Origin of the sequence: Flammeovirga aprica JL-4 (assembly GCF_012844305.1) — a bacterium.
GTDB classification, from domain to species: domain Bacteria; phylum Bacteroidota; class Bacteroidia; order Cytophagales; family Flammeovirgaceae; genus Flammeovirga; species Flammeovirga aprica.
The window spans coordinates 1-57,671 of the sequence record NZ_JABANE010000052.1 but is presented as its reverse complement, the minus strand read 5'-3'; the positions used below and the strand labels follow the sequence as shown (position 1 = coordinate 57,671).

Sequence of the window (57,671 nt, the reverse complement as noted above, 5' to 3'; positions counted from 1 at the left end):
ACTAGTCAGTAGTTTGACAATGCACTGGGCCTATCTAGGAGCGAAGAAGGATAACATGTCACAATTGAAAAGTGCCATTACTTTGACTTCAATATTAGGCTTCGTTTTCTTATTTCTTCAAGTGAAAGGCTGGGGAGAATTAGTAGACATCAATGTGTATTTTGTAGGTAATCCTTCAGGCTCTTTTGTATATGTACTTACAGGATTGCATGGAGTTCACATTATAAGTGGTATTATATATTTGGCAATTATTCTTGTAGAATCATATAGAAATAAAATTAATTCGTCCTCTATTGTAAGAATGGAGATGTGTGCTAACTATTGGCACTTTTTAGGTGGATTATGGGTTTATCTCTTCGTATTTCTACTTTTGAATCGCTAAAGAATGACAATCGTCATAAAAAAATAGCACAAATGTCATCAAATAGTTGTTATTGTTAAAAATCGACTATTTATTTGTGTTAGGAAATATAATTCAAACAGACACTATAAAAATAACTTACAATTTTTTATGTCATCATCTACAACTTTGACAAATCCCGTAGTTACTAAATGGGATGGTGGAGAAAGACCAATGAAAGCAACTTATGGAAAACTGATGATGTGGTTTTTCTTAGTATCGGATGCTTTTACATTCGCGTCTTTATTAATCGCTTACGGTGTGGTTAGATACATGCACCCAGCTTATGAAGGTCCATATTCAGCTTTTGAATTTGCTACAAGTTCAGAAAACTTTTATTGGCCAATTCCGGAAAAGGTATTTAACGCTTTCCCAGGATTGCACGGAGTAGATGCTCCATTGATGTTCGTAGGTTTAATGACATTTATTCTAATCCTTTCTTCTGTAACTATGGTATTGGCTGTAGAAGCAGGTGAAAGAAAATCTAAAGCAGAAGTTGAAAAGTGGATGCTTTGGACGATTGTAGGTGGTATTACTTTCCTTGCTTGTCAAGCTTGGGAATGGTCTCACTTTATCCACGGTACAGACGAGGGTGTTATCAGAGACGGTGTTCAAATCTTTGGTGCGAACTTAAGAGAGAATCAATACGGTCCTCAATTATTCGCTAGTTTCTTCTTCTTTATTACAGGTTTCCACGGTATTCACGTAACAAGTGGTGTTATCATCAATATCGTTATTTTCTACAACGTAGTAATGGGAACTTATGAAGAAAGAGGTACTTATGAGATGATCGAAAAAGGTGGTTTATACTGGCACTTTGTCGATTTAGTATGGGTATTCGTATTTACTTTCTTCTACCTAGTATAAGACCGAAAATTAGATTTACTAACTCTTAAAGAATAAAGAAATGGCACATTTTGATGCTTCAATGACACCTGAGCAAATTAAGGCGGCTAAAATGAAAACTGTAGTGAAAGTAACTGCAATTTTAGCTATCGTCACTATCATTGAATTTATTTTTGCTTTTGCATGGCCTGACGGCAGTAGCAGAACTGTATTAAATATTATCTTCGTTGCTTTAACTCTAGTAAAAGCAGGTTACATTATTTGGGAATTCATGCACTTAGGTCATGAGACAAAACTTTTAAAGTTTGTGATTTTATTCCCATTACTGTTTTTAGTATGGTTATTAGTAGCCCTTTTTGATGAAGGTGGAGCAGTAGTAACTGCTATTCAAAACTGGTAATTCCAATTTTGGGTAATATTATTTAATAATATGGTTTGATTTCTACACCTTTGCAGAAGTCAAACCATATTTACTTTTAGAGCACTTTAATTAATGAATAAACCTAATGCAAAAAAATGGATCTTCCTTTTCGCACTGATCGGAACTCCATTGTTTATTTTCTTCTTCCTTAAAAACTTCGGGACGAACGAATATAGATTAGAATCACCGGAAGAACTTCAAGTGTATAACTTAAAGTCTGTGAATTGTACACCTAATGAGATCAATGGAGTACATCGCATTCCATCTTTTGATTTTCTAAATCAAGATAGCGTTCGTTTTACAAATAGAAACTTGGAAGGAAAAGTGTATGTAGCGGATTTCTTCTTTACTTCTTGTCCTGATATTTGCAAGGCAATGACCTCAGGTTTATTAAGAGTACAAGAGCGCTTTAAGAATGAGCCCAAAGTAGAATTATTATCTTTTTCTATTGACCCCAATTACGATACGCCGAAGGTGCTGAAAGATTATGCATCAAAATATAAAATTGATACAAATAAGTGGAACCTTCTAACGGGTGATAAACAAACAATAATGGATTTAGGGCAATGTGGTTTTTATATCACTGCAAAAGAAGAAGCACTAGGTCAAAGTACATCTTTATCTCATTCTGATAAACTGATTCTTGTAGATACAGAAGGAAGAATCAGAGGTTTTTACAGTGGTACAGACCAAGAGGATGTGAAGAGATTATTAACCGAGATATCAATACTATTAACAGAAAAATAATGGAACACGCATTAACAAACAAAAACGACAAACTGCCAATGATCGTCATTGGAGTGGTGTCTGTTTTAATACCTATCGTTGTAGCATTACTACTTTTTATACCTCAAACGGGTAAATTAGGTGACCTTGACGTTTCCTTTTTACCACACCTCAATGCAGTGATCAATTTCTCTTGCGCTGTAGTGCTCTTGCTAGGAGCCTATTTTGCAAAGCAGAGAAAATTGGAATTGCATAAACTTATGATGTATATAGCCTTTACACTAGGAGCCATTTTTCTAGTATCTTATGTGATTTATCACTTCCAAGGCGGTCACACAGTATTTGGTGATTTGAATGGAGATGGTATTCTATCTGAAGCAGAGAAAGCGGAAGCAGGCTCGTTAAGGACTATCTATATTGTGATCTTATTGTCGCACATTGTATTGTCAGCAGTAGTAGTACCATTTGTACTACTGGCCATCTATTTTGCAATTACAAAGCGTTTAGAATCACACCGTAAAATTGTAAAGTGGACTTTCCCAATCTGGGAATATGTAGCTGTAACAGGCGTAATTGTTTATTTATTAATCAGCCCATACTATGCTTAAGAAAATATTTTTATCGATTACTCTTTCACTGGTAACTACTATCAGCATTTTTGCTCAATGTGCAATGTGTAGAGCTACAGTAGGAAATAATATCAGTGATGGAGCTAGTGCAATTGGAGCAGGTCTGAATAATGGTATTTTATACTTGATGGTGATGCCATATATTATTATTTCTTCCATCGTTTATCTATGGTATAGAAAAACACAGAAAGAAAAGCAGTCGCTCTCTATGTAATTCTGGTTTTACTGGAATGAAAAAACTTCAATAAGGTAGGTCTTATTGAAGTTTTTTTTTGTAGTATTGGGAATTCCAATCCATTTTTTATGACAGCTAAGCAATTTTTTAAAAAGATTTTCGGAGTAAAAAATAAAGTCATCATTGGAGGTGTCTTTATGGTGTTATCAATCATCATTTATCTTGTCAATATTGAGTTTTATAGTGATGAGAAATACGATTCATATGTTCAGGACCGAATTGTAGATTTAAGTAAAAATGCAGATGATGCTATTTACGAGATCAAGCAATCCTTAAAAGGCCAAAAAGGTGAAGACATACAGTTTAAATCTTTATTGTCTGTTGATGGAGAGCCTACTTATATTTTCAAAAGAGGTGAGTTGGTGTATTGGTCTGATAATAACCTGAGGTTGAAATATATTGAAGATAAGCTTTTTAATTATTTTGTTGAGGATGTCCTTAAGAAGGATGATTCCTATTATTATGTCAGAAAATCAAACATCCTGCTCTATAATCAGGATTATGAAATCTTTGTGATAGTGCCTTTGGTAGTGAAGTCAAATTACCAATCTATTATTCTCCCTGATTATGTCAATAAATTCGTTTTTGGAAGTAAAAAACAGCCTAAACTTGCGAAGTTCAAAGTCAATAGCAATTACAGAAACATTCAAACAAAGCTAGATAAATACTTATTCTCTATTGATGTTTCTGATAAAACGATAGTGGAGTTTTTTCCATGGCAATATTTTCTGGTTTCGGTTCTCTTAGCTGTATTTTTTCTGCTTTCATCACTAAGTACATATATCACGGAGAAGATTCGTGAAGGGTATTCTGTTTTTGTGATGCTGTCCATTTTTATCATCGGAGTTGTGTTGCTACATCAAGTAGTACTGGATATTATTAGTAACCCGATGATCAATGATGAGTACAAAATACTAGAACCAATACAAACTTCTTTTGTAGGGTCATGGGATTCAATGGGGGTGATATTATTAGACTTCACTTTTTGCTTATTAATATTCAGGTGGATCTCTAAAAATTTCAGACATTTATTTTCTATACGATCAATTCTCGAGCTAGATTCTAGAGTGAAGATAGGTATAAGTGTATTGATGATTATAGGTTACTTCTTTATTATCAATGGTTTTAAAGGGGTATTTGTCAATGTGTTGGAGATTATCCTCACTTATGAAATAGAGCTGACTTTTTTCGAGATGAGCACGCTGATTTTCTTATCGCAATTAATCGCTTTGATGGGTTTCTTGATGATGGGACTGATAGCACACTTCTTTATGAGACTAATTTGCTGGTGGCTGGATTTCTATGGAAAATCAATTGCTTTACTAATATCAATACTGACCGTTTTTATTCTTCAGTTTTTCTTTGAGCCATTTGATCTTATACTGATCAACTTAGTCGCCATTTTTATAGGCGTTTCTTTAATGATCAAATCACCGAACTACTATGCAAGCGGAAGGTTTCCAGCGATTATGTATCTTATTTCACATATAGTGCTTTTCTCCACTATGGGTGCAATTGTTATCGAAGGCGTTCAGACTAAAAAAGATGAGAACTTTAAGCAACAGTTCGCATTAAAATTGATGGATAATGATGATTTCGTGAAAACCCTATTGGAGAAAACGATCGCTCAAATTGAAGAGGATAATAGTGTGATTGATGCAATGGCATTCCTTAATAAGCCTTATGGTATCGAAGTCTCCAAAAACATTAAACTCGAATTAGTTGAATGGCTAGGCAATAGATTTGATATCAAAGTGAATATGCTTTTTGATAACGGTGAAAATGTTTCGGGTGAATATGATTACGATCAATTGTTGAATACGTTTAAGGAAAATAATGATGAAGAAGTAAAATTAGGTTTGAATACTAAAATGGACCTTCAGAAAGGTACCTACAGTTATCTTTGTAATATACCTATCATCGATAAGTTTGAATCCACTGATACATTGGGTTATTGTCTGATCGAACTTTATCAAAAATCAATTGGCGGTAAATACTTTAGGTCTACGCTATTGGATGAAGATTTTATCATTGGAAATTCACAAGAGGATTATTCATATGCTATTTTCTTTAAAGGAGAATTGATATTCAGTGCGGGTGATTATAATTACTCTAATAATTTCCTTGAAGAATCTTTTAAAGAGGGAACGATTTATCTATTGTCCAATGTGAAATTCAATGGTTATGAACACTTATTATTGCCAAATACAAACAATAGGATTGTAGTTATTTCGTCCAAAGAATTCAATTATCTCAACTATTTTAAGGCATTTTCGACTTATTTCACCGTATTGGTATTTATTGTTTTCTTTACTTTTAACCTGACCAATTACCTCAGAAACCCTTCAGAATATTCTAGAAGTTTCACTACCAAAGTACAGATTTACCTCAACCTATCCATTTTCTTTCCCATCTTTTTATTGGCGATTGTAATGGGTTCAGTCATGGTAACTACTACTAAGATGGAAGTCGAAAGGCAGTATCTTGAAAAAGCTCAGATTGTGGCAAGTAACCTCTTTAAGAATCATGAGCTTTCTAAAAATTATACAGAAAATGATGCGATAAAGCTTGATGTTTTCATTGAAGAGTTGTCTGATATTATGCAAGCTGATATCCGTTTTTATAACAAGCAAGGGATTCTTCAGTCTGCATCCGATAATGAAATCTTTGATGAGAAAATTCTTTCAGATGAAATTAACCCTCAAGCTTATGTTGGGATTGTAGAGGAAAAGAAAACGAGGGTAGTGTTGAAAGAACAGATAGGAACTTTAGAATACAACACTTCTTATATTGGTGTAAAAGCATTTAATACGGGTAAAGTAATGGGTATTGTCAGTATCCCTTTCTTTAAATCTTTAAACCGATTGGATGATAGATCGCTTGAGGTAATTACAACGATCATGATGATATTTACCATCTTGTTCCTGACATTACTGCCAATAGTACACTACGCTGCACAAGGACTTTTAAGCCCGATTAAGTTGATCATACCAGAATTGAACCGAATCACTCTGAGTAAGAAAAACGAGCCGATTCATTACACAGCACATGATGAATTTGGTCAGTTAGTAGGGGAGTATAATAAAATGCTTGCCAAGCTGGAGGAATCTAAAAAGGAACTGGAACAAAGTCAGAGAGAAAGTGCGTGGAGAGACGTTGCAAAACAAGTAGCACACGAGATCAAGAACCCGTTGACGCCAATGAAATTATATTTGCAGCAATTGGAAAGAGTAGCACAGAATGATGATAATCCAAAATTGATGAAAGCTACCAAAATGCTGATCAATCAAGTGGATACCCTGAGTGGTATTGTTACTTCCTTCTCATCTTTTGCAACGATGCCTGTTCCTAAGCGTGAAGAATTTAATTTGTCAAAAGTTATTCAGCAAACCATTCTATTGCATTCTAGTAAGTCGAATATTCACTTCTCAAACACACAAGTGGGTGCAGATGTGATTGTAGAAGGTGATGAAAAATTGACAGCAAGAATATTAAGCAACCTGATCTTGAACGGTATTCAAGCCATAGATGATGACAAAGAATCAAAAATAATTTTAGACCTCTACGAAAATGGAGAAAAAGCCATCGTTACAGTGATTGATAATGGCAAAGGAATTCCAGAAGATGTACAGAATAAAGTGTTCGTACCTAACTTCACGACCAAAGAAACGGGATCAGGGATTGGTTTGGCCGTTGCAAAAAGGGGGATTGAACAGATGGGAGGTAGTATATGGTTTGAAACTACAGAAGGTGACGGTACTTCATTCTTCGTAGAGTTCTTGATGGTATAAAATTACAATTTTAGAAACTTACACTGATACCGGGACCAATCATCCAGAAAAAGGTGTCTGCCTTTAGGAAATAACCAAATCCAACATATAATGGTAGGGATAGTTTTCGGCCAGGCCGTTGTAAGGGATGGACACTTCCAAGTGCTACAATTCCCAAATCTCGGTCAATATCGGTATTGTCGCTAAGGTTAAATGCATTAAGTGCAATAGAACCCACACCAATACGGTAAGGTCTCACTTTGCCAATTGTTCCAGGTTTAAAGAACTTAAATTGAGCAATTGCAGAGATACTAATACCGCTGATACCAGATGAAATGTCGTCTTCATTTGTTTTTTTAACAAGCAAACCTGCAGGGAATGAAAGTTCTACATCAAACTGAGATTTTCGTGCAGCGTATATTTCAATTTTCTTAGTATGGACTTGCTCTGTGTATTTATCCTTTTGGTGTTTGATGTAAATTTCAATTTTTGACCAGTCCTGCAATCTGTGAGTCTTGATTCCTAGATATTTATTGAGTGTTATGAGCGGATCTGTACAATTATTTTTCTCGTAATTATGATATCTTGGAGAAGAGCTTCCAGGGCAGATTACAATATTTTCATCTTTAGCAATTTCAACAAGCTGACCGGCAGGGCCAATAACTCGTACATCTAATGTGATATATTGCTTACCATATAAAAGTCCGTCATCAATCCAATCAGGGTTGAATCGGAGAATTACATCCGTCATGGCTTTAAAATAAAAGATTGGCTTCTCTATTTCAGATACCAGTTTTGGAGCATTACCATAATCGATCGTTACAAAATCAAAGTTTCTAGGAGATTGCTTTTCCTTTACTTTCAGTGAATGTCCTGTAAACTCATCCCCGTTAAAGATCTTCAATTCTTTTCGGTTAATGTTAATAGGAATTGAAATCTGCATGGTTTGCATATCTTTTGTGATGTTGACCGAGTCAATGCTTAAATTTCTCAATCCATCAAACATATAACGAGCATGTTGCATTTGTTCTCCTTCAAATTTGATGGCAACAGTTTCTCCAGGATAAACATTTAAATTGTCCGTCCAGTTTTTACCCGCGTGCAATACTTGAATGCTTTTGATGATGGTTTTTGAGATTATGCTAAAGTTGGTGATAAATGCAGGGTCATCACCATCTTTGATATAAAGATAACCGTCTTGAAAGTTATGATAGTCATAAACTCTCAAAGAACACATTGTACGGTTGTTACTTAAATTATTTTTAGTAAATAGCTCAGCAACCAATTTTCCACCTTTTTCTTCCTGTGCTTCAATTCGATAGGTCTTGTTCAGCAATAACTTTCTATTTTGCTGTATTTGAATTTCAACACCATCCTGACCATGTTCTTCTGCATCATAAACTACCTCACTTTTATCAGTAGAGAGGAATGTCAGACGAGGAGCTTTTACAGTAAACCTTAGATTAAGAGGAAGTGTTTCATATTGAGGTTGACCAAAAAGGAAATTGGGAGCAAAAGTTTCCAAAGCTATTTCAGTAGAGAATGTATTCAAAGATTTTGGTAATACCCCTAGAAAAATTCGATTCTCTCTCCTTGAAACTCTCCATGACATAAACTCCTGCTCATGCCAAATATTATCCACCCTTATATTCATGGGGTGATTGGTCAATATTTCGTATTCTTTTTCTTCTCCAATATAAAGCTCTCGGATCTCACTGCCTTTTTTATCAATGACTTCAATACTAGTATTTGTAAAAGGCATTAATTGTTGTTCGTAGGGGAGTTCCTTGCCATCTGCTGTCCATAAAGCAATAATGATAGACGGACGGAGAGTGGTAGTGGCTTTATTGAATTGAATTCGGAATTTATAGATGTTGTCAGCAACAGGCAGAGGATAATCTACAACCTTGATTTCAGATGTAGGTATTAATTTCAAATCAACAATATTGTCATCATTTTTAAGGTAAACTCTTACTTCAAAAACTTGATCAATACTATTAAAATGGAAAGGTAATGTTTTCTCATTTCTCCTTTTTCGGTTTAAAATAATACCATGTGAAGTGAGATTTGTAATTGTGGTATCACTAATAATCTCAATATCTTTAATGTAATGATTTACTTTTTGAGCGTAAACATCCTCTCCCAAACAAGAAAAAAATAGTAAAGCGAATATGAAAAAAATCCTTTGTGAGTTATTCATGCTATTTAACTTATAAGCGCTAAAGTTACATTAAAGAAGCAATTTATTACAATATACAAAAAAGAATGAGCGGTTGAATTCTTGATTTTAAAGAATCCTTTAGTAATTTAACATGACTTTAAATACGAAAAAATTAAACTAACGAACTTTTCTATGCAAAAATCAACAATTGAAGAAATTCAGGAGCGATTTGATAATGATGTTGAACGCTTCTCAAATTTAGAAACAGGCCAAGTTTCAACTATTGATGCTACCAATAGTTTGGAACTGATTACTGAGGCTGCTAAAAGTGTAAATATTGATGCAAAAGAGCTCTTAGATATCGGCTGTGGGGCCGGTAATTACTCACTTAAAATGTTGACAAAAATCCCTGATCTCAATTGTACCCTTGTTGACTTAAGCTCGCCGATGCTTGAAAGGGCACAAGAAAGAGTAAGTCAGGAAACAAATGGAAATGTAACAACGCTACAGGGAGATATCCGAAAAGTAAATCTTGAAGAAGGGAAATTTGATATTATTCTTGCAGGTGCAGTATTACATCATTTGAGAGATGATAATGACTGGGAAGAGACATTTACGAAGCTTTTTAAATTACTGAAAAAAGGTGGGTGTCTGATGATTTCAGATTTAGTCCTTCAAGAAAATCCTGCTGTAAATGCTATTATTTGGGAGAAATATGGATCTTACTTGGAAAGTGTTGGAGGTGTGGAGTATAGAGAAAAAGTGTTAGATTATATTGAAAAAGAAGATTCACCACGATCTATTACTTATCAATTGGAATTGATGAAAAAGATTGGTTTCTCTTCTACTGAAATCCTGCATAAAAATTTATGCTTTGGAGCATTTGGAGGAATAAAATAAGAGTATGTTTGAAACATGCTCTAATGAAACCGAAGTGTTGGTTTAAGTACAAAATAGAATTTGATCTTATTACTTAACACTGTTTAGTGTCATCTTGCTAATACTTTTGTATAAGTATCATGATACATGAAAAATAAATTTTATATCATATTCCGGAGTTGATTTTTATCAGTTGCACATAATTATCGAGTGTTTTGGAATTATTTCTAAACTGATTTCTGTTAAATTACATTGAAGTATAATGATACTTTCAGCAAGTACTGATTTTTTGGTACAATAAATTTTTATCCTAATTTATATTAAATGTTAACAGTACATACTTTAGACCTTAACTTCCTCGAGAATGAAGAAGCTATAGCTTCATATTTAGTTGAGACATCAAACGGCCCCTTTTTAATCGAAACAGGTCCTTTTTCCACTTTCAAAAATTTAGAGCAGCAACTGAGTAAGCATGGGTATACACCAAAAGACATTCAGCATGTTTTTATTACTCATATACATTTAGATCATGCAGGCGCGGCTTGGAAATTTGCAGAATATGGAGCAAAAGTTTATCTTCACCCTTTTGGGGAGAGGCATATGGCCGATCCTAGTAAGCTTATGGCTTCCGCTAAAATGATCTACAAAGAAGATATGGATCGACTTTGGGGTGATATGAAATCTATTCCTGCTGATTTATTGCATGCTACTGATCATGAAGAGATAATTACAATTGGAGAGGTTGAAGTAAAAGCTTGGCACACACCTGGACATGCAAATCATCATATTGCATGGCAAGTTGGTGAAAATTTATTCACTGGTGATGTGGCAGGTGTGAAAATTGAAAATGGTCCTGTAGTGGCTCCTTGTCCTCCTCCAGACATTAATTTGGAGAAATGGCAGGTGTCAATTGACCTAATTCGTAAAATATCTCCCTCTAAATTATACTTAACTCACTTCGGAGCCGTTAGTGATATAGAAAGTCATCTTATTGCGCTAGAAAAAGACCTTTATGACACCGCTGAACTTATTAAAGGTTATATTGACCAAGAATTGTCCCTCCCAGAAATGGAAGAACTTTTTATAAATCATGTTGATAGTGCATTAAGGGCATTAAATTTGACGGAAGAAATGCTGAAACAATATGATGCTGCAAATCCACCATTTATGAGTGTTGCAGGATTATTGAGGTATTGGCAGAAAAAATTGAACTAGAAACTTTTTAATAGGTTAAACAAATAATGGAGATAATCTCAGGTCTTGTTATTATATTTTTTGCATGCATTATTATCTGGAAAGCATGCGATGGTTTTGAAGACGCATCAGGATTCTTAGGCCGTAATATGAAGGGAGGAGTAAAAGGGGCGACAATCGATGCGATCGGTAGTTCAATGCCAGAACTTTTTACTACTTTTTTCTTTTTAGTATTGACAGGTGATGCAGCTGGTTTCGCCAGTGGTATTGGTACAACCTCCGGTAGTGCCGTCTTTAATATTATGATTATTCCTGCAGCAGTAATCATGAGTGTTATTGTTGTCAACAGAAAAGTTCAATATATCAATGTAAACCCTAAGGTTATATTAAGAGATGGTATTGCTTTAATGCTTTGTATTCTCTGTTTGATCATTTTTGTTTCTGAAAAAACGTTAGAGTGGTATCATGGAGCTTTCTTGATGTCGCTTTATATAGTTTATGTCATTTCTTTATTCTTTGTGAAAATGGATTCAGAAGGTGACGAGGACGATGATTATGAATATGAAGCAGGTTCAGGTGGACGTTTAAAAGCACTGCTGAAGCTTGATTTATCTCATGCAATATTGGGTAACAATGAAATGAGTTCTTCGAGAGCTTGGATTCTTCTTATTCTTTCAACTTCAATTGTAGGTGGTTCATGTCACTTACTAGTAACAGGTTGTGAGATGTTGGGAGATGGCTTGAACTGGAACACTTACGTTGTGGCCTTGATTTTTGCAGCGGCTGCCACTTCAGTTCCTGATACGATTATCTCAGTGAAAAGTGCCAATAATGGAGCATATAATGATGCTATTTCAAATGCATTAGGAAGTAATATTTTCGATATCTGTTTCGCTTTGGGTATGCCATTGACTATTTATACTTTGGTATATGACAAAAGCATTGTGATGACAGGTGGAGATGGTGAGATGAACTTTATTGGTCAATTCAGAGTCTTACTTCTATTTATGACTTTCTTTGCAACAGTGATTTTTTACATTGGAGCTAAAAGAAAACGTCTTGGAGCAAAGAGTGGTTATTTATTGATGCTTCTTTATGTTCTGTTTATTATATATACTTTGGCATATACTTATGATGCATCATTTATTAAAGGTTTAAGCGACTTCTTGATTGATGTGAATGACATATTAGTGAATCTAAGTCCTTTCCATAAATAATTGGAATAACATTATAAAATGAAGGTCAGTTCTTTAAAAAAGAGCTGACCTTCTTTTGTTTGATGAAATACTGAAATTATTTATCTTTCGCTTTAAAGAATAAAAAATGAACAAAGATAGATTAGATCAGCTATTTGCTTTTTATAAAGAGGATCCATCAGATCCTTTTGTAATATATGGTATTGCCACAGAATATGCCTCTGAAGAGAATTGGTCAGAAGCCATCAAATATTATGAAATCCTTCTAAATGAACATAAGACTTATACGGGTACTTATTATCATGCGGCTTATGCTTATGCTGAAAACAACCAAGCAGATAAGGCAGAAGAGATTTATAAAGTCGGTTTGAAGGTATGTCAAGAGGAGAAAGATCATCATGCTTTAAAAGAGCTGCAGTCTGCGTATACTAATTTTCAATTAGAAGAAGATGACGAGTGGTAAAAACGTTTATTCTCTATCACAGCTCAATAGGAGTATTGAACTTCATTTATCCAAAGTGAATTCTTCCTTTTGGATCAAAGCAGAAGTAGCTCAATTGCAGTTTAATGCAGGGTATGCTTTTTTAGAGCTTATAGAAAAAAAAGACGGTCATATCATCGCCAAAAATAAGGCAACGATTTGGGGGGCAGAACTACAAGTATTTAAACATCGCTTGAAATCCGTTTTCAATGAAGTATTGAAAGAAGGCGTAAATATTCTTGTAGAAGTCTCTATTAATTATCATGCTGTTTACGGTCTTTCATTACAAGTGCAGGACTTGGATGAATCTTTTAGTATAGGTGAATTAGAGAGGATCCGTAAAGAAAGTATTGCAAAGCTTGAAAAATTAGGAGCTTTTCAATGGCAGCAAAAGAATAAACTACCATTGGTTCCTCAGCGAATTGCTGTAATTTCATCTCGTAAAGCAGCAGGTTTTGAAGATTTCAAAGAACATTTATTAGCCAATTCTTCAAAATACGCATTCAAGCTTCAGCTTTTCAGTTCATCCGTACAAGGTCAGCATGCTGGAGAAGAGTTGATTGCAGCGCTTCATAAAATTGATCCCAACGATTTTGATGTCATTGCATTGATAAGAGGGGGAGGTGCAAAGACGGATTTAGCGGTATTTGATGATTATCATTTATCGTTTGCTATAGCACAATGTAAACTTCCGGTTCTAACAGGTATAGGGCATGAAAGAGACCTTTCTATCGCTGACATGGTATCACTTAAGAACTTTAAGACACCTACAGCTGTAGCTCATTTTCTATTAGATACGACAACTAATTTCGAAAATAAAATAGAGGATAAACTTGATAGTATTATTCGTAATATTTCTGATGAAATTCATTTACGAAAATCTGTTTTAAAATATCATATCACTAAAACATTACCTTCTTTCCAAAAGAAAATTGAAAAGCAACACTTCATGGTTGAGAAGCAGCTTCTTCAAATCCAAAACATGACTTCAGGGAAAGTAGATATGGAGCGGTTTAAGCTACGTCAGAAAGAAGTTCAGTTCTCTAAGATGTCAATAAAAAGGGGAGAAGATAGGCTGAGCCATCTTTGGGAAGGAATAAAGTATACTTTAAAAAATAGAATGAAGGATGAACAGTATCAACTCTCTTTGAAAGAAGTGGGTATCAGATCAAAAGATCCTATGGAGATATTAGCGAGAGGTTATTCTATGACATTAAAAGAGGGGAAATTGATCAATCCTGAGGAAATTAAAAAAGGAGACAAAATTCATACGCATACCCAAGGCAAAATTATTGAAAGTATTGTTGATAAAATAGATGAAAAATTGTAATATTTTTCTACTACCCCTTAACTTGCGTATTCAAATTTGAAGAGAATGTCAGAAGAGAAAGAAAATTTAACGTACGAATCTGCCCTTGAGGAATTAGAAAGTATTCAAAAAAAATTGGAATTAGAAGAAGTGCCAATTGATCAGCTTTCAAAATTGGCAAAAAGAGCTAAATTCCTAGTGAATTGGTGCAAGGATAAACTTAAGGATATTGATAAAGAATTGTCAGAGATTTTTGTCGAAGACCAATAGAATTTTTTGAATGAAAGACACTAAGAATTTACCTTATTTCATCTCTAAAAGGTTAAGCCAACATAGAAATAACTCATTTACAAAGCTGATATCCAAGATCGCAATTGGTAGTGTGGCATTGGGAATTGGAGCCTTGGTTTTGGCGTTTTCAATATTTTATGGATTTAAAGAAGGTATTGAGGAAAAACTTTTCCTGCATGTGGGGCACTTGAATGTTGAAAAATTTACAATGAACAGGAGTAAAGAAGAGCCTCCTGTGAACGTAAATAAATCTGTTCTTTATGAGGAGAAGGAATATTTACCTGGTGTGAAGAACGTATATAGTTACGCACATAAATGGGGATTGTTAAAATCAAATGATGAGGTATCAGGTATCCTTATTAAAGGACTTTCTGAAGATTATGATGTATCGAGGTGGGAATCTCAAATGGAAGAGGGGCATTTTCCTGATTTTGAACAGTCTAAAAATGGTTCTAAGGAAATTGTAATCAGCAAAGCTTTAGCTTCTAAAATGCACCTTGAAGTAGGGGATGATATAATTATCTATTTTATACAACAGCCGCCTAAAGCCCGAAAAATGAAAATCTCCGGAATATACAATACTGGCTTAGAAGATTTTGATGAATTGGTGGCCTATGGAGATATAAATTTGGTAAGAAGGCTCAACAATTGGGGAGATTCTCTTGTGGGGGGAATGGAACTTATGCTTGATGATTTTGAGACCTTAGAAACTACAGCAGAGCATTTGGATGAAAACTATGTTGATGTTCATCTTATATCAAGAAGTGTGAAAGATAAATATGCCCACTTCTTTGATTGGTTTCAGATGTTGTACAATAATGTATGGATTTTCTTAATTGTGATTACGAGTGTTGCTATTTTTAACGTCATCTCAATTATGCTTATCTTAATTATGGAACGTACTTCTATGATTGGTACATTCAAAGCATTAGGGTCAACCAATGATCTTCTTCAAAAGATTTTTATTTTTGATGGAATACGAATGGCAGTGAAAGGTATGCTGATAGGGAATTTTATTGCAATATCGTTTGGTGTAATTCAGCAACAGTTCAAATTGATTCCTTTAGAGGCGTCTACCTATTATTTAGATCATGTTCCTTTTAGTTTTCACTGGGATACGATATTTATTATCAATGTTACCGTGATCTTCTTGACGTCCTTGAGTTTATTGGTTCCCACTTCAATAGTATTGGGTATTTCACCAATAAAATCTATAAAATTCAATTAGTTTTCATTATCAAACTAAATCTACTAAGTGCAATTTATTTTTGACTTAGTACTTAAATCAAGTAATTATTGTTTTTTAGAAATTTATTTTTTTGAAGAACAGAATTAAAATATAACTTTGTAATGTTAGATAAATATGAGGTAAATACACCTCGAAATGCAACTCATTTATTTAACATTAAACCACTTCCTCAGGGAGTGGTTTTTTTATAAAAGAAAAACGCCTGTACAAATCATGCACAGGCGTTTGGAATATTTTTAAAAGCTATTTCTTAATATAGCTCAGGATATTCATTTGGTTTTACTTCAGACATAATCTCGTAAGCTGCTTCGAAGATGTCTTCTGTATTAGGTTTAGAGAAATAATCGCCGTCAGAAGCATATGCAGGTCTGTGAGGCATAGCAGAAACACATACAGGAGAAGAATCCAAGAATTCATACGCCTTGTGCTCATCAATCACTTGTTGCATCATATAACCTGTGCCACCACCTGGCATGTCTTCATCTGCAAAAATAACCCTGTTGGTCTTTTGGATAGAAGCTTTGATGATGCCCGTCGTATCGAAAGGTAATAAAGACTGAACGTCAATTACTTCAGCACTAATACCAATCTTAGCCAATTGATCAGCGGCTTCCATTACAATTCTACACATAGAACCATAAGTCACGATGGTAACATCTTCACCTTCTTTGATGATTTCTGGAATACCTAAAGGAGTACATACCTCATCAATGTTTTCAGGCATCTTCTCTTTCAAACGGTATCCGTTCAAACATTCAACAATTAGAGCAGGTTCGTCTGATTTCAACATTGTATTGTAGAAACCTGCGGCTCTTGTCATATTTCGAGGGACCAGAATATTGATACCTCTCATACTGTGAATCAAAGCGGCCATAGGAGAACCAGAGTGCCATACCCCCTCTAAACGGTGTCCACGAGTTCTGATAATCAATGGTGCTTTTTGACCACCTTTAGTTCTATATTCTAAACATGCAAGATCATCAGTCAAAGCCGTGATCGCATAGTAAATATAATCTAGGTATTGGATCTCAATGATAGGTCTCAGTCCACGAAGTGCTGCGCCGATTCCTTGTCCCAAAATAGTGGTTTCGCGGATACCTGTATCAGTGATACGGATTTCTCCATATTTATCTTGAAGGTCAGCAAAAGCTTGGTTTACATCACCAATTTTACCAACGTCTTCACCAATAGCAAATACCAAAGGATTTTGCTCAAACATTTTATCAAAGCAAGCCTGCATGATTTCTCTGCCGTCTACCATAGGGGAGTTCGCATTGTAAATCGGAAGCACTTCTTTGACATGTTTAGCAGCGGCACTTGATTCACTGTAAAGGTGACTGCTGTATCTTTCGTAGTTTTCCCTTCTTTCCTTCTTCACCCATTCTTGCATATCAGTTTTGATAGGCAGGTTGGTGTTTCGAAGTTCTCTCAAAGATTTTCGGACTACAGAAATTGCATCTTTACGAATAGGGTTGATGGTTTTCTTAAGCTCTTTCGCTAGACGTAAAATCTCATTGTTTTCAGGTAAAGAACTTACTGCTCTGTTCATTAGTTCCATCGCTTCGTCGTATTCTTTCGTCATACTCGCTTTGAAACTGTCCCAAGCCGCTTTTCTTTCTCTCTTTACCTTTTCAAGAGACTCTTTCTCGATTACCTCAATTTCTCCTTCCGAAATGAAGCCTTCTTCAATGGCCCATTCCTTCATTTTCTTCAAACAGTCGTATTCAAGCTCCCATTCCAAACGTTCTTTTGATTTATAACGTTCATGAGAACCAGAAGTAGAGTGTCCTTGAGGTTGTGTGACGTTGACAACATGAATTAATGAAGGTACGTGCTCTTTTCTTGCGATATCAACTGCCTGCTTGTATGTTTTTACTAGGGCAGGGTAATCCCAACCGTCAACAGTAAATACCTCAAGACCATTTGAGCCTTTCGTTCTTTGGAAGCCTTTTAACGCTTCACTGACACTGTTTTTGGACATTTGATATTCGTTAGGCACAGAAATACCATAACCATCATCCCAAACAGCACAGACCATTGGAATTTGTAGAACACCTGCAGCATTGATAGATTCAAAAAACGCTCCTTCGGCACAAGAAGCATTACCTATACTGCCAAATGTTACTTCATTTCCTTTATTTGTAAATTTCTTTGCAGTTTCATTGTCAAATAACTCAGGGTTGTTTCTATATAGCTTAGAAGCATAAGCCAACCCTACCATTCTTGGCATCTGACCCGATGTAGTAGAAACATCAGCACTTGAATTTTTTTGGTTAATTAAGTCTTTCCAAGTTCCATCGGCATTAATACTTCTGGTAGAAAAATGAGAATTCATACATCTACCACCACTTGATGGCTCGGCTTCTATGTCAGTATGTGCGTATAATTGAGCGTAAAACTCCTGGATAGTTAATTGATCAATTGCAAACATAAATGTTTGATCTCGGTAATAGCCCGAACGAAAATCGCCCTCCTTGAAGAATTTAGCCATAGCAAGCTGAGCGACTTCTTTTCCGTCTCCGAAAATACCAAATTTGGCTTTCCCCATAAAGACTTCTTTTCTACCGATCAAACTCGCGTGTCTACTCTCAATAGCTATCCTGAGGTCATTCACTACTTCTTCTTTCGAAAAAGTGTATTCTGAGATTTGCTTTTTTGTCATCTTTGATTTAGGACGATTTTTACTTCTCGTCATTATTGATTCGTTGCAAAAATAAGGAAAAAAGTGGTGTTATAAACCTAAAATTCCTAAAGTGTAAAAAATACGCAAAATATTTTTTTACTCTTTAGGAATTCAAAGATTACAACTAGTTCTACTTGAGTAGGTTAGCGATTTTATTAATTATTTCTTAATAATTCAATATATCTGTTGTGACGTTCCAAGATATCTGCAACGTAATGAACCGGTTCTTTTCCTCTTGCATAGCCAAATTTCACCACTTCATCTCTGTAATAATTCTTATTACTTTTCAATAGAAGGTATTTTTCTACATTTCCATCCCACACTTGAGGGTCGTGTTCATACTTCTTTGCAAGTCGTTGAGCATCTCTAACGTGCCCTTGACCTGTATTATAAGAAGCTAGCACGAATTTCATCCTTTCATTTTCGTCAGGAATCTCTTTCCAGTATTCTTCCAGCCATTTCAAATATTTTGAGCCTGCTCTAATATTCTGATGTGGATCACGTGGGTTATTAGCACCATACATTTTTGCTGTAGCAGGCATTAACTGCATTAAGCCAACTGCGCCCACCCAAGATTTTGCTTTAGGGTCAAACTTCGATTCTTGGTAGACCAATGAAGCTAGCAACAGCCAATCCCATCCTAATATTTCAGCTTGTTCTTTTATAATTTCATCATATTTAGAAAGAAGACCTCTATGTTCTACACTGCTGAAATATTCACTGTCAAAACGTTTTGATTGTGCTCTTACGTTTTTGAAGTATTTATTGTAAATCACATAAAAATCAGTAGTGTTTTTCATGCTGTCCAGCCAATGACTCACTTTCGCTTTTAGTGCAGGAGACTGCTTTCTTGTTGCCCAAGCGATACGTTGTGGGAAACTGATTGCTGTTTCAATATCAATATCAGGATAATACGTATTATTCAGTTTGGCAATATTTTCATCAGCCACAGTAAGTTCAATTTCCTTGTTGGCTACCTTGTGAATTAACTCCTCAGTACTTGTATTTTTATCTGCTAATACAATATTAATGTCTTCACCAAGTTCATTTTCTAAGTTTTTTAGACGTAAATGATAAGGTGTTTTTTCCCTTACAGTAACGGTTTTATTCGCAAGGTCTATGACATTTCTAATGAGTTTCTTATCTGTTTTATGTTTTGGGACTTTACGCCAATTGTCTGGTTTTCTTTGGACAAGTACTTGTTTTACTTGTGCTAAAGAAGTAGTGAAATCTACTCTCTCTTGACGTTCTTTAGTGATGGCAAGCCCATAAGCAATCAAATCTCCTTCACCTTTTTGTAAGGCTAATGCAAGGCTGTCAATACTTTTATAAACTTTCACATGAAGTTCAAGTTCAAGGTCATTGGCCAATTTTGTGAGTAATTCATACTCATAGCCCATCGTTTGTCCTTTATAAATAAAATAAGAAGTAGAGCTGTAAGCAGTCAACGCAATTAGTTTACCTCTTCTTTTAATTTCAGGATAGTCTTTACTGCTGAATTTTTCTTCTTCTACTTCAGTTTCAACAATCTCTTTATTAGCATTACTGCTACTTTCTCCATTCTTTGTTGTAGTACATGAAAAATGGAATAATAAGAGTATTAAGAAGTATATTAGATTATGTTTATTATGATTCATCGATCATTTGCTAGTTTTTTAAAAAAATATTCGTGTGTAAATATAATCCATAAACTTTATAAAAAGATATTCTCTTAGGATTTCTTATTCCATCACAAACCCCATTACAAGTACATCATCAGTTTGTTCTTCACTTTTTTTCCATGTAGAGAATGTATTTTCAAGTGTGCTTAATTGCATCCTCATTTCCAGTTTTCTGTTTTCGAAAAGAGTGTTTTTTAATTTTTTCGGCATAAACTTCTTTAGGCGTTCTCCACCAAATTGATCTTGAAAACCATCGCTGTACATATAAAAACGCATATTTTCATTGTATGCAAATTCATGCTTTGTGAAAGGAACAGGTAATTGATCGGGATGAAACATACCAATAGGCTGACGGTCCCCTTTGATGCAGATCAATTCTTCATCATCTGTATACAGTAGAGGGTTTTTAGCTCCTGAAAATGAACATATTTTATTTTGAGTATCAAAAACAGTTAATGCGAGATCCATCCCGTCTTTATTACTGGTGGTTTCTTGTTTTAGCTTTTTTCTGATTGTAAGGTCGAGTTGATTTAAAATTTCAGCCGAATCAAATATTTGTTTGTTGATGACAATATCTGTGAGTGCTTCTGACCCTAGCAGAGACATAAATGCTCCAGGAACTCCGTGCCCGGTACAATCAACAGCAGCAATTACAGTGTAATTTTCTTGTTTGTAAAACCAATAAAAATCGCCGCTGACAATGTCTCTAGGCTTGAAAAATATAAATCCATCCTTTACTATTTCAGAAAACCTATGAATAGAAGGGAGGAAGCAACGCTGAATCTGCTGCGCATAATTGATGCTTTCAAGAATTGCATGATTCATTGATTCAATCTGCACATTTTTCTTCTTCTCCAGCTCTACGTAGGCATCTTCTAATTTTTTATTACTTTCCTTCAGCATGTCATTCATTACAGAAATTTCTTCTGAATTTTGACGCACTTCCTCTTCCGCTGAAATTAATTGTCCATTTGTTTCCACAAGCTCATTTAAAGTTCTCAGTTGTTGATCTACAAAGAACTTCGAGAGAAAGAACAGCATAGTTGAGATCATTGAAAAATTAATCATCAACAGCATATTGAATACATGATAATTTTTTAAGGAGGGAGGTGTAATATGTTCAATATCGTGATCAATAAGAATAACAATCCCCATTAGGAAAACGAAAATACATAACCAATAATAAAGCGATTTTCCTTTATAAAAGGCAAGGGTGGAAGTGAGTGCAAAAAGAGACCAAATCATGACGACTCCAGTAGACCGGGTTCCTCCTAAAATGATCTGAAAAACAAAGGGTAAAAGAATGGAGAAAAAAGTTTGCAGGGCTTTACAGGACCTTTTAAAGTCTTTCGTAGCCCAGAAATAAATATTGAAGATACTGAAAATTACATAGCCAACAGGGATATATCCAGCAAAATTGAGGTCGAAATAAAAGGATAATCCACCCCAAGTTGCACCGCCAAAAGTCATCAGTATAGAAAATAATAAAAAGTTTCTATCTGATTCTCTTTGAGTCACATCTTCAAATATCTCTAAGATTCTTTTTTTGGTAGATTGGTACAATGAGTAATTTATTAAAGGTATTTCAAGCTTTATGGACATCTGTTATTATTAAGTAATGGCCTTCTTCAAAAACTGTAATTACTAACAACTTTTGATAAATAGATAGGTTGAATAAATGTTATTGTAAATTTACGCTAGTGTAAAATCACCGAAATACATTTAGATTAGCACTTTCAAGTATTAAGTCGGTAGCAAATGAGAAATAATCTTAGTACTTGTATCTATAATTTCGCACTTTTTTTTATCAATAGATACCATTTATAAATATGTCACAAGAAAAATCTTTGAATTCTCCATTAGTAGTGATTACCGGACCAACAGCAAGTGGGAAAACGGCTTTGGCTACTCATTTATCTGCAACAATAAATGGAGAGGTGATCAGTGCTGATTCTAGACAGGTTTATAGAAGAATGGATATTGGTACAGGAAAGGATTTATCGGAGTATACCGTAAATGGTGTGGATGTGCCTTATCATTTGATTGATATTTGTGAACCTGGGGAAACTTTTAATGTATATCAGTTTCAGAAATATTATGCGAAAGCAATTAGTGATATAAAAGCTCATAATGCTGTGCCAGTTTTAAGTGGTGGGACAGGTTTGTATATTGAAGCTGTTACTTTGGATGGTTATGAACATATTTGGATTCCTAGAAATGAGGAGTTACGAGCTTCTTTGGATGGCAAGTCAGTAGAAGTGCTATCAAAAATATATGCAGATATAAAAACTGGGCAGAATGACCATCAGTCCATTGAACACAGAGAGCGTTCTTTGATCAGAGCCATTGAGATTGAGACTTTCTTGAAAAGTGATCAAATATCAGAAGATAGACCTGTTGATATACCAAAACTGCCAACATACAATTTCGCGATGTTGATTGATAAAGAAACGAGGTGGAAGAAAATTGAAAAGCGTTTGGATGAAAGGTTTGAGGAAGGGATGATTGAAGAAGTTCAGCTTTTAATGAAAGAAGTAGGCCCTGAAAAATTAAAAAGTTTTGGATTAGAATACAGGCATATTACGGAGTATTTATTAGATGAAATCACTTTTGAGGAAATGAGAGAAATCTTGATGGTTTCAATCCGTAAATTCTCTAAAAGGCAAATGACTTGGTTTAGAAGGATGGAGAAGAAAACAAAAATCCATTGGATACCCGTGGAATGGGAAATGGAACAGAAAATAGATTTTGTAAGAAAGGAAATTAAACTCTAATAATAAATAGAAGAGGTCTATAAAGAAGCGAGCCATTTTGTAATTAAACAAAATGGCTCGTTTTTTATTTTTTCTTTTTCGGTATATAAATCGTCATATCATCGTCTACCTTAATTGCTTTTTCAAAATTATTTTGTTGCTGGTAAGATGTATTGGACTGTTGTTGATTGTAAAATGGACTATTTTGTGCTTGTTGTTGTTGCATCTTCATTAATCTCTTTCCCAAAATACCCATCAGAAATTTAATGATGACTTTAGAATACCTTTTGAAAAGAAATACGAATGCAACGATAACAATTAATATTTTGATTAATAGCATAAGTATGATTTGTATAATTTAATTTCGTAATGTTTCTGTATTAAAGCTCCAATAATGAAAATATTGAAGACTTAAGCGTATATTTGTCTTTTTGCAAATATAAACACTTTATTATAACGCAAGGTAGGGTGTATATGTTTAATAATTGAAATTTCTTTAGGTTAAATTAATAAATGTTGGAAATCTTATATCAAGATGAACATTTTGTAGCTGTCAATAAACCTTCAGGTTTGATGGTGCATCCATCGGAACTCACTGGACGGGAAGGAGAGTTTGCGATGTATCAGTTAAGGGATCAGTTGGGACAGTATGTATATCCATGTCACCGGTTGGATAGAGCTACATCAGGCGTTTTGATCTTTGCTTTTAGTTCGGAAATGTGTCAGCAGTTCCAAGAGTTGAATAATGAAAGTGGAGATGTGAAGAAGGAATATCTTTCCGTTGTCAGAGGACACTTGATGGAAAGCAAGATGTTGACAAAAGATATAAAAAACAGGTACGATAAAGTATACAAGTCAGCTAAAACCTATGTTGAACCTTTGGAAAGAGTGGAGTTGCCGATTCCAGTAGGACCTTATCAATCCTCAAGATATACATTAGTCTTATCGAGACCTTATACAGGGAAAACACATCAGATTCGTCTTCATCTTCGTGGAGAGAATCATCCCATAATAGGAGACAGGCGCTATGGCGATCACCGTCATAACAATATGTTTCTAGAGAAATTTCAATTAGACCGATTATGGTTGCATGCTTGGAAATACAGTTTTATACATCCCATAACACAAAGGTTGACGGAGATTAAAGCAGATTTACCAAGTGATTTTAAATCGATATTAAAATTAATAGATATAAATTATGAGTAAAGTACTCGTTGGCGTATATAATGAGCTAGAAGTAGCAAGAGTAACAGATTTTGGTTATTTCTTTGCCACTGACGATGGTGACGTTTTTATGCCTATTAGATTAGCAAAAGGAGAATTAAAGGTAGGAGAGACGACTACAGCATTTATCTATACAGATCAGGATAGAAGATGGGTAGCCACACATGAAAAGCCTAAAGGGATTGTAGGTGATTTTGTGACACTGCCTTGTAGTGATACCAATAAAATGGGAGCATTCTTAGATTGGGGAATATCCAAAGATCTTTTTGTGCCTTTTTCAGAACAAGAGGAACCTTTAAGAAAAAAGAGGTATTATACAGTATATATTGATCTGGATAGGAAAACGGGAAGGGTTTTTGCTTCTACAAAATTATATAAATATTTATCCAGAGATACTTCATCTTTTTACACTGATCAAGAAGTTTTTTTATACATTGCTCATGAAGTTGAACTTGGGTACGAATGTATCGTAAATAAAAAATGGAGAGGTTTACTGTACAAAAATAAAGTTTTCAAACCCTTAAAAGAAGGAAGCAAAGTAAAAGGTTTTGTTTCAGCCATACGCCCCGACGGTAAGCTCGACTTATCATTATCAAAATCTGGCTATCAATCAGATGATGTGGATAGAAAAGGGAAGGAACTAATACTATTAATGAGAAAAAAAGGAGGTTCGATGCCATTCAATGACAAGAGCCATCCTAAAGATATTATGCGTGAATTCCAGATGAGTAAAAAGCAGTTCAAGCAGATATTGGGCTATTTATACAAAATTGGGGTGATTGAATTCACAAATGAGGGTACAAAATTGGTAAATATTTAAATTTTGTAATTATTTTTAAGGAAAGATTTTGAATATCAAATTAAGATGAAGTAATTGTATAATTATAACATTTCATATTTGATATTGAAATGAGTACATAGTTAAAAATTGGATAACACTCTATTGAAAGTGCATTCAGAAGTCGATACACTATACCAAAAAATGCGAGGTGCGAATGGAGAAGAACTATTTGCATTTAAAGGCATGATGAATGACGATATTCTTGGAGAGATTTTAAGTAGAGTGGAAGATGCTTTGTCTGAGCATGAATCGTTAATGAAACTTCAGCGTAGAATTAATGTGATTGCTGTAGAAATACTTCAAAATATTTTTCATCATTTTGAAGGAGTTGATTCCACTACTGTTAGTGATCCCTCTCACAATATTGTCATGTTTTTGCTTTCTAAAGGAAAGGAATCCTACTATATCATAGCAGGCAATTACGTTCCTATTGAGACCGCAGAATTTTTAAAAGAGAAAATAGATTCTATTAACAATCTATCTGTAGAAGAACTTAAAAAGCGTTACCGCAAAGTTCTCAGTAATGGTGATTTTTCAGAGCAAGGAGGAGCAGGCTTGGGCATCATTGATATTGCTCGTAAATCAGGTCAGAAACTTGACTATGATTTCGTCACTAAAGATAATAGAAACTCATTTTTTACAATCAAAGTAAGCGTACCCGTATAATCGCACTAGAAGATGAAAGATTTTCTTAAAAAAGATACTCCTAAAACACCTCTTATACAAATGGAATATGAGAGTGGTTATTTTTTAATATCAGGTAGATCTATTCCTGAAAATTCAATAGAGTTTTACAGACCATTGTTTGAATGGTTGGATGAATATAACACTAGGCCACAGACGAAAACACAATTCGATGTGAGGTTAGAATATTTTAATACAAGTTCTTCAAAATGTCTTGTAGAGGTTTTTAGAAAATTGGAGTTTTTAAAAGCAAGTGGACATGATGTTGAAGTAAATTGGTATTACGAAGAAGATGATGAAGATATGCAAGAATCTGGTGAAGATTTCAAAGAAGTGATCAAGTTGCCGATCCATATGCATATTTTAGAAGAATAAAAAAAGGAGAGACTTAATTGCTCTCCTTTCTTTTTGCTCAAAATTATCTAAGATATATATATTAGATCTTAGGATCATTTTCTATAGCTGTATTAATTAAATCATCCACAAAGACCTTTGCCTTTTTGGGGAGTGAAATGACCATTTTTCCAGATTGGTATAAAGGCAATTGATCAAAGATCTTAGCGACTTTATCTAACTCGTCCCTCTTTAAGTTTATTTTCAATAATTGATTCTCAAACGAAGGTTTGTTTTTATAAATAGCTTCTAGTAATTCATATTGAGGATCTGTAAAAATCAAATCTCCAATTGGAGAGCCAATATTTTCCATTTCATTTCTCTCAATCTGATCCATCAAATAGAAAACCTCAATATCAATTTTACCTTCTTCACTTTCTTCTTCTTCTTCAATCAAAAACTGATTTTCATAAACTAATAGAATATGAGTAATCAATTCTTGTTGACTTTCAGAAAAATACTTCTTGATGCTTTCCCATTCAATCTCTTCAGAAAAAGCCTGTTTTAAGCTGTTGAGTTGCTTTTTATTGTATTTTGAATCTCCAATCTTCACAAACGTTTTGTCGTTGAAAATGGCTTCCAATAGCTTTAATTCAGCTTTTGAGAAGTTGTTGTCTGCAAAAATAGAGTTGTCTTCATTAGAACTTGAACTAGAAGATTCAATTTCATACAGTTCTTGAATGCTGAACGTATGAAACTCGTTTGGTTCTTCGTCATTCAGGTGAGAACACTTCTCTAGAATATTCAGTATAAACTGTTCCTGATCCATGTCTAATGGCGTGTTTTCAGGATATTCAAGGGTAGTGATGATTTCACGTACATAATCCAGCTGAGCGAGATTAAACGTTAAATTCCCAACTTTTACTTCTTTCTTGTTTTTCGTTTCATCTTCATGAATGATGGATAAAAATTCAAATTCATTATCCGTAAGAGTTGTAGCGGAAGTCAGTTCACCATCGCCGAAGTCTCTTTCAATTTCATTCATCATGAAAAGAACACTGATGTTTTTGAGGGAATCAATTAATTCCCATCGATTTTCATCATCATATTCCCAATCCGTTTCAATTTCATCCAGTTTTTCGCTCAGAGCTTTAAAAAATGAAAGCTGTTCTGGCTTTTGGATGACTTCTTGAATAGCATTGTAAACAGGAGTCCTTTTGCCTTTGCTGAAATCGATATTGTCAAGAATATTTTTAATCTGACTTATTTCTGCAGCCGTAAAAGGAGGGAATAGAGAAGAATTACTATCTTCGTCCTGATCATAAATAGATTTAAAGAATTCAAACTCATTGAGAGAAAAAATAAAATCGCTTGCTTCAGGAGTAATATTATGAGCCTCCAGATCTAGGCGGTCACTTTTTTCTAATTGATAGATTTCTTCAATGTGCATTCTGATGAATTTTTTCGTTTCGTTCTTAAAATACCTCCAATAATAAGGAGATAGAATTAAAATACATAAAGAAATTACAAAACAGATGTAAAAAAACGAATGTAATTTGTACTCTTACTTTCTATTTAGAGGTAGTTTTTGCAGATTTGCAAAGTTAATGGATAAACTGACCTTAAAACTGTGCAAAACTTCATCTTAAAGTGAGGTGATTGTGATCTTTTTTATTGGACCAATAATAGAAATATACTGAAATAAAAATATATGGGATTGTTTGATTTCTTTTCTAGCGACCTGGCAATTGACTTAGGTACTGCCAACACACTCGTTATTCAGAAAGACAAGGTAGTTGTAGATGAACCTTCAATCATTGCATTAGACCGTCAGAATGGAAAAGTCATTGCTGTAGGAACAAAAGCGATGCAAATGCACGAGAAGACGCATGAGAACATCAGAACTATTCGTCCGCTTCGTGATGGTGTTATTGCTGACTTCCACGCTGCAGAGCAGATGATACGTGGTATGATACGTATGATCAATCAGGGTAAAAGATTCTTTACTCCTTCTCACCGAATGGTAATCTGTATTCCTTCTGGTATTACCGAGGTGGAAAAACGTGCCGTACGTGACTCTGCAGAACACGCTGGAGCGAAAGAGGTGTATATGATTCCTGAACCAATTGCAGCAGCTATTGGTATTGGCATTGATATCGAACAACCTGTGGGTAGTATGATCGTAGATATCGGAGGTGGTACGACAGAGATTGCTGTCATTGCACTTTCTGGCATTGTTGGTGATCAGTCTATCAGAACTGCCGGTGATGTATTTACTAGAGATATTCTAGACTATATGCGTCGTCAGCACAACTTATTGATTGGTGAGCGTTCTGCTGAAAAAATCAAAGTAGAAGTAGGGTCTGCATTGACGGAGCTGGATGAGGAGATCGAGCCTTTTGAAGTAAGAGGTAGAGACCTTATGACAGGTATTCCTAAAGTTATTACAGTAACTTATTCAGAAGTGGCTTACGCTATTGATAAGTCGATTTCTAAAATTGAAGAAGCCGTATTAAGAGCTTTGGAAACAGCGCCTCCAGAATTATCGGCTGATATTTATGACAGAGGTATTCATCTTACAGGTGGAGGAGCGTTGTTAAGAGGGTTAGACAAGCGTCTTTCTATCAAAACAAAACTTCCAGTACACGTTGCAGATGATCCTTTGAGAGCCGTAGTGCGCGGAACAGGTCAAGCCTTGAAAAACTTGGATAGCTATAAAGCGGTATTGATGACTTAATCATTACCAATTGAATATAAAAAAGCCCTGAAATTTTTAAGTTTCAGGGCTTTTCTCGTTCCGCATTAAACCGAGAATGCCTTATTTGCCTTCTCCGACTTTTTTATCTTCCTCTTCATCACTGAAGATTCCAGTTACGAAGTCTTTCGCATCTTTCATCTTATCCGTAATTGGATCAGTATATTCTTTGAAATCTTCTTTGAAGTTGAAAGTTTTACCATTCTCAGGAGTGTTAGGAGAGTGGTCGTAACCTCCATTCAGAATGTTGTCATATTCTCCGCTTTGTACCCATTTCAGTAATTCTGCAATACGCGTTACTGGGAAAGGGTGAGATTTGAAAATAGTATTCAAAAATTTGTGAGTAGTGTTTACAAGTCCTGATTGCTGATTATACTCTTCGGCCTGTTTGATAAACTCACCGAGATTCATTTCTGCAATATTTCCTCCACCTGCAAGTTTCATCAATAAATGAATACTAGTTTCAGGGTTTTGTGATGACAGTAAACCTGCGCGGTCTGCTGAAAGTTCACTTTTACGTTCCCATTCTTTTAGAGCCATAATAATGGCAAGAATGACCGTTTTTCCCAATGGAATACCAAGGTCTACAATCGAGATTCTTAAAAGAACTCTCAATAGTGTGTGGTATAACACATGCCCTGAAATGATGTGTCCTAATTCATGTCCGATTACCGTAAGTAGTTCCTCTTCATTTAGAGTATCTACAATACTTGAGTTAAGCACGATAAATGGATTGTCAACCCCAATTGCTCCAGCATTTAAAATTGGGCTTTGTGATACGTAGAGCTCTGGAATTTCTTTCACGTCAAGGATTGCACATGCTTCAAGAAGCAATCTGTGTACCTTTGGAAATTGATTTTCATTTACGCGAACGGAAGAAGCCAGTGTCATTAGCCTTAATGACTTTTCAGTGGTGTTGCTTATGATGAATTTGAGTAGGGTATCAAAACCAGTCATTTTTTGTAACGCAGCCAGTGCCAGCTTGTCTGTCGGATGTTCCCAAGAGTTCGGATTAATGTTGGGGAACTTTTTTTTGTGTACTTTTAGTGCTTCTGAGCTCATATTAAATTCTTGCTTGTTGCTTTTTTACTCCCTAATTTATGATTTATAATTTAAAACTTTCCTATTTGTTCATGATATTTCAATACTATAAGTATAAAAAGTGTTTATAATAGGTATATTTACGTTTTAAAATAAGTATTAATTCAAAAATAGCTGATGTCCAATTCTCTAATTATTTTTAGTGATCAAAACTTAGGGATAGAGGTGCTGTTGAAAGTTGTAAAGTCGTAATTACAAAAATATAAAAAGGGTCAGTATTGAATAGTCTTGTTTAAATACTCAGTATCTCTTAAGGTACATTTTTTCCACTGTATTAATAACTCACTTGAGAAATAACTTATACATATTTATCACCTTCTTCTCAAACCTTTTATTGATTTCAGGTTGTGTTTCTTATAAAAATTTGGAGCAGGATCGAAGCCTTTTGGTTGATCAGAATATTGAAGGAGCAAAAGCTGTTGATAAATCTACACTAGATTCATATATCCGTTTAAAACCAAATAGATCTTTCCTGAAAACAGATATCCGGTTGCCTCTCTACTTTTACATGAGAGGAGAAAAATTTTACAAAAGAAACTATCAAAAAGACAGTATAAAATACGCTGACATGACAGAATATTACGATGAAGTCATTAAAGCGATGGAAGAAGAATGGAAAGACGATGTACTCAATAACAGAGAACATTTAGACAGCTTGTATCAAGAGGAAGTGTATTTAGTCTATAAAGATTTGAGAAAAGCTGAAAAGCAAGCAGTCAAAGATTCTGTTCGTGGAATTAGAAAACTGCGTAAAATCAAATCAAAATCAATCAGTAAGACTGAAAAGATAGCGGAGAGAGTAGAGAAAGGAAACTGGTGGATGCGTTCGGCGGGTGAACCTCCTGCCTATTTTGATTTAGAAGAATCTCAGAATAATCAAAAACTGCTTGAAAGAACATTGCATGCGAAGGGTTTTTTAAACGCTTCTGTTGATTTAGAAGTGGATACTGTAATTTATAATAACTACCCTCTGATTACTGAAAAATACATTATCAATGAAGGGAAACAATGGAAAGTACATTCTGTAAAATACAAAACACCTAGTTATAGCATTTACAATGAATTGCTCACTTACAGTAAGAAGAGTTTCCTTCAGGAAAATGGCCCATATTCTGAAAATAGTTTGCAGTTAGAAAGAAATAGACTAGCAAAGGTTTTAAAAAACAGTGGTTACTTTGATTTTGCATCTAACTATATACATTATGAGGTAGACACCAACAATGTGCATGGTCAAGTGGATATCTTGATTAAAGTTGATTCACCAAAAACAGGTGAGCGACATACAAGGTATTACATCAATGATATTACTTTTGAAACTGACCCTACTGATCCGGTTCTTTCGGATACCGTAGAATATGAAGATGTGACTTACATACAGCACGCCAAAAAATACAAACCTAAAATTCTAGACGGCAAGCTAGCTTTAAAAGAAAGTACGCCTTTCAATGAAATGCTTTCTAATGATACAAGGCGTTTTTTAAGTCAGATGGATGCCTTCAAGTTCGTGAATATAGAATATGTGAAAACAGGAAAGGATTCACTGAATGTGTTTATCTATCCAAGCTCATTTGACAAATATCAATATGCATTTGAAACAGGCCTGAATGTGAGCAGGTCCTTGCCAGGTCCTTTTGCCAGTGTTTCACTTAAATCGCGTAACATTTTTAGAGGTGCGGAGTCTTTGGAGTTTAGAGGGCGTTTTTCTTTGGAGGCACAAGCCAGTGTTTCGGAGAGCAGTAATGAGATTTATAATGGTACGGAATATGGATTCAGTACTATCTTGAATATTCCAAGACCTTTAATTCCTTTTTATAATAGGGTGAACGAATCGTATTATATCAGAAATGCCAAAACAAAGATTCTTGCAGATGTTTCTTACGTAAGCCGACCAGAGTATACTCGTTTAAATCTGAAAGGCCTTTTTGGTTATGATTGGAGAAACCGTAAAGAAGATTTATTTGAGTTGTCTTTAGCGGATTTGAACGTAGTGAGAACACCATTTTTGAGTAATGATTTTAGAGTTCGTCTACAACAATTGGCTGAACAAGGTAATACATTACATTATTCATTTGATAACTCATTCGTATCAAGTACCCACTTGAGCATGTCGAGAATGAGAGGAGATTATATGACAAGTTCATCAAAAGCTTCTTATATGAAACTATTTGGTGAAGTGGGAGGTAATATACTTGATTTAGTAAACCAATGGTCGGGAAGTGAGCCTGGAGCCATTTATGGATTGCGTTATTATAAATTCTTTAAAGTCTATTATGATTACAGAAAAGTGACGCCAATTGGCAGTAAGAAAAAACACTTTTTTGCCTCAAGAATTCATATGGGAGTAGCCAAGTCTTATGGAGAAGTGGGAGCGTTGCCCTATGAAAAGTATTTCTTCTCAGGCGGAGGTAACAGTAATAGAGCTTGGAGACCAAGACGATTGGGACCAGGTTCATATACACCGCCTCAAAATGAAAATGGTACTTTTAACTACAGTTTTGAACAGCCCGGTGATATCATCATGGAGTTCAATGTGGAGTGGAGATATAAAATAACAAAACTTTTCCAGTGGGCATTTTTTATTGATGCTACTAATGTTTGGCTCTTGGAAGAAGACAATACACGTCCGGGAGGTAATTTTGATGTGACCCGTTTCTGGAAAGAATTTGGAATTGGAGCTGGTTTAGGAGCAAGAATTGATTTTTCTTTCTTGCTGATTCGTTTGGATGTTGGTACTAAAATTTTTGATCCTGCAAGGAGAGAAGGTGATCGTTTTGTGGCAGGGTATGATTTTCTTGGTAAAGGAACTACTGAATTTAACATTGGTATAGGATATCCTTTCTAATTATTCTTATTTTTGTGCGAAATTTTAAAAAGAGTAAATGTTAGAAAAGAATATTGTCCTTTTATTGGGGGCTAATCTTGGTAATAAAGAGGAAACACTCCGACAAGCTGTTATTGAAATCGGTAAGGATGTGGGAGAAGTGGTAAGCCTTTCGCATTTTTATGAAACGGCAGCATGGGGAAAAGAAGATCAGCCAAGCTATTACAATCAAGTCTTAGTTTGTAAATCAACATTAGTTCCACAGGACTTATTATATGCAACTCAAAATATTGAGCAAAAGTTAGGTAGAGTAAGGAAAGAAAAGTGGGGGGCGAGAATCATTGATGTTGATATATTGTTTATTGAAAACGAGGTGGTTTCAGATGAAAATTTAAAAGTGCCTCACCCTTTTATACAGGAAAGAAGGTTCACATTAGAACCATTAACAGAAATATTACCAAACTTTGTTCATCCAGTTTTAAATCAATCCTTAAGTGATATACTTTTGCACTGTAAAGATCCGCTTACAGTAAAAAAGCTGTTGATTAAATAGGTTTATCTTTAGATAATGGCAAGAAGAAAAAAAAATATAGTTTTAGAAAACGTCAATATCATTGATGTTGGAAGTGAAGGAAAAGCAATTGCAAAAACAGAAGACAATATGACTGTTTTTGTAACAGGTGCTGTGACAGGCGATGTTTGTGACCTTCAAGTGACAAAGAAGAGAAGAGCCTATATGGAGGCGCGTCCTATTCAATTCCATGAATATTCTGATCAAAGAATTGAGCCGTTTTGTGAGCATTTTGGTACTTGCGGAGGATGTAAGTGGCAAATGTTGGATTACAAATGGCAGTTACACTATAAGCAAAAGCAAGTAGTGGATCAATTGTCAAGAATTGGTAAAGTGGAACTTCCTGAAATTACACCAATTTTTGCTTCAGACGAAACTTTTGAATACCGTAACAAAATGGAATTTACCTTTACAGGTAACCGTTGGTTGACGAAAGAGGAAATGGAAGAAAATGCTGAGGGTATTGAACGAAGAGGTGTTGGGCTTCATTTGCCAGGGATGTGGAATAAAATTCTTCACTTGAACAACTGTTATCTTCAAAATAAACCATCTGATGATATCAGAAAATCAGTGTATGACTTTATCGTGAAGAATGATTATACTGTTTATGATCAGAAAGAAGAGGACGGTTTCTTAAGAAATATGGTGATCAGAACGTCTTCAACAGGAGATATTATGGTGATGTTATTGTTCTTTAAAGATGATGAAGAAAAGCGTAACGCACTTTTAGACCATATCAAAGAGCAGTTCCCTGAAATCACATCATTACTTTATGTGATTAATGGTAAGAGGAATGATAGCTACCATGATCTAGATGTAATCACTTACCATGGTTTACCTTACATTGAGGAAGAAATGGAAGGCTTGCGTTTTAGAGTAGGACCAAAGTCATTCTACCAAACGAACTCAAAACAAGCTTACAATTTATATAAAGTAGCCCGAGATTTTGCAGAACTGACAGGTGAGGAAAAAGTATATGACCTTTACACGGGTACAGGTACTATTGCTCAGTTTGTTTCTAAAAAAGCAAAAGAGGTAATTGGTATTGAGTATGTGAAGGATGCCATTAAGGATGCGAAAGTAAATACAGATTTGAATGGTATCGATAACTGTAAATTCTTTGCAGGTGATATGAAAGATATCTTGGTGCCTTCATTTATCAAGAAACATGGAGAGCCTGATGTAATTATCACTGATCCTCCAAGGGCAGGGATGGACGAAAAAGTAGTAGCTCAAATTTTAAAAGTAGCTCCGAAAAGAATCGTTTATATCAGCTGTAATCCAGCTACTCAAGCAAGGGATTTAGCTCTATTAGATGAAAAGTATAAAGTAACGAAGGTCATGCCGGTGGATATGTTCCCTCATACCTACCACGTGGAGAACGTTGTAGCTTTAGAATTAAAATAAATAAGGAAGAGAAGTTTGAAAAAAGCTTCTCTTTTTTGTTTTTAATAAAAATTAAAAGAGTTTATTACTAAATTTGAATTAATATCAATGAATAGGTGTAAGAAATGTAATGCGACTATTCTTTTGGTTTGAATTAGTATATTTTTTACGTAAATTTACGTAGTAATACTTAATAGAACACTTGAACAAACTCGAAAATCAATTTTAATTATCATTTTCTAAAGATTGTGAAGGTCTTCTATAAATGAATACTGCTTCAAAATTGTAATAATTTATTAATATGATTTTGGGCGGAATTCTAGAGTAAGAGTAGGATATTAAATGGTGTGATATCCTATTATAAATAGGTTAAGCGATAAAATATTAAATTTTATTTGTATTTTTGCAGTGCGAAACAGCAGATAAAAGTATTTATCTATCGAATAATCAGTAATATACATATTTACTTATATACATTAAACAAACTTATAAACTACCTTTTACACCACAAAGAGAATTTTTATGAGCAGATATAACGAATACCTCAAGGAAATTGAAGAGAGAAAAGCACAAGGACTTCACCCGAAACCGATCGATGATGCAGAGTTGCTTTCTGAAGTAATTGAACAAATCAAAGACACTGGAAACGAACACCGTGAAGGTTCTCTTAACTTTTTTATTTACAACACATTACCTGGTACTACGAGTGCGGCAGGTGTAAAAGCGAAGTTTTTAAAAGAGATTATTCTTGGAGAAGCAACTGTAGCTGAGATTTCTTCTGAGTTTGCATTTGAGCAATTGTCACACATGAAAGGTGGTCCTTCTATTGAAGTACTTTTAGACCTTGCTTTAGGTACTGACGCTAAGATTGCTGAAGAAGCTTCAAAAGTATTGAAAACACAAGTTTTCTTATATGAAGCAGATATGGAGCGTTTAGAGGTTGCTTTCAAAGAAGGTAATGCTATCGCTAAAGATATCTTAGAAAGCTATGCTAACGCTGAATTCTTCACTAAACTTCCTGAAGTGGATGAAGAAATCAAAATCGTAACGTTTATTGCAGGAACAGGTGATATCTCTACAGATTTACTTTCTCCTGGTGCTGACGCTCACTCAAGATCAGATCGTGAATTACACGGACAATGTATCTTCGAACACAACAAAGAACAACAAGCGGCACTTTCAGCATTAAAAGAACAACACCCTGACAAGCGTGTGATGTTAATTGCTGAAAAAGGTACAATGGGTGTAGGTTCTTCAAGAATGTCAGGTGTAAACAACGTGGCATTATGGACAGGTATCCCTGGTAGCCCATATGTTCCATTTGTAAATATCGCTCCAATTATTGCTGGTACAAACGGTATTTCACCAATCTTCTTAACTACAGTAGGAGTAACGGGTGGTATCGGTATTGACCTTCAAAACTGGGTGAAGAAAAAAGATGCTGATGGAAACACAGTATTAGATGCTGAAGGCGAGCCAGTTTTAGAGCACGCATACTCAGTAGAAACTGGTACGGTACTAACAATCAACACTAAGACTAAAAAATTATACAACGGTGATCAAGAATTAATTGACATCTCAGCTTCATTAACTCCACAAAAAGTAGAGTTTATCAAAGCAGGTGGTTCTTATGCAGTTGTATTTGGTAAGAAATTACAATCTTTCGCGGCGAAAACTTTAGGAGTTGAGGCTCCAGTAGTATTTGCACCATCTAAGGAAATCTCTGTTGATGGTCAAGGTTTAACAGCTGTTGAAAAGATCTTTAATAAAAACGCGGTAGGAACTACTCCAGGTGTTACTTTACACTCAGGTTCAGATGTTCGTGTAGAAGTGAACATTGTTGGTTCTCAAGATACTACTGGTTTGATGACCTCTCAAGAATTAGAGTCAATGGCTGCTACAGTTATTTCTCCAATTGTTGATGGTGCTTATCAATCAGGTTGTCATACTGCCTCTGTTTGGGATAAGAAAGCACAAGCAAACATTCCTAAGTTGATGAAATTCATGAACGACTTCGGTTTGATCACTGCTCGTGACCCTAAACATGTTTACCACTCAATGACAGACGTTATTCATAAAGTATTGAATGACATTACTGTTTCTGATTGGGATATCATCATCGGTGGTGATTCACATACAAGAATGTCAAAAGGTGTTGCTTTTGGTGCCGACTCAGGTACAGTAGCATTAGCTTTGGCAACAGGTGAGGCAACTATGCCAATTCCTGAGTCTGTAAAGGTGACTTTCAAAGGTGAAATGAAGCCTTACATGGACTTCCGTGATGTAGTTCACGCTACACAACAACAAATGTTGAAGCAATTTGGTGGTGATAACGTATTCCAAGGTAGAGTAATTGAAGTACACATTGGTACTTTAACGGCTGACCAAGCGTTTACTTTCACTGACTGGACTGCAGAGATGAAAGCGAAAGCATCGATTTGTATTTCAGAAGATGAGACATTAGTAGAATCATTGGAGATTGCGAAGTCTAGAATCCAGATCATGATTGAGAAGGGTATGGACAACGAGAAAGGAGTGCTTCAAGGATTGATCGATAAAGCGAACAAGAGAATCGAGGAAGTGAAGACAGGTGTTAAACCTCCATTGACTCCAGATGCTGACGCGAAGTACTTTGCTGAAGTTGAAGTGAACCTTGATGAGATTGCTGAGCCAATGATCGCTGACCCTGATGTATACAACGAGGACGTATCGAAGCGTTATACGCACGATACAATCAGACCTCTTTCTTTCTACGGTGGAGACAGACAAGTAGACTTAGGTTTTATCGGTTCTTGTATGGTTCACAAAGGTGATATGAAGATCCTTGCTCAAATGTTGAAAAACATTGAAGAGTTACACGGTAAAGTTGAATTCAAAGCTCCTCTAGTAGTAGCTCCTCCTACATACAACATTGTAGATGAGTTAAAAGCTGAAGGAGACTGGGAAGTACTTCAAAAGTACTCTGGTTTTGAATTTGATGATGAAGCTCCAAAAGGTGCGGCTCGTACAAAGTATGAGAACATGCTTTACTTAGAGCGTCCTGGATGTAACCTTTGTATGGGTAACCAAGAGAAAGCAGAGCCAGGTGATACAGTAATGGCAACTTCAACTCGTTTATTCCAAGGTAGAGTTGTAAAAGATTCTTCTGAGAAGAAAGGGGAGTCATTATTATCTTCTACGCCAGTGGTAGTACTTTCAACTATTTTAGGTAGAACTCCTGATTTAGCTGAGTACCAAGCAGCTGTAAAAGGTATCAACTTAACGAAGTTCAAACCTTCTTCTAAGTTGTTGACTTCATAATTCTAGCATAATAGAAAAAGACAGTAATCATTATCTGATTACTGATTTAAATATTAATCCCGGTGAAAGAAATTGCTCTTTTACCGGGATTTTTTTATAGAATTTAATGGAGAGTTATTAACTTTAATCTTATGCAGTTATACAATCAAAATTGAAAGTTTTAGACTTTCTTTTTTTGACAACTCTGTGTTAGAATTTCATTACGTAGCAATGCTATGCTTTTCAATTCTGCCTTGATTAGTCAAAAAAAATAATAATCTTACTTTTTCCAATTTTAAATGTATTACTGCTTATAAAACGCTTAGTTGTTCTTACAAAAACTAATAACATAGCACTTTAGTAAACTATTAATTATTGACATTTAAAACTTAAAATGAGAAAGCTTATATTTTTCGTCACCCTTTTATTGCCAACGATTGTATTTGCACAAGATAATATTGAAGAAGCTACAAATGCAGCTAAACAGAATGCTCTATTGATAGAGCAATTTTCATTATTGTCGCCGATGAGTATCAATCCTTATACTTCTATTTTTGTAACTTCTCTTTTATCAAAAATGGGATATCATAATGATTTCGTGGCTACAAATCCGTTTTTCGATAACTGGTTTATCTTAGGAACTTTTGGAATATTATTCTTGTTTACGTCAATCATGCGTCCATCTTTAGGTACAAATCAGATAACGGGTATTTTAGTAAAAGTAGATGAATACTTGGAAAGTAAAGCCGCAATTGTTACCAATATTCTTGTGATGGTTTTTCCTATTGTATTAAATGAAAATGCAGGAGCAGATGAAATTGTTTTTCAAGCAAGCTTCTTGTCAGTAAGTTTAAAAACATTAATGATTGTAGTAGTCTCCACTTATGCATTAATTGTTCTACTGACCATCCGTTTCTTTGTGGACACTTTGATTTATCTGTCACCAATTCCATTAGTAGATACAGGTTTACAAATTTTTAAAATTGTATTGTCAATCGCATTAGTTATTATTGGTATCATTAGTCCTACGTTTTCTTTTGTGATTTTAGTCGTGATGCTGGCTGTTTCACTTTTCTTTTATAAGAAAGCCAAACGTCAGCTGAATAAAATGAAATACTTTTTAATTCTTCCTGTAATTAATTTATTTACAAAGAAGAGCATCAGAGATAAAGGTATGAATGACTTGTCTATTCAAGTATTTTTAGGAAAGCCAACGTCTAAATTCTCTAAAAGTAAAATCGTTAGATTGGAGAAGCAAAACGATGAATTCTATTTGGTAAAGGAACGTTTTATTCTTCCAAAAGTCACAGAGAAAATAACATTAGAGGATTTTACCTTGACTCAAAATAGATTTGATACTGCACTTTCAAATTTCGATCAATCTATGGAGTTGTTTCTAAATAGATCTTACCATTCATTTATTGATGAAATCTCTGAGGAATTAAATGTATTACTGGTAAAAGAAGAGGAAGTAGATACCGTAAGTGGCAATAATATATTTAAAAAAGTAAAGAGTTTGTTTAATAAAAAAGACATTACTCAATTGAAAACCATGGCTTAGAGAAAGCTATAAATAATAATGGGCCGAGCTTTTGACTAATTGAAAGTTAGTGTGAGTCTTAATTGATTATTATATAATACCCCCACAGAAGAGAAGGATAAGTTCTCTTTGTGGGGGTGTTGTCTGTTTTTCAGAATAAGAAATCAAAGTTGTTTTGAATATGTTTCAAAAAGGTTCTTATTCTCCTTGGCCTAATGAGAATCCTCTTTTACCATTAAATTCATAAAGGTTTTCTGTTTTTATTATATCATAACCAAGATGATTTAAAACAGATTGAAGGGCAAGGATGTGTTCAAATTCTATCGGTTTATAATCTGGCTCTTCCTTGTTGATTACCGCATTTTGGCTAACAAATCTACATCTCCAATGATCGGTGCAGTAGGTTTGTGATAGACCTTCAGGGTAAACTTTAACACCTCTATTGGTGATCATTTTGAGTTTTAATTGATAGATATCTAGTTTTGAAAGTGCATGTCCCAATTTTTCTGGATCGGATTCTTTCCAGTCAAGAAATACATCAATGCCTACTAATTCTTTAGATTCTTCCTTTCTGTTATAATAAGGAATATTGATGATTCCATTTACAGTCTTATTAAAGCTTGGTTTCAAAATATTTGGCGTTCGACCAAGATTCGAGATGATGATATTTGTGAATTCTTCTGTACTTACTTTTTTTCTGCTTACTTCTTCTCTGTAAATATCTGCAGTGTGGTATCCTTGTTCAATTGTGCAAAGCCAAGCATTTTTAATTTTATCACCAATTTCAGACTGTCCAATATGGGCAAGTAAAGAGATGGCGGCATTTAAGAGTCCTGAAGGGTTGGCAATGTTTTTACCGGCAATGTCAGGGGCTGAACCATGAATTGCTTCAAACATAGCTACTTCTTTACCAATATTGGAAGAACCGCACATTCCGACCGAACCACCAATTTCAGCAACGATATCCGATATAATATCACCGTATAAATTTGAAGTGACAATAACATCATAGTTTTCGGGTTGAGCGGCAAGTTTTGCTGAACCTATATCTATAATTTGAACCTCACTTTCAATTCCTGGGTATTCTTTAGCCACTTCTTTAAAAACACTGTGAAATAAACCATCCGTTATTTTCATGATGTTATCCTTCACCATACAGGTGACTTTCTTTCTATTGTACACTTTAGCGTATTCGAAAGCGTATCTGATGATTCTTTCAGAACCGGGTCTAGTAATAAGTTTTAAGCATTGATATACATCTCGTGTTTGTCTATGTTCAATGCCGGCATATAAGTCTTCCTCATTTTCTCTAATGATTACCAAGTCCATCTTTGGAAAGTGCGTAGGTACAAAAGGGGAGTAGGCTTGTACAGGTCTTACATTGGCAAAAAGGCCGAGAGTTTTTCTTAATGTGACATTAAGACTTTTGTAGCCTTTGCCTTGTGGAGTAGTGATAGGAGCTTTAAGAATGACTTTGTTGTTTTTGATTACATCCCAAGCTTTATCATCTATTCCAGATGTTTGACCTGATAAGTAAGCTTTTTCTCCAACTTCAATAAATTCAGGTTCAATTTCTGCACCAGCCTCTTTTAAAATCTTTAAAGTGGCTTTCATGATTTCGGGCCCAATACCGTCTCCCTCAGCAATTGCAATTTTCACTGGAGTGATAATTTGACCTTCTTCTTTTTTGCTTAATAATTCTAATGTACTCATATGCAATAGGTTTTTGATGGTTACAACGCAAATATGAGTATTTTAATTCATAAATTAATATTTATACTTTTAATGATATACATAAGAAAATGTTATAAATGTGGAATTGACTACATAAAAAAAGCTGCCTTTAAATTGATAAAGGCAGCTTTAAGATTGAAGAGTATAATGACTTAGAAACTTAATTTTAAGCCCATGCTATAGGTGGTTCCGACGCCATAATAAACCTGTGCGGTGGCGGCGGTGTGGTCAAATCCATCCCGAGCATCGGATATATATTTTTCATCAAATATGTTATCGACATTTGCTGTAAACAATGTATTGACATTTCCTATAGTAAATTTATAGCTGAGGTTTAGATCAAACACATTGTAGTCCGGCATTTTCCATGAATCTGTTTTGTCTTCTTTATTACCTCTTGATGTAGGATCAAATTCAGCGTAATTATTTCCAAAGTAATTATAGTCAGCACCTATTTTAAAACCTTTAAACAGTTCATAACTTACTCCTAAAGCCGCAGTAGTTTGTGCAGCGTTACCTACTTTTAATCCAGCGATGTAAACATTAAGTGTGTCAATTGGATTTTGGTTATCATCAAAAACTACAACACCTTCAATGTCATTATCCCAAGTCCAATCACCCAAAGAAGCCATAGCCGTAAGTGTAAGTTTAGGATTAGGTTGGAATCTGGCATCAAACTCAAATCCCATATGAGTAGCATTTACCCCAAGGATATTGGCAAATGAATCATTATCCTGACCTGTTTGATCAGCGGGGATAGTTCTCGTGAAAGCTCTATCCATCCATTTAGTGTAATAGAAATTACCATTCAAGGTCCAGTTAGAATGTCTGTATCCATATCCAACTTCTACAGAAGCAATTTTTTCATTTACAGCATCTTTATTCCCTTCATTTCTGAAGTTCGGGAATACAGTACGGAAGAATGGAGCTCTAGAAAGATAGCCCGCATTTAAGAATACATTATGATGCTCATTGATGTTGTAATTGGCACCACCTTTTAAACTATATCCTAGAAAATTAAAAGCATCAGATTTTTGGTTGCCAGGAGTGTAGTTGAAATAATCATATCTATAATAAGTAGTATTGGATAATGCAGCAGAAACAAAGGCTGCTAATCGATCATTAGAATATTCTAATTGAGCAAAGCCACCTAGCCAATACACTTCTCCGTCATTATTATAACCAACTTTATCTCCTTCAATTGTTCTTTTATTTGGAGCATTGATATCATCATTATTTATGAAAAAGCTACCGCCCAAAAGATCAGTTACTTCTCTGTAATGAAGCCCTTTATAGTAACGTACATCAATACCGCCTAAAAAGGTCAGTTTATCCGAGATTTGATTATCATATACCGAAAGTGCTCCATACCAGTTGTGGTTGTTAATCGAGGCTCTCATAATTGTTTCAGAACCTGTGCCGCCCACAGTGTCACCAGCAACATTTTCTGCTCTTATTCTTTCCCAATCTAATAGACCGTCATTTAATCTATAATCATTATTAAAGACCTTACCTGCACCGAGTGTACCTGTTCCGCCACCTCTACCGATAGAAACATATACAGATGTAGATAAATTAGAATGGTCATTTATTGTCCAATAGTGGTTTAATGAAACCTGAGGTTTATGGTAGAAATTGGTAGCTAAATTATAGACTTGACCATCTAAATAACCCCAGTCAGGATTCGCTCTTGTTTTATAACGGTCATAGAATGCTATTTCTTTTCTAGTGGAACGTTGTCCATGAATTTGTGGAGCACCAAATGCAGTAAATGAAAGTAGGTGATTTTTATTAATTTCTTTTGAAACGTTCAAGAAGTAGGAGTAACCTTCGAACTGAGTGGCGTCAACCCATCCTTGACCAGTAGTTCTTGAACCGGAGAAAGTAACTGCCCAGCCGCTTTCCATTTTACCAGTAGATAGTGTAATACCAATTTTCTCTCTTCCGTTATTACCGATTCCATAATAGATATTACCGCCTTTTTCAGCATCGGTTGTTTTCGTAAGAATATTAATTGTACCACCAATAGAAGGTACCGCTACTTTAGAGGCTCCCAATCCTCTTTGTACTTGCATAGATCGTGTTACGTCTGATAAACCAGCCCAGTTGGACCAATAGACATTACCGTTTTCCATGTCATTCACTGGAACACCATTAATTAAAACGGCTACGTTGACATCACTAAAGCCACGAAGGTTAATACGTGAATCTCCAAAACCACCACCTTGTTTTGTGGCATAAACGCCGGGGGTTGATTTTAGAATTTCAGGAAATTCTTTAGTCCCTAGTTTTTCTTCAATAATCTCAGATTTAACAGTAGATACAGCTACAGGTGTTTTACGATCTACAGCTACGGAGGCTATGACCTCTACTTCTGCTAAACCTATTGCATCTGATCCCATAAACTGATCACCTAGATTTTTTTCTCCCCCATCTAGTACCACATCCTGTTCAATGGTTTGCAGTCCCACAAATGAGATGATTAAAGTAACTGCACCAGTTTTAGATGTTTTAAGAGAGAAGTTACCATCGAAATCAGATGTAGTTCCAATAGTTGTTCCTTTAATTACTACAGATGCACCTATAACTGGTTGGTCAACATCTTGTTCAATAACAGTTCCTTTAATTACAGTAGTTACCTCCTGAGCATAAAGCGAAAGACTTGCTATTATGGATAGAAGCAGCAGTGTAGCCTTTTTCATACGAAATAGTTAATTAAGAATTGAAGAGTAATTTTATAGTTAATTTCTGAAAAATTTCCTCTTTGAAAATTTTAACCTAATATAAAAATTAAAAAGTTGTTCTTCGATAGAAGGGTGTATAGTTTGCAGAATAATAAAGCGATAACATGAAATAATTACATATCAGCTATAATTCTTACTATGCTTTATGTTGTTTTGATGTAAGTATTTGATTATTAATTGTGTAAAAAATATATAAAGTGTAGAATTGAAATAGTTCTTTGTATGTAATGAAATTGTTGTATTGAAATTATTTGTTCTTATAACACGGGAACTCTTAGATGCTCTTCATTTCATAGTTCAATAAAATCTAGTTTTTATGTTTATTTTGGTTGATAGATAGCATGTTGTATGTTGATAGGTTTTTAAAAATTCTTGAACAAAGAAATCCCCTGCATTTCAGATTCGACATTACGAAATGAGATGCAGGGGATAATTATTTTTTAAACGTTTAGCTTATTGGCGAACCCAAGTTGATGAGGAAGCATCATAAACAAAACTTCTAGTTTGGATACTGTGTGCTCCATCATAGAATTTATAAGATACTGAAACCTCTTGATCGGCAATAGCTAACTCCTTATAGTTTTCAGTTAGAATGTGAATGATTTTAGCATCATTTACATTTTCCACTTGAGTACCTTCAGGATATTCACCTGGCTCATCACCCCAACCAAAGTTCATATATTTGTCATCACCAGTTAGAGTGTAATCAGCTTCAGTCAGTGTGATAGCTACAGCTAAAGATACTTTCCATAATCCTTCTCCTTCTACTGAATGCGTGTACTTAAACTTATCCATGCCTTGTGTGTTATGGATCGGAGCAGTTTGATTCCAAGCCTCAGCTTTAGTATAAGTCATAGACTTAATAATAGTACCTAAATCACCACCAGCATAATATTTAAATAAGAATTGAATCTCATCATCAACTTGAGCATAAGGTAATATTAATGCGGCAAATTGAGGTAAATAATTTTCTGGAGCATCAGAAGAACTAAAGTTGTTGTATTTACCAGGAGAACCCATTCGATCGTAATCCTCATCATATAACATGTACATTGCAGGAGTGCCTTCATATAATTCGAATCCATCTTCTTCTTTTTCAAATGTCTTATGAACCGTTGTTAAAGAAATATCTTCTTCTTTCATTCCATCTTCATAAGATTCGAAAACTTTGTAAGATGTTGTGATTACAAAACCAGTAGCTTCATCAGCATAAGCACTTGCTAGGATAGAAGGCATTGCTGAAGCAGCTGCGTCTTCTGATTTAAATCCATAGTAGCAGTTGTTGCTTTCATTGTATTCGAATGATCTTGAAACATCATTAGTTCCATTGTCATAATACTTGTAAGTAACAGTAACTTGATTTGCTACAACTGATTCAGATGCATAATTAGTCTGTAGAATATAGTTGATTTTAGCATCCAAGATGTTGTCTACAGGAGCACCCATAAAATCACCTTCTTTGTTGTCGTAATAACCAAAGTTGTTATAACTGTCATCTCCTGTCAATGCGTAATCCTCAGTAGTAAAAGTAATTGCTGTCAGAGAAGCGTCTAATGTGATTTCAGACCATAACTTTGTTTCATAGCAAACTTCACCTTCGTTAGCCTTATACTCATCGTTAGAAACAAAATGAGGAGCATTGAATGTAGGTTCATCTACTAAAGTACCAACTGAGTAAGTTACTTCTACTAATCTACCGTCAGTATGTTGGTTTGCACTATACTGATCTTTAAGAATTACAGGAATTCCTTCTTGAGCTGAAGCTACTGTAGCAAAAACAGTATCATCTTCAGAGATAATAATTGATTCAGGAATCGCCTGATCATCTCTTTGGTCAGATAAATCTTGCTGTACTGACTTGTTCAAATCCTTATATGGATCACAAGAGAATAGTCCTGCAGCAACAGCTAAAATATATATTAATGATTTTTTCATTTTTTCGATTAATCTAAAGTTGTTGTTGATTAGAATTTCAATTTCATACCTAAGCTCCAAGATCTACCCCAACCGTAGTAAACTCTTGTTGCAGACATAGCACTGTGGTCAGCACCGTCACGAGCATCTGTAATGTATGTAGTATCGAAAATGTTGTCAACGTTACCGTTGATTGAAGCGTCAAGCTTGTTGATTTTAAACTTGTAGCTGATGTTCATATCTACTACAGAGTAATCCTCTAATTTCCAAGGTTGAGCTCTGTCTTCTGAATTAGTACGTTGTCTTGGGTCGAAGTCTGCATAGTTTTCACCGAAGAAGTTGAAGTCAGCACCAATTCTTAAACCTTGGAATAATTCATAGTTAGCACCTAATGCAGCAGTTGTTTGTGCCGAGTTACCTACTTTGATGTCTTTCAAGTAAACATTGATGTATCTTTCAAGGTTGTTGTTGTCATCAAAAACAGGGATGTTTGTTAAATCGTTGTCGTATTTCCAGTCGCCTAAAGATACCATTGCTGTGAATGATAATTTGTGGTTTACGTCATACTTAGCATCAAACTCAATACCTTGGTGAGTTGAATTCAATCCAAGAATGTTAGCACTGCTTTGTTGGCCTACATTTACTCTGAAAGATTGGTCCATCCATTTTGTGTAGTAAACGTTTAAGTTTGCTGTTAATTTAGACGAACGGTAACCATAACCTAGCTCGAAAGAAGCAATTTTCTCATTTTTAGCATCTTTATTTGCATCGTTAGTGTAGTTAGGGAATACAGTGTTGAAGAAAGGAGCTCTTGAGATGTAACCAGAGTTGAAGAATACATTATGGTTGTCAGTCAAGTTGTAGTTCAAGCCACCTTTAGCATTGAAACCTAAGAAATCAATGTTTTCTGACTTTTGATTACCTGGCTCGTATTGGAAGTAGTCGTATCTAATATAAGTTGTATTAGAAATAGCTCCAGAAATGAACGCTGATAATTTGTCTTTAGAATATTCTAATTGACCAAATGCACCTGTCCAGTAAACTTCACCATCGTTGTTGTAACCTACTTTATCTCCTACAATTGCTTTTTTGTTAGGCTCATTGTCATTATCGTTGCTTAAGTAGTAGTTACCACCTAATAAATCTTCGATTTGACGGTAGTGCTCACCATAGTAGTATCTCACATCGATACCTGCTGTCAATGTTAAAGCATCAGTTAACTTATTATCAAAAGTAGAGATAGCACCTAACCAAGTATGATTGTTATTTGATGATCTTAAAACTGTTTCAGAACCTAATCCTAGTTCAGTTCTGTCAATATTTTCTTGTCTGATTTTTTCAAAGTCAATTAGACCGTCTGCTCTTCTGTAATCTGCTCCGTCTTTTGAATTTCCTAAGAAACCAGTACCACCACCAGTACCTGTAGAGTAATAAACTGACGTAGATAAGTTAGATTTCTCACTGATTTTCCAATAGTGATTTAATGACATATGAGGCTTATGGTAGAAGTTAGTGTTCAAGTTGTACTCTTGACCATCTAAATAACCCCAGTCTGGGTTGTATCTTCTTCCATAAAGTTGATAATCAGCAATACCTGCATTGTAACCTGTTCTTTGACCGTGAACCTGAGGAGCACCAAATGCAGTGAATGATAACATGTGGTTAGCATTGATTTCTTTTGAAACATTCAAGAAGTAAGAATATCCCTCAAATGAAGTTGCATCTACATAACCATTACCTGAAGTTCTTGATCCTGCAAAAGTTACAGCAAAACCATTGTCCATTTTACCAGTAGAAAGGTTAACGCTCATTTTTTGTCTGCCATCGTTACCAATGCCATAGTATAATGCACCACCTTTGTCAACGTCTGTAGTTTTTGTGATTACGTTGATTGTACCACCTACTGATGGAACAGCTACTTTAGAAGCTCCTAGACCTCTTTGTACTTGAATAGTACGAGCTACATCAGAAAGACCAGCCCAGTTTGACCAGTATACAGTACCGTTTTCCATATCGTTAACTGGTACACCGTTGATCATTACAGCAACGTTAGTAGAGTTAAAGCCACGAATGTTTACACGAGCATCACCAAATCCACCACCTTGTTTAGTAGCATAGATACCAGGAGTTGATTTTAATATTTCTGGGAATTCTTTTGTTCCTAATTTAGCCTCCAATCGCTCAGGATTAATAGTAGATACTGCTACTGGAGTTTTACGGTCAACTGCAACCGATGCGATTACTTCTACTTCTGATAAACCGATGGCATCAGATTCAAAGTTTAGTTCTCCGAAATTAATTGGAGTTCCGTTAAGAGTAACATCTTTTTCGATAGATGTGAAACCGACAAATGAAATTACAATTGTTTGGTTTCCACTTTTAGAAGTCTTTAATTTAAAGTCTCCATCGAAATCAGAGATTGTACCAGTTGTTGTTCCTTTTAGTACAATTGAAGCACCGATAACTGCTTCACCAGTTGCTCCGTCGATAACTTTACCTTCGATAGTTGTTGAAACCTCTTGTGCGAAAAGAGATAATGAAACTATAAATGATAGAAGTAACATAAACGACTTTTTCATAAAAGAATAAGTTTGTTTAATTAGATAAATAAATTTGAATTAGATTTCGGGGCAAAGCTATATTATATTTTCACAATAATTACCATAAATAATGCAACTTAATTCATGTAAAGCAGCAAGTGATTGAAATACAGATATATAAGACTACTTAATAAACGTTAATTCACTTACGCTTAACATTGGTTTTTGTGAAAATTATGATATTTTAATTCGATTTTAGTGTTTATTATTTTGATTTATAGGTTAATTGCCAAATATTGTTTTGATTTTATCATTAATATCATATTAGTGATAGAAAAATTAACAAAATGAGTAAATATTCATTTATATTCTACTGGATTAATAGGCTTTTAGATTGTTATTTTATCTTGAAGGTTAAAATAGGGGGTGTTTTTATGTGAAATTTAAGGTAAATCAGAATTTTTGATAATTCAGTATTTAGGAAATTTAATCAATTGATAACTAAAATGTTCAATGAGAAGTGTCGGGGAAACAAGAGATTGATAGACTTTTATGTAACACAGTGTAATAGTTGTTGAAGAAAGATCTTTAAAAGTATATAGGTAGAGATCGTTTTTATGAAATTATAGGCTAAACCTTTATTCCAGCTAAAAGCTTCCTGTTTTTCCATGTTGATGATAAAAAAAAGGGTAAAAAATAACCCTCCCAGTTACCGTCGTAACTAGGAGGGACCTATAGCTTATAAAAGACTAATAATTAAGAGATCTTAATTATTATTTGTCTTTCATTTGACTTTTCAAGTTTGCAAGAGCATCTAAATCACCTAATGAAGTAGTTGCCTCTTCGTTTGAAGCAGCAGCAGGCTTACCACCTTTTTTCGCAGCACCACCTTTCTTAGGAGCAGTAGTGTTAGCAGCAGCTTCGTTGTAAACGTGAACGTGAGAAAGGATGATCTTCTTATCATCTTTAGAGAATTCTAAAACTTTGAAGTCTAATGACTCACCAGTTTCAGGATTAGATCCGTCCTCTTTCTTAAGGTTCTTAGAGATTGAGAATCCTTCGATACCGTAAGGTAACTCGATCACACCACCTTTATCTGACTTAGAGATAATAGTACCTTTATGTACAGAATCAGGAGTAAATACTGTTTCGAAGTGTTCCCAAGGGTTCTCTTCTAACTGCTTGTGACCTAACGCTAAACGACGCTCTTCAGGGTTGATTTCAAGAACAACAACATCTAATTTTTCACCTTGTTTGATGAATTCAGATGGGTGCTTGATTTTCTTAGTCCATGAAAGGTCAGAAACGTGTACTAAACCGTCGATACCTTCTTCTAACTCAAGGAATAAACCGAAGTTAGTTAAGTTACGAACAACACCTGAGTGCTTAGTACCTACAGCATACTTCTCTAAAAGATCTTTCTTAGTCCAAGGATCTTCAGTTAATTGCTTGATACCTAATGACATCTTACGCTCGTCACGATCGATAGTTAATACAACTGCTTCGATTTCGTCACCAACTTTGATGAAGTCTTGAGGGTTACGTAAGTGTTGTGACCATGACATTTCAGAAACGTGGATCAGACCTTCAACGCCTGGCATGATTTCTAAGAACGCACCGTAATCAGCAACGTTTACGATTTTACCTTTAACTTTAGCTCCAACTTCAACATCAGCACCAAGAGAATCCCAAGGGTGAGAAGTAAGTTGTTTCATACCTAATGAGATACGCTTCTTATCATCATCAAAGTCAAGTACAACAACGTTAACTTTTTGGTCAAGCTGCAATACTTCCTCTGGATGAGAGATACGTCCCCAAGAGATGTCTGTAATGTGAAGAAGACCATCTACACCACCTAAATCGATGAATACACCGAAGTTTGTCATGTTTTTGATCACACCTTCCAAGATTTGACCTCTTTCTAGGTTGTTCAAGATGCGTTGCTTTTGCTCCTCCAAATCCTTCTCGATAAGGATCTTATGAGAAACTACAACGTTATCGTTAGCGTAGTTAATTTTAACTACTTTCAATTCCATCTTCTTACCTACAAATACGTCGAAGTCACGGATAGGCTTCACATCAATTTGAGAACCTGGCAAGAACGCCTCGATTCCGAAAATATCAGTGATAAGACCACCTTTAGTTCTACGCTTAACAACACCTTCGATAACAACGTCGTTATCAAGAGCATTTTGGATATTCTCCCAAGCGCGAACGATTTTTGCTTTTCTTCTAGAAAGAACAAGTTGACCGTTGTTGTCTTCTTGTTGCTCAACAAATACCTCAACTTCATCACCTACTTTTAGGTCTGGAGTGTCACGGAATTCGTTTGAAGGAACTAAACCATCAGATTTGAAACCGATGTTTAATACTACATCACGGTCAGTAATAGATACTACAGATGCTTTAACAACTTCTTTTTCATTAAGTTGGTTTAATGTACCTTCGTACATTTTAAGCATTTCTTCTTTTTCTGCTGCTGAGTAACCATCGCCGAATGCCGATTGTGAGTTTTCAAACTCGTCCCAGTTGAAGTCTTGTGATTGTTCTGACATAATAATTATGAGCACTGTTTACGCTCTTACGCTAGTGCTATGACGCAAGAGATTTATGATTAAATTATTAATGAAAATCCAGAGCTTGTACGTGGATTAACAACTGTCTTACAGAGCTAGTACGTGTAATTCAGCACGCAAAGGTAGGAAATTAATTTTGTAATCGGAAGAATTGAAGAGGATTAAAGCGTTAAGGAGTAATAATAAAGCAAGAAATATCTAACTTTGGGTATTCATAGACTAATCATAAACATAAAATGAAAGCAAATTATAATTTGGAGTGGCTTCAAAACAAAGTCAACAATGATGAATCTGTAAAATATCTCTTCTTTTGGGGACATACTAAATCAAAAAATCAGGAAGTAGGTAATTTCTGTTTTAGCCAGTGGTTTGAAAGTGACTTTGAAGTGGATGGTATAACTTTTAAATCTACGGAGCATTGGATGATGGCTCAAAAAGCAAAACTATTTAATGATACGGAGATTTATAATCAAATTATCAATTGTAAAAAGCCTGGTGAAGCAAAAGCATTAGGACGGAAAGTGAGGAATTTTGACGAATCTTTATGGAAGCAGTATCGATATGAAATCGTTACCAAGGGGAATATTCATAAATTCACTCAAAATCCAGTGCTAGGTCAATATTTATTAGGTACTCAATCAAGAGTTTTAGTAGAAGCAAGTCCTGTAGATACTATATGGGGTATAGGTTTGACGAAAGACAGCAAGAGTGCAAATGATGTTAATAGCTGGAGAGGATTAAATTTGTTAGGTTTCGCCTTGATGGAAACTAGAGACTTTATTAATGAGGTAGGTTTTGAAACTGAGAAGGTGAAGAAAGCTCTTTCTGAATTCGTTACCTAATAAAGAAGTATTCCATCATCAGCTCACGATTTAAGTCGTGGATTGATGATGGAATGAAAGTCTTAATGTAAACTACAGCCACATTTCAGAACTTTACAACTTTTGAAGCTTCATACATGGGAAAGAGGTGTTATAGCTTTCCTCTTCCCGATAGAATTTTTTAGAACTTGTTAGATTTATTTAATCAAAAAATGAAGCTCTCAAAAAATACTTGTTATTATTGATGATTTATTATGTATAGTGTGAGCGTTGTTATATAAAAGATGTGTAATTTTGGTTTTTTATTTGATGATTTTTTAATGATGAATTAATAGCTAATTAACAGATAATGAAAGTTGTATGAAATATTTCGGTGAATGAATGTTCAGTATAAATAAATTGCAATACAAATGTGTTAATGAAGTTTAATGTAATTGTCGAATATTATAACATTATATACCTTTGTTTATGTAAACTAAATATACTTTAATTGATTGTTGACTGTTTTAGATTCATGTGTTGTTATTATGGATTTAAAAAGTTTTAGTATTAAAGACAAAAGAAATAGGTTGTGTATTGTTGTTGAATATTACAACGTTAAAAGTTCTTTTGGTAACCAGATAAATTGCTATTTAGTAAACTTAATATTTTTCAAACCTTATTAAATGATGTGTTGTTGGTAACTGTTTAATAAAATCAAATTTATATTAACCTTTTAATAAAATTAATTTTCTCTCAAGATGTATGATTATAAAATACATTTTGAAATAGGATAACTATTCAGTTATTCTAATAATGGAGATTTCTAGCTTATTTGAATTCAATATTGGATGTATTGAAGTGAATTGTCGTATCTCAATTACTAGATAATTCATAAAATTAACTGTAACATTTTTTATTTTTAATTATGGATATTACACATATAGACCATATTGGTATTGCTGTAAATAACCTTGAGGAATCAGTCGATTTCTATAAAAACGTTTTGGGGCTGAAATGCATTTCCATGACTACAGTGGAAGATCAATTTGTCAAAGTGGCCATTTTCAAACTAGGAGAAACTAAAATTGAGTTGCTTGAATCTACTAGTGAGAATGGGGCAATTCAGAAATTTATTAATCGGAAAGGAGAAGGGATTCATCATATAGCTTATGGAGTGAACAACATAGAAAAGAGTTTAGATGATGCTGTCTCAAAAAATATTTCTTTGATTGATAAAGAACCAAGAACTGGAGCTGAAGGTGGGAAAATTGCATTTTTACACCCTAAAAGCTCATTTGGAGTACTTACGGAACTATGCGAACATAAATAATTATTTCGATTTATTTTTAACTACTGTTTGAGGAATCATTTATTCCGTTCAATTTATTTAACTACACTAAATTTTAGTATTGGATTTTTTACAAAATCTAATACAAAACTGATATGGCTACAAATTTAGAAAAATTAGAAGATCTTGTTGAGAAGAGATCTGAAGCATTACAAGGAGGTGGGGAGAAGCGCCTAAGTAAGCAATACCAGCAAGGCAAACTTACCGCTCGTGACAGAATTGATTTATTATTAGATAAAGGAAGTTTTGAGGAGTATGACATGTTCGTTATACATAGATTAAAAGATTTTGGTATGGAAGATCATAGCTTCTATACAGATGGAGTTGTAACAGGGCATGGAACCATTGATGGTAGAGTTGTATATGTATTTTCTCAAGATTTTACGATTTTCGGAGGCTCGCTCTCAGAAACATTTGCAAAGAAAATTTGTAAAGTGATGGACATGGCCATGAAAGTAGGGGCACCAATTATAGGTTTAAATGACTCTGGAGGAGCTCGTATACAAGAAGGAGTTATGTCCCTTAGCGGTTATGCAGAAATCTTCCAGCGTAATATTATGGCCTCAGGAGTTGTTCCCCAGCTCTCAGCTATTTTAGGGCCTTGTGCAGGTGGTGCAGTTTATTCTCCTGCTTTGACTGATTTTATTTTAATGTCTGATAAAACATCCTACATGTTTGTCACAGGACCCAAAGTAGTAAAGTCAGTAACTGGTGAAATAATCACACCTGAAAACTTAGGTGGTGCTAACGTACATAATTCTAAATCAGGAGTTTCTCATTTGATGGGAGACAACGATCAAGATACAATTAAGTACTTGAGGAAGTTAATAAGTTATATGCCCTCTAATTATATGGAGGCTCCTCCAATTGTGGAAACAACAGACACTATTGATAGAATAGAAGAAAAGCTTAATACGATAATCCCAGAAGATCCCAAAAAGCCCTATTCTATGAAAGAGGTAATTAACTTGATCGTAGATAAAGGTTCTTTCTTGGAGATTCATAAAGATTATGCAAAGAATATAATTATTGGTTTTTCAAGATTTAATGGAAGGTCAGTAGGTATTGTGGCAAATAATCCATCTTATATAGCAGGTGTTTTGGATATTGAAGCTTCAAAAAAGGCGGCTCGATTTGTACGCTTTTGTGATGCGTTTAACATTCCGCTAGTTACTTTGGTTGATGTGCCAGGTTTCTTGCCAGGGTCAGGACAGGAATACGGTGGAATCATATTTCATGGTGCAAAATTACTTTTTGCATATGGTGAGGCTACTGTTCCAAAAGTGACTGTGACATTGAGAAAATCATATGGTGGAGCTCATATTGTGATGAGTGGAAAACAATTAAGAGGTGATGTAAATTATGCTTGGCCATCAGCAGAAATTGCTGTAATGGGAGCCAAAGGAGCTGTAGAAGTTTTAGAAGGGAGGTCATTAAGTAAAATTACAGATAAAGAAGTTCGTCAAAAAGAGATTGTAAAAAAAGAAAATGAATATACAAAGAGGTTTGCTAATCCTTATCAAGCAGCAAGTCATGGTTTTGTAGATGATATTATTGAACCTAGAAGTACAAGGTTTAGAATATGTAGAAGTTTAGAAATGCTATCAAATAAAAAAGAAAAAAACCCAGGAAAAAAACACTCTAATATCCCACTTTAAATTATGGAATTTTTTTTAAACACTATGTTGGATCAAGGTGTAACAATGTCCTTTGTTGGATGTTCGTTAGTCTTTGCATCGCTCATTGCTTTCTTCTTTTTATTTACTTTCATGATACCTTGTTTCATGGAGCTAATAAAAAATATCAAGAAATCTTACTATGATATTATTAATGAAGAAAGCCCCGAACAAAAAGAAAGTGAAATTAAAGCGGCAATAATGGTTGCTTTATTTCAATTGAAGAAAGAACCTCATATTGAAGAGGATATGATTATAACTATTAAAAGAAATAACTCTCAGTGGGGAGTTAAGGGTTATTACAACTAAAAACTGAAAACAATGAAGCAATTAAAATGTAAAATCAATGGAAACCAATATAATGTCAACTTACTTAGTATGACTAGAGAATCTGCTGAAGTTGAGGTAAATGGAGCATTTTATTCGGTGGAGTTATTTGATGAAGATGAAAAAAAGAAACCTACAATACAAAAAGTTCCTAACCGGAATACAAACATTATAGAAAATTCACCAAAACCTGTCAGTAATAATGGAATAATTAAAGCTCCGTTACCAGGTACTTTGGTTGATATCAATGTAAGTGTTGGAGATCAAGTGAAGAAGGATGATGTAGTATTTATTCTGGAAGCAATGAAAATGGAGAATAATATTCTTGCGGGCAGTACGGGTACTGTGAAAAATGTTAATGTTGTAGCCGGACAATCTGTTTTAGAAGGTGAGATCTTAATGGAAATTACTTAAAGAATTAATCCTAATCTCTTCAATTTGTTTTACTCTTTTATATAAATGGCTTGTTAAAAAGCCGCTAAACTACTATCCCTTTTCTACTTAGATGATATGGCACTTATAGATGTACAAGAACTTTTTTTTGAAAGTATACATACACTGGCAAATAAGATGGAGTTTTATGAAACACCTCTACCATTTTTATTAATGATAGGTGTGGGTGCTTTATTGATTATTTTAGCTTTAAAATACAACTATGAGCCTCTTTTCATTATTTCCATTGGAGCAGGAATGATATTAGGGAATAACCCTTATTTGCCGGATAATCAGATTGGAATTAATGGTGATGGAGCAATACTTAATTTTCTATATATGGGTATAGAGAATGGGATTTACTCTTCACTCATTTTTTTAGGTTTTGGACTGATGACTGATTTTACATCACTGATTTCTAATCCAAAATTAATCCTTCTTGGTTCTGCAACACAAATAGGTGTCTTTTTAGCATTTATGAGTGCCTTATTATTAGGTTTTAATTTAGAGGAAGCTTCTACAATAGGATTAATTGGAGGGGCAGATGGCTTAACAGCAATTTTTCTTGCTGGTAAATTAGCACCACATTTATTAGGACCAGTTGCGATTGCAGCTTATTCTTATATGGCTTTAGTTCCTGTCATCTTACCTTCTTTAATGAGATTTATGACCACAAAAGAAGAGAGATGTATCATAATGAAACCGGAAAGAGAAGTATCTAGATCAGAAAAAATATTATTTCCTTTAGTAGGGTTGTTGTTTTCAAACCTAATAGCTCCCCATTCGATGGCATTGCTAGGTTTATTTTTCTTTGGAAATATTTTAAATGTATCTGGGAAAATTGAAAAGGTAACAACTAAAATCAAAACAAGCCTTGTTGATATTATAACAGTTATACTCGGTTTAACAGTAGGTTTATCTACTCAAGCGAATGAGTTTTTTACATTATTTAGTGTGAAAATTTTCTTAATAGGTATTTACTCTTTTGTTTTCGCAACGATCTCAGGTTTGTCTTTAGCTAAAATCATGAATTTTTTACTTAAAGGGAAAAATAGGATAAATCCATTATTAGGAGCTTCTGCTGTACCAGTAGTACCTAATTCAGCAAATATTGTTCAGAAAGAAGCATTTAAGGAGAACCCAGATAATGTCATTCTTTCAAAAGCAATAGCAGCCAATGTCTCTGGTTTAATAGGATCAGCATTAATAGCAGGTATATTTTTGAGTTTCTTCAAATAGATATTTTTTTACTAGAATTATTTTGAGGGTCAGTTTTAATGTTAGGCTGGCCCTTCACTTAAGAAATTAACTTCAAGCAAATGTCAGAAAAATTATTTTCAGCTTTTAAATCAGCCAGCAAAAAAGCTTGGAAAGACAAAGTCATTCAAGATTTAAAAGGAGGGGACTTTGATCACAAACTAATTTGGAATACAGAAAATGAAATGAAAATATCTCCTTATTTTAATAGAGAAGATAGGGAGTATGAAAATGAAAAAATTAATGAACTAAAACACCTTTTACCACACTCCGAAAATGAAGGTTTAAATTGGCAAAACTTTCAGGATGTAGTAGGTGGAAATTCAAAAGAAGCGAATGAAAATGCTTTGTATTTACTCGAAAGAGGAGTAGAAGGTATAGTTTTTAATATTGGAGAAATTGAAAATCCAAATTTAGATTTACTTTTTGAAGGTATTAACCTTGAAATGATATGGATAGGTTTTAAAAATGTCTTAAACCCTCAAATATTAGTTGACAGTTTAATAGAATATGTAATAAAAAGCGAATTTTCTTTAAGTCAGATAAGAGGTTTTATTAATTATGATCCTCTTTCGCAGTGGACAATTAATGGTGAAATAGAAGAAACTAGTTTTCAAAAATTAGCTGACCTAATATCCCTCACTGGTGATATGCCCATGTTTAAGGTGATGAGCATTAGTTCATTATCTTTTGTGAACTCAGGGGCAAATCATATCCAAGAAGTGGCTTTTACTCTAAATGGATTAGTAGAGTATATTGAGCAATTAGCAAAATATGATTTGACTCCGAATGAGATCCTTCCGAATGTTATTTTTCAAATGGGGATATGTGGTGACTACTTCCACGAAATCGCTAAATTCAGAGCATTTAGATTATTAGTTTTAGAAATCGCTAAACTTTA

General features: G+C 34.6%; 44 protein-coding genes (1 of these 44 running past the window's edge). 32 read left to right on the top strand and 12 right to left on the bottom strand.

Annotated elements, in window-relative coordinates:
- The 7 genes from HHU12_RS18535 to HHU12_RS18505 form a co-directional block, all read left to right on the top strand.
- Nucleotides 1–382, top strand: partial view of a cytochrome c oxidase subunit 3 gene (locus tag HHU12_RS18535; RefSeq protein WP_240971026.1) — the 3' portion only. Its footprint begins 152 nt before the window's first position; 382 of the gene's 534 nt are visible here — the last part of the coding sequence; its start codon lies off the left edge, out of view; it ends in the stop codon at nt 380–382.
- Between the two features lie 129 nt (nt 383–511).
- Nucleotides 512–1,267, top strand: a complete 756-nt coding sequence (locus tag HHU12_RS18530) for a cytochrome c oxidase subunit 3 (RefSeq protein WP_169658227.1) — start codon at nt 512–514, stop codon at nt 1,265–1,267.
- Between the two features lie 40 nt (nt 1,268–1,307).
- Entirely contained in the window at nt 1,308–1,646 is a 339-nt protein-coding gene (locus HHU12_RS18525; protein ID WP_169658226.1) for a cytochrome C oxidase subunit IV family protein, read from the top strand.
- Between the two features lie 93 nt (nt 1,647–1,739).
- The gene (locus HHU12_RS18520) at nt 1,740–2,414 is read left to right on the top strand and encodes an SCO family protein (RefSeq protein WP_169658225.1); all 675 of its coding nucleotides are present in this window, start codon (nt 1,740–1,742) and stop codon (nt 2,412–2,414) included.
- Complete coding sequence (locus HHU12_RS18515) at nt 2,414–3,001, top strand: DUF420 domain-containing protein (protein ID WP_169658224.1); 588 nt, start codon at nt 2,414–2,416, stop codon at nt 2,999–3,001. The genes HHU12_RS18520 and HHU12_RS18515 overlap by 1 nt, the downstream gene beginning before the upstream one ends.
- Nucleotides 2,994–3,236: a hypothetical protein gene (locus HHU12_RS18510; protein WP_169658223.1), complete on the top strand. Its 243-nt coding sequence runs from the start codon at nt 2,994–2,996 to the stop codon at nt 3,234–3,236. Before HHU12_RS18515 ends, HHU12_RS18510 begins: the two co-directional genes overlap by 8 nt.
- Nucleotides 3,237–3,325: 89 nt before the next feature.
- Complete coding sequence (locus HHU12_RS18505; protein WP_169658222.1) at nt 3,326–7,048, top strand: sensor histidine kinase; 3,723 nt, start codon at nt 3,326–3,328, stop codon at nt 7,046–7,048.
- Between the two features lie 10 nt (nt 7,049–7,058).
- On the opposite strand, the gene HHU12_RS18500 is transcribed toward HHU12_RS18505, so the two are convergent.
- On the bottom strand, nt 7,059–9,227 hold the full coding sequence (locus HHU12_RS18500; RefSeq protein ID WP_169658221.1) for a hypothetical protein: 2,169 nt from the start codon (nt 9,225–9,227) through the stop codon (nt 7,059–7,061).
- A 153-nt stretch (nt 9,228–9,380) separates the two neighbouring features.
- Here HHU12_RS18500 and HHU12_RS18495 point away from each other — a divergent pair, with 153 nt between their 5' ends.
- From HHU12_RS18495 to HHU12_RS18465, 7 genes are all read left to right on the top strand, one after another.
- Nucleotides 9,381–10,088, top strand: coding sequence for a class I SAM-dependent methyltransferase (locus HHU12_RS18495; protein WP_169658220.1), 708 nt, complete (start codon nt 9,381–9,383; stop codon nt 10,086–10,088).
- Between the two features lie 303 nt (nt 10,089–10,391).
- Nucleotides 10,392–11,282 carry an MBL fold metallo-hydrolase gene (locus HHU12_RS18490; RefSeq protein ID WP_169658219.1) on the top strand — a complete coding sequence of 297 codons (891 nt, stop codon included), beginning with the start codon at nt 10,392–10,394 and terminating at the stop codon, nt 11,280–11,282.
- A 26-nt stretch (nt 11,283–11,308) separates the two neighbouring features.
- Entirely contained in the window at nt 11,309–12,478 is a 1,170-nt protein-coding gene (locus HHU12_RS18485; RefSeq protein ID WP_169658218.1) for a sodium:calcium antiporter, read from the top strand.
- A 106-nt stretch (nt 12,479–12,584) separates the two neighbouring features.
- Nucleotides 12,585–12,920 carry a tetratricopeptide repeat protein gene (locus HHU12_RS18480; RefSeq protein ID WP_169658217.1) on the top strand — a complete coding sequence of 112 codons (336 nt, stop codon included), beginning with the start codon at nt 12,585–12,587 and terminating at the stop codon, nt 12,918–12,920.
- Complete coding sequence (gene xseA / locus HHU12_RS18475) at nt 12,907–14,268, top strand: exodeoxyribonuclease VII large subunit (protein ID WP_169658216.1); 1,362 nt, start codon at nt 12,907–12,909, stop codon at nt 14,266–14,268. The genes HHU12_RS18480 and xseA overlap by 14 nt, the downstream gene beginning before the upstream one ends.
- Nucleotides 14,269–14,313: 45 nt before the next feature.
- Entirely contained in the window at nt 14,314–14,517 is a 204-nt protein-coding gene (gene xseB / locus HHU12_RS18470; protein ID WP_169658215.1) for an exodeoxyribonuclease VII small subunit, read from the top strand.
- Between the two features lie 10 nt (nt 14,518–14,527).
- Nucleotides 14,528–15,766, top strand: coding sequence for an ABC transporter permease (locus tag HHU12_RS18465; protein WP_169658214.1), 1,239 nt, complete (start codon nt 14,528–14,530; stop codon nt 15,764–15,766).
- Between the two features lie 271 nt (nt 15,767–16,037).
- Here the strand turns inward: HHU12_RS18465 and HHU12_RS18460 are convergent, their stop codons facing one another.
- The 3 genes from HHU12_RS18460 to HHU12_RS18450 all read right to left on the bottom strand — a co-directional run bounded on the left by HHU12_RS18460 (nt 16,038) and on the right by HHU12_RS18450 (nt 21,733).
- Nucleotides 16,038–18,449 (bottom strand): alpha-ketoacid dehydrogenase subunit alpha/beta, encoded by a 2,412-nt coding sequence (locus tag HHU12_RS18460; RefSeq protein WP_240971024.1) that lies wholly within the window; start codon nt 18,447–18,449, stop codon nt 16,038–16,040.
- 176 nt (nt 18,450–18,625) lie between these two features.
- A complete protein-coding gene (locus HHU12_RS18455) occupies nt 18,626–20,107 on the bottom strand; it encodes an MltF family protein (protein ID WP_169658212.1) in 1,482 nt (493 codons plus the stop codon).
- An 84-nt stretch (nt 20,108–20,191) separates the two neighbouring features.
- Nucleotides 20,192–21,733, bottom strand: a complete 1,542-nt coding sequence (locus HHU12_RS18450) for a SpoIIE family protein phosphatase (protein WP_169658211.1) — start codon at nt 21,731–21,733, stop codon at nt 20,192–20,194.
- 227 nt (nt 21,734–21,960) lie between these two features.
- Between HHU12_RS18450 and miaA the strand changes: the two genes are divergently transcribed.
- Nucleotides 21,961–22,905 carry a tRNA (adenosine(37)-N6)-dimethylallyltransferase MiaA gene (gene miaA / locus HHU12_RS18445; RefSeq protein ID WP_169658210.1) on the top strand — a complete coding sequence of 315 codons (945 nt, stop codon included), beginning with the start codon at nt 21,961–21,963 and terminating at the stop codon, nt 22,903–22,905.
- Between the two features lie 64 nt (nt 22,906–22,969).
- Here miaA and HHU12_RS18440 read toward each other — a convergent pair whose 3' ends face one another.
- Entirely contained in the window at nt 22,970–23,224 is a 255-nt protein-coding gene (locus HHU12_RS18440) for a hypothetical protein (RefSeq protein WP_169658209.1), read from the bottom strand.
- A gap of 173 nt (nt 23,225–23,397) precedes the next feature.
- On the opposite strand from HHU12_RS18440, the gene HHU12_RS18435 reads away from it, so the two are divergent.
- The 4 genes from HHU12_RS18435 to HHU12_RS18420 all read left to right on the top strand — a co-directional run bounded on the left by HHU12_RS18435 (nt 23,398) and on the right by HHU12_RS18420 (nt 26,008).
- On the top strand, nt 23,398–24,090 hold the full coding sequence (locus tag HHU12_RS18435) for a pseudouridine synthase (protein WP_169658208.1): 693 nt from the start codon (nt 23,398–23,400) through the stop codon (nt 24,088–24,090).
- Nucleotides 24,083–24,928, top strand: a complete 846-nt coding sequence (locus tag HHU12_RS18430; RefSeq protein ID WP_169658207.1) for a CvfB family protein — start codon at nt 24,083–24,085, stop codon at nt 24,926–24,928. Before HHU12_RS18435 ends, HHU12_RS18430 begins: the two co-directional genes overlap by 8 nt.
- 108 nt (nt 24,929–25,036) lie before the next feature.
- A complete protein-coding gene (locus HHU12_RS18425) occupies nt 25,037–25,615 on the top strand; it encodes a SiaB family protein kinase (RefSeq protein ID WP_169658206.1) in 579 nt (192 codons plus the stop codon).
- Between the two features lie 12 nt (nt 25,616–25,627).
- A complete protein-coding gene (locus HHU12_RS18420; protein WP_169658205.1) occupies nt 25,628–26,008 on the top strand; it encodes a DUF1987 domain-containing protein in 381 nt (126 codons plus the stop codon).
- Between the two features lie 61 nt (nt 26,009–26,069).
- Here HHU12_RS18420 and HHU12_RS18415 read toward each other — a convergent pair whose 3' ends face one another.
- Nucleotides 26,070–27,416 carry a hypothetical protein gene (locus HHU12_RS18415; RefSeq protein ID WP_169658204.1) on the bottom strand — a complete coding sequence of 449 codons (1,347 nt, stop codon included), beginning with the start codon at nt 27,414–27,416 and terminating at the stop codon, nt 26,070–26,072.
- Nucleotides 27,417–27,677: 261 nt separating this feature from the next.
- Between HHU12_RS18415 and HHU12_RS18410 the strand changes: the two genes are divergently transcribed.
- Nucleotides 27,678–28,703: a rod shape-determining protein gene (locus tag HHU12_RS18410; protein WP_169658203.1), complete on the top strand. Its 1,026-nt coding sequence runs from the start codon at nt 27,678–27,680 to the stop codon at nt 28,701–28,703.
- Nucleotides 28,704–28,784: 81 nt separating this feature from the next.
- On the opposite strand, the gene HHU12_RS18405 is transcribed toward HHU12_RS18410, so the two are convergent.
- Nucleotides 28,785–29,783 (bottom strand): M48 family metallopeptidase, encoded by a 999-nt coding sequence (locus HHU12_RS18405; RefSeq protein ID WP_169658202.1) that lies wholly within the window; start codon nt 29,781–29,783, stop codon nt 28,785–28,787.
- 325 nt (nt 29,784–30,108) lie between these two features.
- Here HHU12_RS18405 and tamL point away from each other — a divergent pair, with 325 nt between their 5' ends.
- The 5 genes from tamL (at nt 30,109) to HHU12_RS18380 (ending at nt 39,440) form a co-directional block, all read left to right on the top strand.
- Nucleotides 30,109–32,664: a translocation and assembly module lipoprotein TamL gene (gene tamL / locus HHU12_RS18400; protein ID WP_169658201.1), complete on the top strand. Its 2,556-nt coding sequence runs from the start codon at nt 30,109–30,111 to the stop codon at nt 32,662–32,664.
- A gap of 37 nt (nt 32,665–32,701) precedes the next feature.
- Nucleotides 32,702–33,196: a 2-amino-4-hydroxy-6-hydroxymethyldihydropteridine diphosphokinase gene (gene folK, locus HHU12_RS18395; RefSeq protein ID WP_169658200.1), complete on the top strand. Its 495-nt coding sequence runs from the start codon at nt 32,702–32,704 to the stop codon at nt 33,194–33,196.
- Nucleotides 33,197–33,211: 15 nt separating this feature from the next.
- Entirely contained in the window at nt 33,212–34,621 is a 1,410-nt protein-coding gene (rlmD, locus tag HHU12_RS18390) for a 23S rRNA (uracil(1939)-C(5))-methyltransferase RlmD (protein ID WP_169658199.1), read from the top strand.
- Between the two features lie 501 nt (nt 34,622–35,122).
- Nucleotides 35,123–37,900 (top strand): bifunctional aconitate hydratase 2/2-methylisocitrate dehydratase, encoded by a 2,778-nt coding sequence (locus HHU12_RS18385; protein ID WP_169658198.1) that lies wholly within the window; start codon nt 35,123–35,125, stop codon nt 37,898–37,900.
- Between the two features lie 373 nt (nt 37,901–38,273).
- Nucleotides 38,274–39,440 (top strand): hypothetical protein, encoded by a 1,167-nt coding sequence (locus HHU12_RS18380; RefSeq protein WP_169658197.1) that lies wholly within the window; start codon nt 38,274–38,276, stop codon nt 39,438–39,440.
- Nucleotides 39,441–39,617: 177 nt separating this feature from the next.
- On the opposite strand, the gene HHU12_RS18375 is transcribed toward HHU12_RS18380, so the two are convergent.
- The 5 genes from HHU12_RS18375 to rpsA all read right to left on the bottom strand — a co-directional run bounded on the left by HHU12_RS18375 (nt 39,618) and on the right by rpsA (nt 50,906).
- A complete protein-coding gene (locus HHU12_RS18375) occupies nt 39,618–41,132 on the bottom strand; it encodes an NADP-dependent isocitrate dehydrogenase (protein ID WP_169658196.1) in 1,515 nt (504 codons plus the stop codon).
- A 173-nt stretch (nt 41,133–41,305) separates the two neighbouring features.
- Nucleotides 41,306–43,855, bottom strand: coding sequence for a TonB-dependent receptor (locus HHU12_RS18370; protein ID WP_169658195.1), 2,550 nt, complete (start codon nt 43,853–43,855; stop codon nt 41,306–41,308).
- 495 nt (nt 43,856–44,350) lie between these two features.
- The gene (locus tag HHU12_RS18365) at nt 44,351–45,832 is read right to left on the bottom strand and encodes a hypothetical protein (protein WP_169658194.1); all 1,482 of its coding nucleotides are present in this window, start codon (nt 45,830–45,832) and stop codon (nt 44,351–44,353) included.
- A 29-nt stretch (nt 45,833–45,861) separates the two neighbouring features.
- Nucleotides 45,862–48,390 carry a TonB-dependent receptor gene (locus HHU12_RS18360; protein WP_169658193.1) on the bottom strand — a complete coding sequence of 843 codons (2,529 nt, stop codon included), beginning with the start codon at nt 48,388–48,390 and terminating at the stop codon, nt 45,862–45,864.
- A gap of 734 nt (nt 48,391–49,124) precedes the next feature.
- Nucleotides 49,125–50,906, bottom strand: a complete 1,782-nt coding sequence (rpsA, locus tag HHU12_RS18355) for a 30S ribosomal protein S1 (protein ID WP_169658192.1) — start codon at nt 50,904–50,906, stop codon at nt 49,125–49,127.
- Nucleotides 50,907–51,163: 257 nt separating this feature from the next.
- Here rpsA and HHU12_RS18350 point away from each other — a divergent pair, with 257 nt between their 5' ends.
- From HHU12_RS18350 to HHU12_RS18320, 7 genes are all read left to right on the top strand, one after another.
- Nucleotides 51,164–51,769 (top strand): NADAR family protein, encoded by a 606-nt coding sequence (locus HHU12_RS18350; protein ID WP_169658191.1) that lies wholly within the window; start codon nt 51,164–51,166, stop codon nt 51,767–51,769.
- Nucleotides 51,770–52,655: 886 nt separating this feature from the next.
- A complete protein-coding gene (gene mce, locus HHU12_RS18345) occupies nt 52,656–53,060 on the top strand; it encodes a methylmalonyl-CoA epimerase (RefSeq protein WP_169658190.1) in 405 nt (134 codons plus the stop codon).
- Nucleotides 53,061–53,173: 113 nt separating this feature from the next.
- Entirely contained in the window at nt 53,174–54,736 is a 1,563-nt protein-coding gene (locus HHU12_RS18340; RefSeq protein ID WP_169658189.1) for an acyl-CoA carboxylase subunit beta, read from the top strand.
- 3 nt (nt 54,737–54,739) lie between these two features.
- On the top strand, nt 54,740–55,063 hold the full coding sequence (locus tag HHU12_RS18335) for a hypothetical protein (protein ID WP_169658188.1): 324 nt from the start codon (nt 54,740–54,742) through the stop codon (nt 55,061–55,063).
- Between the two features lie 12 nt (nt 55,064–55,075).
- Complete coding sequence (locus HHU12_RS18330) at nt 55,076–55,495, top strand: biotin/lipoyl-containing protein (protein ID WP_169658187.1); 420 nt, start codon at nt 55,076–55,078, stop codon at nt 55,493–55,495.
- Between the two features lie 96 nt (nt 55,496–55,591).
- Nucleotides 55,592–56,752, top strand: a complete 1,161-nt coding sequence (locus HHU12_RS18325; RefSeq protein ID WP_240971022.1) for a sodium ion-translocating decarboxylase subunit beta — start codon at nt 55,592–55,594, stop codon at nt 56,750–56,752.
- Nucleotides 56,753–56,832: 80 nt separating this feature from the next.
- On the top strand, nt 56,833–57,671 hold an 839-nt coding region (locus HHU12_RS18320), incomplete at its 3' end, for a methylmalonyl-CoA mutase family protein (RefSeq protein WP_169658186.1).

Coding starts and splice junctions, on each gene's coding strand:
- HHU12_RS18530 (WP_169658227.1), top strand. CDS start 512: ATGTCATCATCTACAACTTTGACAAATCCCGTAGTTACTAAATGGGAT.
- HHU12_RS18525 (WP_169658226.1), top strand. CDS start 1,308: ATGGCACATTTTGATGCTTCAATGACACCTGAGCAAATTAAGGCGGCT.
- HHU12_RS18520 (WP_169658225.1), top strand. CDS start 1,740: ATGAATAAACCTAATGCAAAAAAATGGATCTTCCTTTTCGCACTGATC.
- HHU12_RS18515 (WP_169658224.1), top strand. CDS start 2,414: ATGGAACACGCATTAACAAACAAAAACGACAAACTGCCAATGATCGTC.
- HHU12_RS18510 (WP_169658223.1), top strand. CDS start 2,994: ATGCTTAAGAAAATATTTTTATCGATTACTCTTTCACTGGTAACTACT.
- HHU12_RS18505 (WP_169658222.1), top strand. CDS start 3,326: ATGACAGCTAAGCAATTTTTTAAAAAGATTTTCGGAGTAAAAAATAAA.
- HHU12_RS18500 (WP_169658221.1), bottom strand. CDS start 9,227: ATGAATAACTCACAAAGGATTTTTTTCATATTCGCTTTACTATTTTTT.
- HHU12_RS18495 (WP_169658220.1), top strand. CDS start 9,381: ATGCAAAAATCAACAATTGAAGAAATTCAGGAGCGATTTGATAATGAT.
- HHU12_RS18490 (WP_169658219.1), top strand. CDS start 10,392: ATGTTAACAGTACATACTTTAGACCTTAACTTCCTCGAGAATGAAGAA.
- HHU12_RS18485 (WP_169658218.1), top strand. CDS start 11,309: ATGGAGATAATCTCAGGTCTTGTTATTATATTTTTTGCATGCATTATT.
- HHU12_RS18480 (WP_169658217.1), top strand. CDS start 12,585: ATGAACAAAGATAGATTAGATCAGCTATTTGCTTTTTATAAAGAGGAT.
- xseA (WP_169658216.1), top strand. CDS start 12,907: ATGACGAGTGGTAAAAACGTTTATTCTCTATCACAGCTCAATAGGAGT.
- xseB (WP_169658215.1), top strand. CDS start 14,314: ATGTCAGAAGAGAAAGAAAATTTAACGTACGAATCTGCCCTTGAGGAA.
- HHU12_RS18465 (WP_169658214.1), top strand. CDS start 14,528: ATGAAAGACACTAAGAATTTACCTTATTTCATCTCTAAAAGGTTAAGC.
- HHU12_RS18460 (WP_240971024.1), bottom strand. CDS start 18,449: ATGACAAAAAAGCAAATCTCAGAATACACTTTTTCGAAAGAAGAAGTA.
- HHU12_RS18455 (WP_169658212.1), bottom strand. CDS start 20,107: ATGAATCATAATAAACATAATCTAATATACTTCTTAATACTCTTATTA.
- HHU12_RS18450 (WP_169658211.1), bottom strand. CDS start 21,733: ATGTCCATAAAGCTTGAAATACCTTTAATAAATTACTCATTGTACCAA.
- miaA (WP_169658210.1), top strand. CDS start 21,961: ATGTCACAAGAAAAATCTTTGAATTCTCCATTAGTAGTGATTACCGGA.
- HHU12_RS18440 (WP_169658209.1), bottom strand. CDS start 23,224: ATGCTATTAATCAAAATATTAATTGTTATCGTTGCATTCGTATTTCTT.
- HHU12_RS18435 (WP_169658208.1), top strand. CDS start 23,398: ATGTTGGAAATCTTATATCAAGATGAACATTTTGTAGCTGTCAATAAA.
- HHU12_RS18430 (WP_169658207.1), top strand. CDS start 24,083: ATGAGTAAAGTACTCGTTGGCGTATATAATGAGCTAGAAGTAGCAAGA.
- HHU12_RS18420 (WP_169658205.1), top strand. CDS start 25,628: ATGAAAGATTTTCTTAAAAAAGATACTCCTAAAACACCTCTTATACAA.
- HHU12_RS18415 (WP_169658204.1), bottom strand. CDS start 27,416: ATGCACATTGAAGAAATCTATCAATTAGAAAAAAGTGACCGCCTAGAT.
- HHU12_RS18410 (WP_169658203.1), top strand. CDS start 27,678: ATGGGATTGTTTGATTTCTTTTCTAGCGACCTGGCAATTGACTTAGGT.
- HHU12_RS18405 (WP_169658202.1), bottom strand. CDS start 29,783: ATGAGCTCAGAAGCACTAAAAGTACACAAAAAAAAGTTCCCCAACATT.
- folK (WP_169658200.1), top strand. CDS start 32,702: ATGTTAGAAAAGAATATTGTCCTTTTATTGGGGGCTAATCTTGGTAAT.
- rlmD (WP_169658199.1), top strand. CDS start 33,212: ATGGCAAGAAGAAAAAAAAATATAGTTTTAGAAAACGTCAATATCATT.
- HHU12_RS18385 (WP_169658198.1), top strand. CDS start 35,123: ATGAGCAGATATAACGAATACCTCAAGGAAATTGAAGAGAGAAAAGCA.
- HHU12_RS18380 (WP_169658197.1), top strand. CDS start 38,274: ATGAGAAAGCTTATATTTTTCGTCACCCTTTTATTGCCAACGATTGTA.
- HHU12_RS18375 (WP_169658196.1), bottom strand. CDS start 41,132: ATGAGTACATTAGAATTATTAAGCAAAAAAGAAGAAGGTCAAATTATC.
- HHU12_RS18370 (WP_169658195.1), bottom strand. CDS start 43,855: ATGAAAAAGGCTACACTGCTGCTTCTATCCATAATAGCAAGTCTTTCG.
- HHU12_RS18365 (WP_169658194.1), bottom strand. CDS start 45,832: ATGAAAAAATCATTAATATATATTTTAGCTGTTGCTGCAGGACTATTC.
- HHU12_RS18360 (WP_169658193.1), bottom strand. CDS start 48,390: ATGAAAAAGTCGTTTATGTTACTTCTATCATTTATAGTTTCATTATCT.
- rpsA (WP_169658192.1), bottom strand. CDS start 50,906: ATGTCAGAACAATCACAAGACTTCAACTGGGACGAGTTTGAAAACTCA.
- HHU12_RS18350 (WP_169658191.1), top strand. CDS start 51,164: ATGAAAGCAAATTATAATTTGGAGTGGCTTCAAAACAAAGTCAACAAT.
- mce (WP_169658190.1), top strand. CDS start 52,656: ATGGATATTACACATATAGACCATATTGGTATTGCTGTAAATAACCTT.
- HHU12_RS18340 (WP_169658189.1), top strand. CDS start 53,174: ATGGCTACAAATTTAGAAAAATTAGAAGATCTTGTTGAGAAGAGATCT.
- HHU12_RS18335 (WP_169658188.1), top strand. CDS start 54,740: ATGGAATTTTTTTTAAACACTATGTTGGATCAAGGTGTAACAATGTCC.
- HHU12_RS18330 (WP_169658187.1), top strand. CDS start 55,076: ATGAAGCAATTAAAATGTAAAATCAATGGAAACCAATATAATGTCAAC.
- HHU12_RS18325 (WP_240971022.1), top strand. CDS start 55,592: ATGGCACTTATAGATGTACAAGAACTTTTTTTTGAAAGTATACATACA.